Genomic DNA, 57202 nt, shown 5'->3' with positions numbered 1-57202 from the left:
GTCGTTCACCCAGGGCAACCAAGGTACCGCCCATCAGGTCATCAGCAGCCACCTGCAGCGCGACATTCCCCGCTGGAACAGCCAGCTGCTGCTGGGCCAGAGCAATACCGGCGGCGAACTGTTTGAAAGTGTACCGTTCACCGGCGTGCGCGTGGCCAGCGACGAGCGCATGCTGCCCGATTCGCTGCGCGGCTACGCGCCGGTGGTGCGCGGTATTGCCGAAGGCAATGCGGTGGTCACCATCCGCCAGAACGGCAGCATCATCCACGAAAGCAACGTGGCCCCTGGTCCGTTCGCCATTGAGGATCTGTATCCCACCAATTTCGGTGGCGATCTGGAAGTCAGCGTCAGCGAAGCCGATGGGCGCGTGCAGCGCTTCACCGTCAATTTCTCCGCCGTACCGCAGGCGCTGCGTGCGGGAGCGTCGCGCTTCGCGTTCACCGTTGGTGAACTGCGCGATACAGGCACGACGCTGCAGACGTTGCGCTTCGCCGAGGGAACCTATGCGCGTGGCCTGAACAACCGGCTTACCGTGTTGGGGGGCGCGCAGCTGGGCGAGGGCTATCACGCGCTGCTGGCCGGTGCCGCGGTCAACACGGCTATCGGCGCATTCGGTGCCGATGTCACCCACTCACGCGCCCGCCTGCGCGGCAGCGAGACCGTTACGGGCAACAGCTTCCGCTTGAATTACCAACGTTATGTGGCCAGTACCGGCACCAACTTCGGCCTGGCCGCGTACCGCTACAGTACGCGTGGCTTCCTCAGCCTCAACGACGCAGCACGCGTGCACGACGACGACTGGGGCTACGGCCAGCGCGCACGGCAGCGCTACCAGGTGAATTTCTCGCAGAAAGTGGGCCAGCGCAGCAACCTGTATCTCAGCGGCGGTCACGTGTCCTACTGGGACAGCGCCCGACGCCGCAACGACTTCCAGTTGGGTTTCCAGAGCACGCTGGGGCGGATGAATTACAGTGTGTCAGCGCTGCGCTACCGCTTGGGCGATGGTCGCCAGGATACGCGCTATGCGTTCACCCTCAGTGTGCCGCTGGGCCGCAGTGCCAACGCACCGCGTGCCAGCACCCAGCTGAGCCAGGCCGACAGCGGGCGGCAATCACAGCTGGGCATCAGTGGCAGCCTGGGCCAGTCGCGTGCGCTGAGTTACAGCCTGTCCAGCGCGCAGGACAAGGGCCAGAACAGCCATAGTGCCTATGCCGCGTGGCAGGGCAGCCACGGCAACCTCAACGCGGGCTACAGCCGCAGCGGGGGCTACCGCAGCCTGTCACTGGGAGCGTCCGGCAGCGTGGCAGTGCATGGCGGCGGTCTCAATCTGGGCGCGCCGGTGGGCGAGGGCTTTGCGCTGGTGCAGGCACCGGGCGCTCAGGGCGCACGCATCGGCGGCGGCAGCCTGCGCGTGGCCCGCAACGGCTATGCGCTGTTGCCGCACATCAGTCCCTATCGCTGGAACACCATCGACCTGGATCCCTCCGGCCTGCCGATCGAGGTGGAGCTGCTGCAGACCTCGCACCGCGTCGCGCCTACCGCCGGGGGCATCGTGCGCGTGCCGTTCCAGGTACGTCGCGAACGCACGCTGTTCATCGACGCTACCGATGCGTTGGGCCAGCCGTTGCCATTCGCTGCCGCAGTGCAGACCGAGGACGGTACGCCGGCGGGCGCGGTCGGGCAGGGCGGTGTCATCCAGCTGCGCGGCGCGCAGGACCGGGGTGTGCTGATCGTTGACCCCGAAGGCAAGCGACGTTGCCGTATCGACTACCGCATGCCTGACGCGCCTGATGCCTACGGGTTGTCGTGGAGCCAAGTCGTGTGCATGCCGCAACCGTTGCCACCGGAAGGACTGCAGGTGAGCACGCCGGAGCCGGAAGCGAGCACTGCCCCGTGAGTTTCGTATTTCCTTTCATCGTTCACAGGAGTCCCACCATGTCCCGTTCCCCTCTGCAGTTGGTTGCGGTATCACTGCTCTGCCTGTTTGCTTCGGCTGCGCATGCGCAAGCCACCCTCACCATCAGCGGCCGTGTCCTGCCCGGTACCTGCACGCTGGCAGCGCCCGCGATCACGTTGGATCCGGTGAAGGCTGACGAGATGACGCCGGGTGCTGCCAACAGAGTGAAGGCTGGCGCATTGAACTTCACCGGCTGTGTGGGCGTAAGCCGCGCACGCCTGTCGTTTGATGGCACGGCCGCTGATGGCGATCCCGAACGCTGGAAGAATACCGCCGCCACCACGCCAGCGACCGGCGTGACGGTCGCACTGTTGGCTGGCGCAACCGGTAACACCTATCTGAAGAAGGGCGACGCTGACATTCCCGTAGCGGTCTCAGGTGCCACGGCGTCCTATCCGTTGCGCGCGGGATATTTCATCCCCAACACCAGTGGCATCAACGCCGGCAATATCTCCACGGAGATCGTGGTGACCGCTGCCTATGACTGACCGCTGATCCGGCGCCGTAGAGCCGAGCCGATGCTTGGCTTGATCTTCGATCGGCCCCCGTGACCTGACTTGCTGCCTACAGCAAGTCGAGCGCGGGTTCGGCCACAGCATGCAGAATGCAGAACGGCGCCGGAGGTCATCCGGCGTCGTGTCTGTTTCTACATCACCACTTGTAGGCGATGCTCAGGTTCGCCGTCGCTTCACGGTAACCACTGTCACCGCGCATCACCCCGAACCCGCCCCAGGCACTGAAGCCGGAACGGAATTCCACGCGCGCACCCGCGCTCAGTTCATAGCGGTTGCGCGGGATGCCGGCCTTCAGCAACTCGTCGTCGAAGGCGATGCCGTTACCAGCACCATCGCGGTACCAGTTGGCCGCCAGATACGGGCTGACCGAGGCACCGGCCGCACTGCGGCCTTCACCCTGCAGGCGCAGGCCTGCACGGCCGGACAAACCACTGTCGCCCAGGGCGCGCACCACGGTGCCATTGGTTTCGGTGTGTACATCGGTGCTGGCGTCGGTGTAGACCAGCTGCACCTCCGGCTGCAGGCTCAGCGCCGTGCTACCGATCTGACCGATGTTGAAGCGATAGCCGGCTTCCAGCGACGACTGCCAGATATCCGAGTCGTAGCGTTCCTCGGTCAGGCCTTCGCCCTGTACGCGGTTGCGGAACTGGCCGCGCTGCACGCTGGTATCCACATACAGCGCCTCGGTCCTCCAGTTGCCGTACACACCCAGCGCCCCCCCTTCCACCCTTCCGCGTGCGCTGAAGCCGGTCAGCTGCGAACGCGAGGTGGCGCTACTGCGTGCAGCGGTGCCCATCACACCCACGCGGCCACGACCGTTGTCGAACACGCCGATGTCTGCCCCCAACTGCAGGCGCGAACGGTCCACGCGCAGGTCCAGCTGGTCATCCACGGCCGCCAGCTTGCTCTGGTTGGCATCCACGCGCGTCCAGCCGCGCACCCCTTCGGTGGCGGGATTACCGCTCTGGCGGTCGCGCCAGGTATGGCGCAGAAGCTGGTCCAGTGCGAACTGGTTGGCCAGGTAAGCACCGGCCTCCGGGCGCAGCACTGGCACCGGGGTGATTGGATCAATCGGATCAACCGGGTCGATTGGTGTAACGGGGGTGCAGTCCGGCAGGGTCGGGTCGATCTTGCACGGGTCCGGTGCCGTGGCTAGTTCAGAACGCAGGTACCAGTTGCCGTTGGCATCCTTCACGAGGAAGTACTCGTACTGACCGCCCACCGCGCGGCCGACCAGATCGAACTGGGCATTGGACGCACCACCGATATCTATCAGCTCGATGCCGCGGTCGGTCTTGGCACCGGCACCGCCGGCGTTGAGCACGCGCACATTGGCCTGGCCGTTGGCGTCGCCATTGATCACCAGTGTGTCGGTCAGCGAGGTGTCATCGCCCAGCTGTGTGTTGAACAGCAGGGTGCCGCCGTTGCCGGTGAACGCATCCAGGCTGAGGGTATTGAAGCTGCTGCCATCGCCCAGCGCCACGGTCCCGCCCACGCCAAGGGTGAGATGGCCGACCGTGCTGTCGCCGGTCATCAGCCAGGTGCTGTCGCTGTCGATGCTGGCCGTGGTGACGTTGGCGAAACGGCCATCGATCTGCGCCTTGTTGCGCAGTACCACGTCCAGGCTGCCGGTAACGCGCTCGGCGTCGAAGGTGATGTCGCCCGCAAGGCGTGCGTCATCCACCGTGAAGTGAACTTCGGCTTCGGATGTGGCAACACCATCGGGACGTACAAGCAGCAGGTGGCCATCGCCGCCGGACAGCTGCGAGCCATTGGCGACGGTGATGTCGTAGCGCACCAGCCTGCGCGGCGCCACCCAGATGGCGGCACCGTTGTCCGAGGCCACCTGGGCATTGTCCACGCGCAGGGTAATCGGCTGGCCGAGCAGAGAGCTGTAAGTACCACCCAGCAGCAGTACGCCGGAGTTCGCTCCCTCCACGCGAGTGCGGTTCTGCAGGATGGCAGTGCCCTGCTGCAGCCGCACGGCGTGGCCGTTGCTGAGCTTTGCCGCGCCCGGTGATGCTTCAGCGCGCACGAAGGAAGAGTCGACGATGACGGTGCTGTTGGCATCGGATGCGCTTGGCGACTTCTCAAGGGAAATACCCATGCTGAAACGCGAGCTGGCGCCCCCCGAGTGCAACGTACTGCCGGTGATACGCGCCGTAGAAAGGTCCGCCACCACGACCTGTCCGTCATGCAGGGTGCTGCCGGTCATGTCCAGTGTGGACCTGCCGCGCAGCACCACGCCGGCGGTTGCGCCGCTGGCCAGCGCTTCGACGCGACCGTTGCGCAGCGTTACCAGTGAATCGGTGCTGCTGATCGTCTCCGTACGACCCTTTTCGACAGTCAGGCTGGAGCCATTGATCAGGGTCCAGGCTTCAACTGCGGTGGCCTCGCGCACGGTCGCGGATTGGCCATCCAGGTTGCGTGCCAGCACGGATGTTGCAGGAAGGGTCGCCAGGGCCAACAGCAGGCACTGGGTGAGGGGGCGCATGGGTAGGCACTGGGGACGTGCAGAATGACGGCGCATGGATCACTCCTGATCGGACGAATGTGTCTGGTTTGGACAGCCGCGTCATCGGCCGTCCCCCATCTCATCCGGGTGGCTTGATCTGTCGGCGATGCTATGCCAAAGACGACCAGGCATGTCCACTTCGACTCAAATTGTTCCGGCTCAGGTGTCGCGGTCCCATGCAACTTGTTGCAAAGTGTCGCGATCGGCTTCCTGCGTTGCTTGAGGGTTCAGCGTGCGCCGGCGCCATCGCCGGCCGGCAGATCCAACTGCTGCGTGGGCTGCAGCGACTGGATGAAGCCCTCATCGTGGGAGATGACGACCAGGGTGCCCGGGTAGGCGTGCAGGACCTGCAGCAGATGGGCACGAAGGCTCATGTCCAGGTTGTTGGTGGGTTCGTCCAGTATCAGCAGGGTGGGCGGGTGGGCCGCCATCAGGGCCATCGCCAGGCGTGCGCGTTCGCCCCCTGACAGCTGGCCGATGGTCGTCTGCGCCGGAGCCTCACCACGGAACAGGAAGTCGGCCAGATGCAGGCGGCATTCGGAGGGGGTCCATTGGGGTTGGCATGCGGCCATCGCCTGCACCGGCGTCAGCGCGCTCGGCAGTGCATCGTAGTGCTGGTCGATCAGCGCGACCTGCTCCGCCGCTGGCAGCAGCCAGTCGCCCTCACGCTGGACATCGGTGGCACCCTGCAATGCGCGGGCGAAGGTGGATTTGCCGCTGCCATTGTCGCCGGTCACCAGCAGGCAGTCGCCCACCTCCAGGCGTACCTGCAGCTGCTGCACGACCAGGGGCGCGTGGTAGCCGCATGCGCCGTCGGTGACCTGCACCACCACGCCCTCCCGGCGCCAGCCCGCGGGAAGCTGGAAGCGCGGCGCGATGACCTCGTCGCGCTGCAGCTGCCGGCGGCGCTCGGCGATGTCTTCCTGCACGTCTCGGATCTGCTGGCGTTTCTGTCCCGCCGTGGTGTTACCGCGCTCCAGCTTGGTGGCCGAGCGCACCGTGCCCCATTTGCGCTGCTCCACCTTCACCGCGCCACGCTTGCGTGAGGAGGCGGCGCGTTCCTGTTCGCGCATGAGAGCGTCGTGGGCCTGCGACTGCGCGCGGTCGAGGTCGCGCACGGTACGATCCAGCGCGTCGCGTCGGCGCTGCAGCTCCAGCTGGTGGTCGTGGTAGCGGCCCTGGAAGACCTCGATACGCTGGTTGTGGATATGCCACAGCGTGCCGCACAGCGCCTCGATCAGGGCGGTGTCGTGTGAGGCAATCACCAAGGTGCCGTGGTACTGGCGTAGCCGGGCCAGCAACGAGCGCCGTGCGCTGCGGTCCAGGTGGTTGCTGGGTTCGTCCAGCAGCAGAACATCCGGAGCTGCATCCAGCGCACGCGCCAGAGCATGGCGCATCTGTTCGCCGCCGCTGCGCGCCGATCCGTCCAGCACGTGCTGCGGCACGTAGGCAACGGATGCCCCGTCGCGCCAGTGGATCTGTCCTGCGCTGGGCGCTGTCTGTCCGGCCAGCATCCGCAGCAGGCTGCTCTTGCCGGTACCGTTGTTGCCGATCAGCGCGACACGCGTGCCTGCGGGCAGTCGCAGGTCCACGCCGCTGAAAAGCGCGCGGCCGTTGAAGTGAAGCTCGATGTCTTGCAGTTGCAGCATGGTGCGTAATCTCCAGCAGGCAGGCTGTTGACGGCCTGATCATCCACCGCAGGGTGCTGTTGCAGGATGCCTTACTTCAAGAGCCTGCGCGGCGGCTATTGCAGTGGCCGTCTACGCGCGGGCAGCCTGTCGTTCCTGGGCGGGGCAGTCACGACAGAAGAAGTTCACCCTGCCCTGTGGAGTCGAGCCTACGCCTGGCTCCACACGGAACCTCACGCCGGCGGCAGCACCTTGCCGGGGTTGAGGATGCCATCCGGGTCCAATGCGGCTTTGATCGCGCGCATCGTCATCAGCGTTTCCGCACTGAACGCTTTGGCCATGAAATCGCGCTTGGCCAGGCCGATGCCGTGTTCGCCCGACAGCGTGCCACCCAGCGCCAGCGTCAGCTCGAAGATCTTCGGCAGCGCGGCATGCGCGCGTGCGTTTTCGTCGGCATCGTCCGGGTGGTACAGGATGTTGACGTGCAGGTTGCCGTTGCCGGCATGGCCGAAGGTGACGATGGTCAACGTGTACTCGCGTGCCAGTGCCTGTACCCCGGCGACCAGATCCGGGATGCGCGACACCGGCACCACCACGTCTTCGTTGATCTTGCCCGGCGCCACGCTGCGCAGCGCGGGCGACAGCGCCTTGCGCGCGGCCCACAGCTGATCGCGCGCGCGACCTTCCATCGCTACATCCAGTTCGATCATGCCGTCGCCTTCGGCGGCGTTGGCCAGTGCCTGCAGCAGATAGGGCAGGGTGTCGTGGTCGCCATCGGCTTCGACCAGCAGCATCGCGCCAGCGTCGGGTACGTCGGCACCGTTGAGGCGCAACAGCTCCAGGCTGCGTGCGTCCATGAATTCCAAGCGTGTGGGAACGACTGGCTGCGACATCAGCCGCGACACGGCAGCGGCGGCCGCATCGGCATCGCGGTACAGCACGCGCAGGCCAGCCTGGCTGACCGGCAGCGGGGTCAGCTTCAACGTGGCTTCCACGATCAGTGCCAGCGTGCCTTCGCTGCCCACCAGCAGATGGGTGAGGTCGTAGCCGGTGGCATCCTTGGTGTAGGCACCGCCGCAACGGATCACCTCACCGGTACCTGTCACTGCTACCAGGCCCAGCACGTTGTCGCGGCTGGTGCCGTACTTCACCGCGCGCGGACCACCGGCATTGCAGGCCAGGTTGCCGCCGATGCTGCAGATCTCCGCGCTGGAAGGATCCGGTGCCCAGAACAGCCCGTGCGGTGCCAGTGCCTGCTGCAGCGTTCCGTTGAGCACGCCCGGCTGCACCACGGCGCAGCGGTCACCGGCGCGGATCTCGACGATGCGGTCCATGCGGGTGAACGACAGCACGATGCTGCCCGGCAACGGCACGGCCGCGCCGGTGGTGCCGGTGCCGGCGCCACGTGCGACCAGCGCCACGCCATGCGCACGACATGCGCGCACCAGTGCCTGCACCTGTTCGATGCTGGCGGGCAGCGCGACGGCGGCAGGGCGTTGATGGCGCCAGGAATTGTCCTGTGCGTTGGCCTCCAGTGCGCTGTCATCCATGCGCCAGCCCTCCGCGCCCAGCAGGGCAGACAGTTCGGCAACCAGGGCAGCAGGCAGGGCAGGACTCATGACGGATCTCGTGGGGTAACAGGAGCGGGTTGGATCAGTTTCCAGGCGACGACGGCGGTAGCCAACGGCAGCCACACCCAGCGCAGTTCAGAGAGCAGGGTGGCCACGCCGCGCGCGCTGAAGAACTGTGGGGCGAAGGGTGAAACGCGGATCGGTCGCCACGGGGCGAAGAAGCGGTGTTCGCTCCAAGGCCAGGTGAGGGCGACGCCGAGGCCGCCGGAGGTCATCGCATCCAGCAGTGGGTGGCTGGCAGCACAGACGAAGACGAACACCGCAGCTTGTAGGGTCGATGTTACCGTTGGCCCTGCCTTGGTAGGTGCCAACCTTGGTTGGCACGAAACCGCCGACCAAGGTCGGCGACTACCGGGGCTGTGTGGTGCCGACCACGGTCGGCGACTACCAAAGAACGCCAACGCCGCAGCCAATGCTGCCAGCACGCCGGCAAACAGCAGCGAATGACTGGCGCCGCGATGGCCGAACGCATCGGCGTAGGGAATGTGCAGCGCGAAGGCCAGCACATCGGCATCCGGCAGCATCGCTGCAATCACGCCGGCGGCCAGCAGGCGCGGCGGGATGCGGCCGCGATCAGCGGCGCACCACAGCGCAAGCGGCACGGCGGCATGAGTGATGATCGAAGGCATCAGTCACGCACCGTGGTCGTGCCGGCCAGGCTGCGCTCTGGTAGGTGCCAACCTTGGTTGGCACAGAAGCGCTGACCAAGGTCGGCTTCTACCAAGGCGGACGGTACACATCAGCAGTCATCCAGCCGGAACGCATCACGCAGCCACCGCAGCTGCGGCGGCTCGCCCGTGGCGTCAACCACATCAAAACGGCAGGGCGCATTGGCCAGCGCGGGGTTGTCCTGCAGGTACAGCTGCGCGGCGTGCGCCAGGCGCCGGCATTTGCGCGCATCCACCGAGGCGGCGCCGCCACCGAAATCGGAGCGCGCGCGATAGCGTACTTCCACGAACACCACGGTGCCGGCATCGTCCATCACCAGGTCCAGTTCACCGCCGCGATAGCGCACGTTGCGCGCGCGCGGCTGCAGTCCGGCCTGCTGCAGATGCTGCTCGGCGGCGGCTTCCACCGCCGAGCCCCGTTGGCTGCGCTCAGCGACCACCGACGATCGGCATCGGCCGGCCGCCATTGAAGGTGGACCATGCCGGCTGGCGCAGGATGTTGCCGTTGCTGTCCAGGAACAGGGTGCCGGTGGCGCCGTCCAGGCCGCCTTCGTTGGACAGCTTGTCCAGGTAGGCGGTGATCTTCCAGGCATCGGCGCCGAAGGCGAACAGGCGGCCGGCGGCGCCGCGGGCGCTCGGCAGCGCGCTGGCCACCTGGCTGGCCGAGGGCAGGCCGGACACGCTGCGCACGTTCCAGGCCTCGTTCGGGTAGACGATGCCGTCCAGCGCCACATCTTCTTCCACCTTGCCGCTGCCTACGGTCAGCTGCGAGGTGCCGACGCGGGTCGCGCCACCGGCACCGGCCAGCGCCAGCTGCGGCGCCAGCAGTCGGGCCTGCGGGGCACGCACGGCGAGGAACACGGCATCGACCTGGCCGGCATTGCGCACCTGCGCGCCGATATCGCCAACCGCGTCGCTGACGCTGACGGTGGCCACCACCTGGCCGCCACGCTGGGCAAAGCGCTGGGCGAAGGCCGCGGCGGCACGGCGGCCGGTGTCGTCGGCGCTGTTGATCACCAGCGCCTTGCCGCGCTCGCGGCCACGCAGGTATTCGGCGGCGACGATACCGTCGTCTTCCGGTGCCAGCGAGAAGCCGGCGCTGCCGGCCGGCGGTGCGTCCTTGCCGCGGTTCAGCGCCAGCACCGGCACCTGCAGCTGCTGGCGGCCGTACACGGCGTCCACTTCGTCGCGGCCCAGCGGTCCGACCACGAAGTCGGCACCGGAGGCGACGGCCTTGTCGTAGGCGGCGAGGGCACCAGCCGGGGTGCCGGCGGTGTCGAAGAAGTTGATGTCCGGGCGGCGGCGGCTTTCACCGTAGTAGGCGCTCAGCAGGCCATCGCGCACCGGCTGCGCGGCGGTGGCCAGGCGGCCGCTGAGCGGCAGCAGCACCGCCAGCTTGGCCGGCGGACGGTAGCCGTCGCTCATCGCCGGCGGGCGCTTGCTGGTGTCGAACTGTGCGGCGCCATCGCGGTCGAACGGGCGCGGCAGCGGCAGGCCACGCGCGATCAGCGCCCGGCCGGCGAAGTTGTATAGCGGGTCGTTGGCCGGCAGTGCGGCAGCCCGGTTGCGCAGGGTGGCATCGTCGAGGGTGCCCAGCAGGCCGGCGATGGCCGCCTGGTTCTCGTTGCGCGCGCTGCCGGTCAGGCTGGCATGGGCGCGGGCACGTTCAGTGGCGGCGCCGAACGCATCGCCGGTGCCCTGCAGCGCGTTGGCACGGGCCACGTACCAGCGTGTGCGCAGCGCGGGGAAGACGTTGTCGCCCTGTTCCTTCAGCAGAGCCAGGGCCTGCGCCGGCTGCTTGTCGGCCAGGGCCAGCTCGGCAGCGGTCAGCTGGTAGCGCTGCAGGCTGGCGCCGGACAGCTGGCGTGCGGTGAGCTGGCCCAGCAGGCTGCGCGCGCGGGCGCTGTCACCGGCGAGGTGCCAGGCCCAGGCGGCATCGGCCAGGGTGTTGCTGCGGGCACCACCTTTCAGGGTTGCTGCCAGCGCTTCCAGTTGCAGGGCGGCGTCGCGCGGTTTGCCTTGTTCGATCAGCGCCAGCGCCTGGCTCTGGGCCGGCGATTCGGGCGCGCTGGTCAGGCTGGTGGTGGCGCAGCCGGCCAGCAGCATCAACGACAGCGACAGGGCGGAGATCCGTGCGGCGGGCTTGTTCATGATCGGGTCCATGCGATGAGGGCAGCGGCCTTGGCCGGGTACACGCTACGATTCTACCCTTGCCCCGTGAGTACCGCTGAAATGAGTGTCCCAACCCTGTATGTCGTCGCCACGCCGATCGGCAACCTGGCCGATCTGAGCCCGCGCGCGCAGGAGGTATTGCGTTCGGTGGCGGCCATCTGCGCCGAGGACACCCGCCGCAGTGGCCAGCTGCTGTCCCATTTCGGCATCCAGCAGCCGCTGGTGGCGCTGCACGAGCACAACGAAGAGGGCCTGGCCCAGCGTCTGGTGGCGCGCCTGCAGGCAGGCGAGTCGCTGGCGCTGGTCAGCGATGCCGGCACCCCGCTGGTCAGCGATCCGGGCTTCCGCCTGGTGCGTGCTGCGCGCGCGGCCGGCATCAAGGTCAGCCCGATTCCCGGCGCCTGCGCCGCCATTGCCGCGCTGAGCGTGGCCGGCCTGCCCAGCGACCGCTTCACCTTCGAGGGCTTCCTGCCGGCCAAGGCCAGCGGCCGCCGCGATCGCCTGCAGGGGCTGGCCGGCGAAGTGCGCACGATGGTGTTCTACGAATCCTCGCACCGCATCACCGAGTCGTTGGCCGACATAGTGGCGATCTTTGGCGGCGAGCGCCCGGCCGTGCTGGCGCGCGAGCTGACAAAGCTGTTCGAGACCGTGCTGGATGGCGACCTGGCGGGGCTGCTGGCGCAGGTGGAAGCCGATGACAACCAGCGCAAGGGCGAGTTCGTGGTGATGGTGCAGGGCGCCGGCGACGATGCCGAGGCGCAGCTGGCACATGGCCGGCACGTCTACGCCAAGCTGAGCGAGCACCTGCCGCCGTCGACCGCGGCCAAGCTGGCAGCCGAATTGACCGGCGCACCGCGCAAGGCGTTGTACGGCAGCTGATGGATCGTGCGGACCAAGGTCCGCACCCACCAGAGCAGCGGAACCGGTAGATCTACGCCCCGCGTGGATGGATGAACCGCACGCCGCGATCAGCACGGCAGGAAGGGCGTGCGTAGGCTAGAATGTGCGCTGGCGGAGCCGGCCAGACAGTCGCGTCATCCCTTCGGGGGTGCCGAGGAAAGTCCGGGCTCCATAGGGCAAGGTGCCAGGTAACGCCTGGGCGGCGCAAGCCGACGGAAAGTGCAACAGAAAGATACCGCCTACGTCTTCTTCGGAAGGCCGGTAAGGGTGAAATGGTGCGGTAAGAGCGCACCGCGAGTCTGGCAACAGACCGGCACGGCAAACCCCACCTGGAGCAAGACCAAATAGGGATCCTTTGGCGCGGCCCGCGTTGGATCCGGGTAGGTTGCTTGAGCGTTGCGGTGACGTAACGCCTAGAGGAATGACTGTCCACGACAGAACCCGGCTTATCGGCCGGCTCCGCCTCTTTCTTACGGTAAGCCGAGCATGGCTCGGCTCTACTGTAGAGCCGAGCCATGCTCGGCTGCTCTCCGTTCAGATGCTCGGCATGTTGTTCAACCCGGCGTACGGTACTGCCCGGCCGAAATGAACTGCGAGAAACGTTCGCACCACACCACCACGGTGGTGTAGTCGTCCACGTTGACGTCATCGGGCACATCGACCAGGAAGCGGTTGAAGGTCTTCACCTCGCCGATGCGCCGGGCCTGTGCCTTGATCTTCAGGAAGTCGGCCTTGTTGTCGACGAAATCGCGGACCAGGTAGACCTTGTAGTCCGGTCCCGGTCCCATCTTGCCGTCGAAGGCCACCTGGCGCGCGCTGACGCTGACCTTGCCTTCGGCCCAGTGCACCGCGTCGCTGCCCTTGAGGTCACGGCGGAACGTGGTGTGATGAGTGGCGTCGTTCATGGCGGCCTGCACCTGCGCCGCCGGCGGATCATCAGGGGCGATCAGGATCGGCAGGAAGTACACGCCCAGGCCGAAGCCGAGGCCGAGAGTGAGCAGGTGGGTGGCGACAAGTACGAGAACACGGCGCATCGATGACTCCCTGTGGATCGGTGAGGCGCGCGGCAGGACCGCGCCAGATCATCGTGTGGCGTGCGTGCAGACATTTATAGACACAGAAAACAGGTACAGGGTCAGAAATCGACCTGGCTCTGGCCCAGGGCGACGCCCTGCGGGCCAAAGCGGCGCTCGTGGATCTCGCCGTGGCCGTCGGCGTCGATCAGCAGCACGGTGCTGGCGCGGGTGCCGTAGTCGTCGCCGCGGATGAAGGCCGGGCTCAGCCAGCGCTCGCGCTCCAGGCCGATGCCGGTGTCGGGCAGGTCGCTGTCGGCAGGGCGATGTTCGTCGGCCAGGGCGGCCCAGAGTGGGGTCAGGTCCTCATTGCCGGCCTGCAACCACGCCGACAGCGCATCCATCAGCCGACGGGTCTTCGGCCACGGCGCGTCCAGCGCACCGTTGGACATGCCATGCACGCCCGGGCCCAGGCTCTGCCGCTCGGCAGGGTGGTTGCCAAGGAACTCCAGGCTGTGGCCGTCGGCCAGCAACAGGTTGAACGGTGCGTAGGCGCCGGCCACCGTTGCCAGTCGGTCGATATGCACGGCGGCCGGGTCGCGGCCGCGCAGGAAGTCGGCCACCAGTGCGCCCCGGGAAGGACCGGTCTGGGCGGCCAGCGGATCGCGGACATTGGTGACCACCGCCATCCGGCCCGAGGCGCCCACGCCGGCCCAGCCGCCGCCGGAGCGCAGGTCGCGGCCCCCGATGACGGAGGTCTCATCTTGCCAGGGGGCCAGCGCCGCCGTCGGGCGGGCGTGGAACTCATCACGGTTGCCGGTCATCACCAGCCGCCAGCGCGGGTGGTGCATCCAGCCAAGAGCGAGCAGGCACATGGCCTCATTGTGCACGGTTTGCGCAGTCTGGCGCCGCTTCCGGCCCGTGTTGGATGAATGCGCGGCCGATGTTTCACGCGCTGTCCACAGCCCTGAACTTCCGTTCAATCTCAAAAATTGAGACGGATCAGCAACTTGTGGATAAGCCTTGAACAATTCTCTAAAGGTTGTTGCAAGCCATTGATGTGGCTGGCGATTTCCCCGCTGAAAAGTTGTTGACAACCCTTCGGCCGCTGCTAAGGTGGGCATCAGAGGGAAATCCGGGTGTTTTGTGGGTTTTCGTGGTTCAATGTTTCACCGGGCGAAGGATAGGTGCACGCGTCGTGTTCCAGGGCGAGACGGCCATCACAGTTGACGATAAAGGGCGCATGGCGGTTCCCACCGCTTACCGCGACCTCGTCGCGCGCGCCAGCAACAACCGTCTCGTGCTGACCTACAACCCGTTCGAAGCCGGCTGCCTGTGGCTGTATGCAGAGTCGGAATGGGAGCGGGTCCGCGACGACGTCATGTCCAAGCCCAACACCCAGCGCGTCGTGCGCCTGTTGCAGCAGAAGCTGGTCGGCTCGGCCGCCCATCTGGAGCTGGACGGCAACGGTCGCATCAGCATCCCCGCCAGCCACCGCGGTGCGGTGGGCATTGAGAAGAAGGCGGTATTGCTCGGTATGGGCGACAAGTTCGAATTGTGGAGCGAGCAGGCGCATCGGGCCCTGATCCAGCAGACGTTGTCTGACGAGGATCTGGGTGATGGGTTGCTCGACCTGAAGTTGTGAGCCGGGGTGCCCGGATGCGCCCAGAAGCGCAGACCGGTCACCTTCCGGTGTCGCAGTCGCCGGCGGTGCACCTGCCGGTCCTGTACACCCAGGTCCTTGAAGGCCTGAGGGTGATCGAAAACGGACGTTATCTGGATGGCACGTTCGGTCGTGGCGGTCATGCACGTGGCGTGCTCACCCAGCTCGGTCCCGAGGGGCGCCTGCTGGTCATGGACAAGGATCCGGAAGCCATCGCCGTAGCCGAGCGCGATTTTGCGCCGGACCCGCGCGTGTCCATCTTCCGTGGCAGCTTCGCCCAGCTGCTGCAGTGGGATGCGACGGCCGAAGGCCTGGACGGCGTGCTGTTCGACCTGGGCGTGTCGTCGCCGCAGCTGGACGTGGCCGAACGTGGCTTCAGCTTCGGCAAGGATGGCCCGCTGGACATGCGCATGGATCCGGACAGCGGTGAAAGCGCCGCGCAGTGGATCAACCGCGTGGAAGACCGCGAAATTGCCGACGTGCTGTGGACCTACGGCGAAGAGCGCCAGAGCCGCCGCATCGCCCGTGCCATCGTGGCCCGCCGTGAGAAGCAGCCCTTCTCCCGCACCGCCGAACTGGCCGAGCTGATCGCCTCGGTGATGCCGCGTGGGAAAGACAAGATCCACCCGGCCACACGCAGCTTCCAGGCCATCCGCATCCACATCAACCGCGAGCTGGCCGATCTCGAAGCCGGGCTCGATGCGGCCGTGGAACGGCTCAAGCCCGGTGGCCGGCTGGCGGTGATCAGCTTCCATTCGCTGGAAGACCGCATCGTCAAGCAGTACATGAACCGCCTGGCCAAGGCGCCGCCGGCCAACCGCCGCCTGCCCGAGGCGGTGGCGTTCGTGCCGACACTGGACCTGATCGGTGGCGCCATCAAGGCTACCGACGAGGAACTGGCCGCCAACCCGCGTGCGCGCAGCGCCGTGCTGCGCGTGGCGCAGAAGCGGGAGGCCGACGCATGAGCCGGTTGCTGCTGATCATCCTGTTGGCCTCGACCGTGGCCTCGGCGATCGGCGTCGTGTTCGTGCGTCACCGTCACCGGCAGACGTTCATCGAGCTGTCGCGCGCCGAACGCAAGCGCGATGACATCAACCTCGAATTCGGCCGCCTGCAGCTGGAGCAGGCCACGCTGGCCGAAGCCAACCGGGTGGATCGCATCGCCCGCGAAAAGCTCGGCATGAAGTTCCCCGAAGCCGGGGACATCGTGGTGGTGCGGCCATGAGCAAGACCGGCCGCAACCGCCCGCGCAACGCCTTCAACCTGCGCCAGCGCCTGCGCTGGGTTGCCCTGGCGCTTGGCCTGTGCTCGGTGTCGCTGGTGGGCCGTGCGGCCTACGTGCAGATCATCAACAGCGATTTCTACCAGCGCCAGGGCGAGGCCCGCTACCTGCGCGAGCTGCCGATCAAGACCTCGCGCGGCATGATCACCGACCGCAACGGCGAGCCGCTGGCGGTGTCCACGCCGGTCGCCTCGATCTGGGTCAACCCGCAGGACCTGCTGCGTTCGCCCGAGCGCATCCCGGAGCTGGCCCAGGCGGTCGGCATGTCGGTGGACGAGCTGAGCAGCCGCCTGTCGCAGAAGTCGGACAAGGAATTCATGTACCTGCGTCGCCGGATCAATCCGGACGAGGCAGAGAAGGTGGTCGCGCTGAAGATTCCGGGCGTGGCCGCGCAGCGCGAGTTCCGCCGCTTCTACCCGCAGGGTGAGGCGATGGCGCACGTGCTGGGCTTCACCAACATCGACGACCGCGGCCAGGAAGGCCTGGAGCTGGCGTTCGACGAATGGCTGCGCGGCAAGGCCGGCGCCAAGCGGGTGATCCGCAACCGCAAGGGCGAGACCGTCGAAAGCGATCTGCTGCGCGCCGCCGAACCGGGCAAGGACCTGACCCTCAGCATCGACCGCCGCATCCAGTACCTGGCGTTCAAGGAACTGCGCAACGCGCTGGTGGCCAACAAGGCGGCTGGCGGTTCAATGGTGATCATGGATGTGACCACCGGCGAGATCCTGGCCATGGTCAACCTGCCGACCTACAACCCGAATTCGCTGACCGGCGCGTTGCCCGACGCGCGCCGCAACCGTGCAGTGACCGACCTGGTCGAGCCGGGTTCGACGATGAAGCCGTTGACCATCGCTACCGCGCTGCAGGCCGGTGCGGTGACCAAGGACACCGTCATCGACACCAATCCGGGCTACATGCAGGTGGCCCGCTTCACCATCCGCGACGTGCCGCGCAACAACGGCGTGTTGAACGTGACCGGTGTGATCACCCGCAGTTCCAACATCGGCGCGGCCAAGGTTGCGGCGAAGATGCCGGACCAGGTGTTCTATGACGGCGTGCGCCGCTTCGGCTACGGCTCGGTGCCGCACAGCGGCTTCCCGGGTGAATCCGGTGGCGTGGTGCGGCGCCCGGCCAACTGGGACGGTGCCACCAAGACCACGATGTCCTACGGCTACGGCCTGAACGTGACGCCGCTGCAGATCGCGACCGCTTATTCGGCACTGGCCAATGGTGGCAAGCTGATCGCGCCGACCTTCGTCAAAGGCCAGCGCAACGAAGCGCATCAGATCATCGATGAGAGCGTCGCCAGGCAGGTGGTGGCGATGATGGAAACGGTGGTCACCCAGGGCGGCGCCAAGCAGGCGGCGGTGCTGGGCTACCGCGTGGCCGGCAAGACCGGTACCGCGCGCAAGACCGGTCCGGGGGGGTACGAGCGGGGTCATTACAACGCGCTGTTCGCCGGCGTGGTGCCGGCCACCAATCCGCGCTTCGCCACTGTCATCGTCATCAACGACCCGCAGGCTGGCAAGTTCTACGGCGGCCTGGTGTCGGCGCCGGTCTACCACAACGTGATGGAAGGCACCCTGCGCCTGATGGACGTCCCATTGGACGACCTGCAGTCGTGGCTGGCTGCACAGCAGTCCGGCAAGGTCGGTCATTCGGCCTCGATCCTGCCTGCGCCGCCGGCCGAAGCCGCGCTGCCGGTGGATGCCGCTGCTGAATTCGATGCTGCGCTGCCCAGCGCGCATGCCCAGACGCCGCCCGCTACGGGAGGCACGCAATGAGTCCTTCGATGTTGCTTTCGCAGTTGCTTCCGGACGTGGCCCTGGCGGGCCATGATCCCGTTCTGACCGGCCTGGTGCTGGACAGCCGCGCCGTGCGCCCCGGCAATGCCTTCGTCGCCATCGCCGGGTTCGGCGCGCATGGCCTGGGCTTTGTCGAGCAGGCCCGCGCGGCGGGCGCTGTCGCCATCCTGTTCGAACCGCCCGCGCCTGCCGAACTACCGGCCCCGGCCGATGCGATCGCCGTGCCGGGCCTGCGCGCGCGCATGGGCGCGATGGCCGACCAGTTCCATGGCGCACCGTCGCGGGCGATGGCGATGGTGGGCGTGACCGGCACCAACGGCAAGACCTCCACCGTGCAGCTGCTGGCCCAGGCCTGGCATCTGCTCGGAACGCCCAGTGGCAGTATCGGCACGCTGGGCGCCGGACTTTATGGTTCGGTTGAACCGACCGGCTTCACCACGCCGCTGGTGCTGCAGATGCATGCGTTGCTGGCGCAGCTGCGCGACGCCGGTGCGCGCGCGGTGGCGATGGAAGTCAGCTCGCACGCGCTGGACCAGGGTCGCGTGGATGCCGTGCACTACGACGTGGCGGTGTTCACCAACCTCACCCGCGACCATCTGGACTACCACGGCGACATGGCCAGCTACGGCGCGGCCAAGGCGCGGCTGTTCCATCGCCCGGGCCTGAAGGCGGCGGTGATCAATCTTGACGATGCGTTCGGTCGCCAGCTGTTCGCCGGCCTGCCGGCGGGCGTGCAGCCGATCGGTCTGAGCTCGCGCGGTGCCACCGATGCCAGCGTGCGCGCCGAAGCGCTGCAGCTGGACGGCCGCGGCATTGCCTTCGAACTGGTCATCGACGGCCAGCGCGCGGCGGTACAGTCGCCGCTGCTGGGCCGCTTCAACGTGGACAACCTGCTGGCGGTGGCCGGCACCCTGCACGCGCAGGGCCAGCCGCTGCCGCGCATCGCCGAAGTACTGTCGGCACTGCAGCCGATCCGTGGCCGCATGAACCGCCTGGGTGGCGAAGACGGTCTGCCGACGGTGGTGGTCGATTACGCACACACCCCGGACGCGCTGGAACAGGCGCTGGACAGCCTGCATGGCCATCTGCACGGCGCGCTGTTCTGCGTGTTCGGTTGCGGTGGCGAGCGCGATACCGGCAAGCGCCCGCAGATGGCGGCCATTGCCGAGCGCCTGGCCAACCAGGTCATCGTCACCGACGACAACCCGCGTGGCGAAGATGGCGACGTGATCGTGGCCGACATCCTGGCCGGCTTCACCGATGCCTCCGCCGTGACCGTGCAGCGCAGCCGCGCGCGTGCGATCGGCCTGGCGGTGAAGCGTGCCGGTGCCGGCGACATCATCCTGATCGCCGGCAAGGGCCACGAGCCGTACCAGGAAGTGAATGGCGTGCGCCATGACTTCGACGACACCGAAGTGGCCGCCGCTGCACTGGCGGCCAAGGCCGGTGTGCTCAGCGCGCAGGCCGGGGAGGGCGCCGCATGAAGCGCACCCTGCTTTCGCTGATCGCCCACTGGGCCGGCGGCGAGATCCACGGCGACGACGTGGCCATCGATGCGGTCAGCAATGACACCCGCAGCCTCGGCCCGGGCAGCCTGTATGTAGCGCTGCGCGGCGAGCGTTTCGACGGCCATGACTTCGCGACTGACGCGCAGGCGCGCGGTGCCAGTGCGCTGCTGGTCGAGCGCCTGCTGCCGATCGAACTGCCGCAGGTGCTGGTGGCCGACAGCGAACTGGCACTGGCGAAGATCGCCACCGGCATGCAGCGCGACCGTGGCACCGAGGTGTTCGCGATCACCGGCAGCAACGGCAAGACCAGCGTGAAGAGCCTGCTGCTGTCGATCCTGCAGCAGGTGGCCCGGCACGCCCACAAGGTGGTCTACGCCAACCCGGGCAACCGCAACAACGAGATAGGCCTGCCGCTGGCGGTGATCGATGCGCCGGAAGATGCCGACTACGCCGTCTATGAGATGGGCGCGGGCAAGCCGGGCGACATCGCCTACCTGACCGACATCGCCCGCCCGCGCTATGCGCTGGTCAACAACATCGCCCCGGCGCACCTGGAACGCATGGGCAGCCTGCTCGGCGTGGCGGTGACCAAGGGCGCGATCTATGCCGTGCTGCCGGCCGATGGCGTGGCCGTGATCAATGTGGACGATGCCTACGGCCGCTGGTTCGAACAGCACTTCGTCGGCACCCCGCCACGCTGCCGCGTACTGCGCTACGGCCTGGAGCACACTGCGGACATCACCGCGCGCGACATCCGCGCCGGCGCGCAGGGCAGCCAGTTCACCCTGGTCGCACCGAGCGGCGAAGCCCGCGTGGTGCTGGGCCTGCCGGGTCGCCACAACGTCAGCAACGCGCTGGCCGCTGCCAGCCTGGCGCTGGCGGCTGGTGTCGATCTGGCACTGATTGCGGCCGGCCTGGCCGAAGCGCAGCCGGTACCGGGCCGCCAGATTGCCCATCAGCTGCGCAATGGCGCGGTGCTGGTGGACGACAGCTACAACGCCAACCCGGGTTCGCTGGCTGCGGCCATCGACGCCCTGGCCGCCGCGCCGGAAGAGGGCTGGCTGGTGCTGGGCGACATGCGCGAATTGGGCCCGGACGGCGAGGCACTGCATGCGCAGGCCGGTATCCGTGCACGCGCCGCCGGACTGAAGCGGCTTTATGCGCTGGGTCCGCTCAGTGCCGCCGCTGCGTCCGCCTTCGGTGAAGGTGGACGCCATTTCGCTACCCATGGTGCGCTGTCACAGGCGCTGCAGGACGAGTTGCACGCTGGTGTGCGCTGCCTGGTCAAGGGTTCCCGTGGCAGTGCCATGGACCTGATCGTCAAAGCGCTGCTGGCGCAAGGAGAGGAATCCCCGCATGTTGTATGAACTGGCTCGATGGTTGCAGCAGTTGGAGAGCCTGTTCGGGCTGTTCAACTACCAGACGTTCCGCGCCATCCTTGCCGCGTTGACGGCCCTGTTCCTGTCGCTGTGGCTCGGCCCGGCGATGATCCGCAAGCTCGCCCAGTTCAAGGGCGGCCAGCCGATCCGCAAGGACGGTCCGCAGACCCATTTCTCCAAGGCCGGTACGCCGACCATGGGCGGTTCGCTGATCCTGCTCACCATCACCCTGTCGGTGCTGATGTGGGCCGACCTGCGCAACCGCTACGTGTGGCTGGTGCTGGCGGTGATGCTGTGCTTCGGTGCCATCGGCTGGTATGACGACTGGATCAAGATCGTCCGCCGCGACCCGAACGGCCTGAAGTCGCGCTGGAAGTATCTGCTGCAGTCGATCTTCGGCCTGGCCGCGGGCCTGTTCCTGTTCTACACGGCCGACGTGCCGGCAGCGCTGACCTTCTACATCCCGATGTTCAAGTCGATCGCGCTGCCGCTGGCGGGCATCGGCTTCGTCGCCATCGCCTACTTCTGGATCGTCGGCTTCTCCAACGCGGTGAACCTGACCGACGGCCTGGATGGCCTGGCGATCATGCCGACCGTGCTGGTGGCCTGTGCGCTGGGCGTGTTCGCCTATGCCTCGGGCAACGTGGTATTCGCCAACTACCTGCAGATTCCGCAGATTCCGGGCGCCGGCGAGCTGGTCATCATCTGCGCGGCCATCGCCGGCGCCGGCCTCGGCTTCCTGTGGTTCAACACCTATCCGGCCATGGTGTTCATGGGCGACATCGGCGCGCTGGCGCTGGGCGCGGTGCTGGGCACGATCGCGGTGATCACCCGCCAGGAACTGGTGCTGGTGATCATGGGCGGCGTGTTCGTCATCGAAACGCTGTCGGTGATGATCCAGGTCGCTTCGTTCAAGCTGACCGGCAAGCGCGTGTTCCGCATGGCGCCGATCCACCACCATTTCGAACTGAAGGGCTGGCCGGAGCCGCGCGTCATCGTGCGCTTCTGGATCATCTCCGTCGTGCTCGTGCTGATCGGCCTGGCCACGTTGAAGGTGCGCTGAGATGAACGACCTGTCCCGCCAGGCAACACGCCTTGAAGCCATCGAAGGCAGCTACGACAAGTGGCTGCTGGGCGCGATCATCGCGCTCACCGGTGTGGGCGTGGTGATGGTGGCGTCCAGCTCGATCGCCTTGATGAGCAGCCCGTTCTACTACCTCAACCGCCACCTGATCTTCCTGGCGGTGGGTATCGTGCTGGCGGTCATCGCCGCCCGCACCGAGCTGAAGTCCATCGAGCAGTACAACCAGATGCTGCTGCTGGGCTGCTTCGTGCTGCTGCTGGCGGTGTTCGCACCGGGCCTGGGCAGCACGGTCAACGGCGCACGCCGCTGGATCAACCTGGGCATCTCCAAGTTCCAGACGGTCGAAGCGGTGAAAGTGCTCTACATCGTCTGGCTGTCGAGCTACCTGGTGCGTTTCCGCGACGAGGTCAATGCGACCTGGCCGGCAATGCTCAAGCCGCTGGGCGTGGCCGGTGCCCTGGTGGTGCTGTTGCTGCTGCAGCCGGACTTCGGTTCGTCGACCCTGCTGCTGGCGATCACCGCCGGCATGCTGGTGCTGGGCGGGGTGAACATGCCGCGCATGTCGATGCCGGTGATCATCGGCCTGGTCGGCATGAGCGCGCTGGCGATCATCGAGCCATACCGCATGCGCCGCATCACTTCCTTCCTGGACCCGTGGGCCGACCAGCAGGGTGACGGCTACCAGCTGTCGAACGCGCTGATGGCCGTGGGCCGTGGTGAATGGACCGGCGTTGGCCTGGGCAACTCGGTGCAGAAGCTGTACTACCTGCCCGAAGCGCATACCGACTTCATCTTCTCGGTTACCGCCGAGGAATTCGGCTTCCTGGGCACCTGCGTGATCGTGGCGCTGTACGCGCTGCTGGTTGGCCGGACCTTCTGGCTGGGCATGCGCTGCGTGGAAATGAAGCGGCACTTCTCCGGCTACATCGCCTTCGGCATCGGCCTGTGGATCAGCATGCAGACCTTCGTCTCGATCGGCGTGAACCTGGGAATCCTGCCGACCAAGGGCCTGACCCTGCCGCTGATCTCCTCCGGCGGTTCGTCGGTGCTGATGACCTGCGTGGCGATGGGCCTCCTGCTGCGCGTGTCCTATGAACTCAAGCGCGCCGAGCGCCGCCAGGCCGTGCGCATCGGTGGCGCCGAAGACGTTGCTGCCGAGCCGAGCGACGAGCCGGCCGCGCCGGTGGCCGCCAGCGTACCGATGAGCGCCGAGCCGGTCGCATCCGCGTCCGCTGCCCCGAATGCTGCACGCGGCACCAGCCGCCTGCAGTCGCGCATCGAACCGACCTTCGGGAGGCTGTCATGAACACGGCCACCCACACTGCACGTCCAGTGATGATCCTGGCCGGTGGCACCGGCGGGCACATCTTCCCCGGCCTGGCCGTGGCCCGCGTGCTGCGCGAGCGCGGCGTGCCGGTCACCTGGATGGGTGCCGACGGTGCGATGGAAACCCGCCTCGTGCCGCAGCACGACATTCCGATCGACACGCTGGCAATCACCGGCCTGCGCGGCAAGGGCAAGCTGGCCCTGCTCGGCGCGCCGTGGCGGTTGATGCGCGCGCTGCGCGCCGCCGGCATGATCATCCGCAAGCGCCAGCCGCGTGCGGTGGTCGCCTTCGGTGGTTTCGCGTCCGGCCCGGGTGGCATGGCTACGCGCCTGCACGGCCTGCCGCTGCTGGTGCACGAACAGAATCGCGCTCCCGGCATGACCAACCGCATCCTGTCGCGCTACGCGCGCCGGCTGCTGACCGGTTTCCCGGGTACCTTCGCCAAGGGCGAGGAGTTTGTTGGCAACCCGGTACGTGCGGAGATCGCCGCCATCGCACCGCCGGAACAGCGCTTCGCCGACCGCCAGGGTCCGCTGCGCGTGCTGGTGGTCGGTGGCAGCCAGGGCGCGCGTGCGCTCAACACCGGCGTGCCGCAGGCGATCGCCGCGCTCGGTGCCGGGGTTCCGGTGCAGGTGCGCCACCAGAGTGGCGAGAAGATGCACGCCGAAGCGGTCGAGGCCTATGCCAAGGCCGGCGTGCAGGCTGAAATCACGCCGTTCATCGCCGACATGGCCGAAGCCTTTGCCTGGGCCGACCTGGTGGTGTGCCGCGCAGGCGCTTCGACGCTGGCCGAGCTTTGCGCGGTCGGTGTCGGCAGCGTGCTGGTGCCATTCCCCGCCGCCGTCGACGATCACCAGACCCGCAATGCGGAGTACCTGGTCGAGCGCGGCGCGGCGGTTTTGCTGAAGCAGGACGGAACGCTGGCCGACGGCATTGCCGCACTGCTGCGCGATCTGTCCGAAAATCCCGCCCGCCGCATGCAGATGGCGCAAGCCGCGCGTGCCCTGGCCAAGGTCGATGCCGCCGAGCGCATCGCCGATATCATTCTTGAGGAAGCTGTATGAAGAAGGCATGCCACCGCGCCTGCCCTGCGCGAGGCCGCGCATGATCCGTCGCCTGCACGACACCAACGACCTGGTGCGCGCGTTCCCGCGCGTGCATTTCGTCGGCATCGGCGGCACCGGCATGAGCGGCATCGCCGAAGTGATGCTGACGCTGGGCTATGAAGTATCCGGCTCGGACAACGCCGACAATGCGGCCACCCGCCGCCTGGCCGGCCTGGGGGCGCGCATCATGCGCGGCCACTCCGCGGCCAACGTGCTGGGCACCGACTGCGTGGTGGTCTCCAGTGCCATCCGCGAAGACAACCCGGAACTGATGGAAGCGCGCAGCCAGCGCATTCCGATCATGCCGCGTGCGGCGATGCTGGCCGAGCTGATGCGCTTCCGCCGCGGCATTGCGGTGGCCGGCACGCACGGCAAGACCACCACCACCAGCCTGACCGCGGCGGTGCTGAGCGAAGGTGGTCTGGACCCGACCTTCGTGATCGGTGGCCAGCTGCTGGCTGCCGGTGCCAACGCCAAGCTGGGTGGCGGGCAGTGGCTGGTGGCCGAGGCCGACGAAAGCGATGGCAGCTTCCTGCGCCTGAACCCGCTGATGTCGATCATCACGAACATCGATGCCGACCACCTGGAAAACTACGGCAACGACTTTGCCCGCGTGCAGGCGGCCTTCGCCGAGTTCCTGCAGCGCCTGCCGTTCTACGGCCTGGCCGTGCTGTGCATCGACGACCCGGAAGTGGCCGCGCTGGCCGCCAAGACCCCGCGCCACGTGATGAGCTACGGCATGAGCCCGCAGGCCGACGTGCGCGCCGAGAACGTGGTGCAGGAAGGGTCGCGCATGCGCTTCACCCTGCGCCTGCCGCAGGGCACCAGCCAGGAAGTGGTGCTGGCCCTGCCGGGCAGGCACAACGTGCTCAACGCGCTGGCCGCCGCTGCGGTGGGCTGGCAGCTGGGCGTGGCACCGGATGCGATCGCACGTGCGCTGGAAAGCTTCGCCGGTGTCGGCCGTCGCTTCAACGATCTGGGTGAAGTGACCACCGCCAGCGGTGCCAAAGTGCGCATCATCGATGACTATGGTCACCATCCGAGCGAGCTGGAAGCGGTGTTCGCCGCCGCGCGTGGTGGCTGGGCCGACAAGCGCCTGGTGGTGGCCTTCCAGCCGCACCGTTACAGCCGTACCCGCGACCAGTTCGACAAGTTCGCCGCGGTGCTGTCCAGCGTCGACGCGCTGGTGCTGAGCGAGGTCTACCCAGCCGGCGAGGAACCCATTGCCGGTGCAGATTCGCATGCGCTGGCCCGCGCCATCCGCGCGCGCGGCCGCAGCGAGCCGGTGGTGGTGGGCAAGGCTGCCGAACTGGCCAGCGTGCTGCCGGACGTGCTGCAGGACGGTGACCTGCTGCTGATGATGGGGGCGGGCGACATCGGCGCCGTAGCCACCCACATCGCGGTGGAAGGCTTCAAGGGGGAGGACCAGGCGTGAGCGCGCTGACCTTCCCGCCGCTGCGCGTGACCGACCCGGCTGTGTTCGGTCGCGTCGCCGTGCTGCTCGGCGGCAGCTCCAGCGAACGCGAGGTGTCGCTGGATTCCGGCCGCAACGTGCTCGAAGCCCTGCAGTCGCGTGGCGTCGATGCGTTCGCCGTGGACGGCATCCCGGCGCTGGCCAAGGCGCTGGTTGCCGGTGGCATCGATCGCGTGTTCAACATCCTGCACGGCCACAACGGTGGCGGTGAGGACGGCATCGTGCAGGGCCTGATGGACGCCTTCGGCGTGCCGTACACCGGCTCGAACGTGCTGGGTTCGGCGCTGAGCATGGACAAGATCCGCACCAAGCAGGTGTGGCTGTCGCTGGGCCTGCCGACCCCGCAGTACCGGAAGGTCACTGCCGAAGACGTGCATGCCAACGCCGCTGCGCTCGGTCTTCCGGTGGTGGTGAAGCCGGCCAACGAAGGTTCCAGCGTAGGCATCAGCCGGGTGACCGACGACGCCGGCCTGGATGAGGCGGTGGCGCTGGCCGCGCGCTACGACGGCCAGCTGCTGATGGAACAGATGGTGGTCGGCGACGAACTGACCGTGGCCATCCTTGGTGACGTCGCACTGCCGTCGATCCGCATCGTGCCCAAGGGCCAGTGGTACGACTACAACGCCAAGTATATCGCCGAGGACACCCAGTACCTGTGCCCGGGCCTGGACGGTGCCGCCGAGGACGAGATCCGCCGCATCGCGCTGGCCGCGTTCCGTGCCGCCGGTTGCCGTGGCTGGGGCCGCGTGGATGTCATGCGTGATCGCGACAGCGGCCATTTCTTCCTGCTGGAAGTGAACACTGCGCCGGGCATGACCAGCCACTCGCTGGTGCCCAAGGCGGCCCGCCAGGCCGGCATCGGTTTCGAGGAGCTGGTGTGGCGCGTGCTGGAACAGACCCTGGAGGCCTCGCACGCATGAACGCGGTGCTGCGCATCTTCGTCTGGCTGTTGGCGCTGTCGGTGGTTGCACTGCCGGTGGTAGCCGTAGTCAATGGCTGGGTTGGCGCCGAGCGCTGGCCGCTGGCGAAGCTGCGCGTGCATGGTGAGTTCAAGCGGGTGCCGGCCGAGCAGCTGCAGCAGGTGCTGCTGCCGTACGCGCACGCGGGCTTCTTCGCGGTCAAGCTGCAGGACGCGCAGGATGCACTGGAACAGCTGCCCTGGGTGGAAAGCGCGCAGGTGCGCAAGCAGTGGCCGGACGTGCTGGAAGTGACCCTGGTGGAGCACAAGCCGTTCGCGCGCTGGGGCAACGACCGCCTGGTCTCCGAGCAGGGCAAGCTGTTCCCCACGCCGAAGAAGCTGGCCGATCTGGCGCTGCCCGAACTGGATGGTCCGGACAGCCAGACCGAAGAAGTGATGAAGCTGTACAGCGACTCGCGTGCATTGTTCGCACCGGCCGGCGTCGACGTGCGCCGGGTGACGATGGATGCGCGTGGCAGCTGGTCGCTGGTGCTGAGCAACGGCACTGAAGTGGTGGTCGGTCGCGACGATGCACGCTCGCGCATGCAGCGTTTCGTCAAGGTGCTGCCGCAGTTGAACCGTCAGGACGCGCCGATCGAGCGCGCCGACCTCCGTTACACCAATGGTTTCACGCTGAGCTGGGGTACCCCGGCCACGCCGGCGAAAACGTCGGCGACCCCAGCCAGCAGGACGCAGGAAAGGACATGAATCGCAAGGGTGACAAATCGCTGATCGTTGGCCTGGACATCGGCACCTCCAAGGTGGTGGCGCTGGTGGGCGAGTATTCGCCGGGCAACCCGATCGAAGTGATCGGCATCGGCTCGCACGAGTCGCGCGGTTTGAAGCGCGGCGTGGTGGTGGACATCGAATCGACCGTGCAGTCGATCCAGCGCGCGGTGGAAGAAGCCGAACTGATGGCTGGCTGTGAGATCCGCTCGGTGTACGCCTCGATCTCCGGCAACCACGTGCAGTGCAAGAACTCGCCCGGCATCGTGCCGATCCGCGACGGTGAAGTGACCTGGGGCGACCTGGATCGCGTGCTGGACGCGGCCAAGGCGGTGGCGATTCCGGCCGACCAGAAGATCCTGCACGCGATCCCGCGCGAGTACGTTCTGGACGATTCGCAGGAAGGCATCCGCAACCCGGTCGGCATGACTGGCGTACGCCTGGAAGTGCACGCCCACCTGGTGGTGTGTGCGCAGTCGGCCGCAGCCAACATCAGCAAGTGCGTGCAGCGCTGCGGTCTGCAGGTGGACGATCTGGTGCTGTCCTCGCTGGCCTCCAGCGTGGCGGTGCTGACCGCCGACGAGCGCGAGCTGGGCGTGGTGCTGGTCGACATGGGCGCTGGCACCACCGACATCGCCGTATTCGTGCAGGGTGCGATCTGCCACACGGCTTCGCTGCCGATCGCCGGCGACCACGTCACCAACGACATCGCGCACATGCTGCGCACGCCGACTCCGGAAGCCGAGCAGATCAAGGTGCGCTATGCCTGCGCGCTGGCCCAGTTGGCCACTGCCGAGGAAAGCATCCAGGTGCCGTCGGTGGGCGACCGCCCGCCGCGCCGCATGCCGCGCCACTCGCTGGCGCAGGCCGTGCAGGGCCGCTACGAGGAAATCTTCGAGATGGTGCAGGCCGAACTGCGCCGCTCCGGCTTCGAGGAACTGGTGCGCGCCGGCATGGTGCTGACCGGTGGCGCTTCGAAGATGGAAGGCGTGGTCGAACTGGCCGAGGAAATGCTGCAGATGCCGGTGCGCGTGGGCATCCCGCAGCACGTCACCGGCCTGGGCGAAGTGGTCGGCAACCCGGTGCATGCCACCGGCGTGGGCCTGCTGCTGATGGGCAGCCAGATCGAGCACCCGCGGCGGCCGTCGCTGCCGACCGGGCGCGCTGGAAGCATGTTCAAGAAACTCAAGACCTGGTTCCGCGGCGAGTTCTGACGCGGAACCTGCACTACCCGGGCTCGCCCGGTTGCAACACCGGCAACACGACGCAACACCGGCAACACATAACCCACACAGCCGCAACGACGGCATGCAGCACGAAGGCAGGACGCCCGAATGCCCATGCAATCGAAAGCGGATACAACGAGGACACGGACATGGCGCATTTTGAACTGATCGAAAAGATGGCACCCAATGCGGTGATCAAGGTTGTTGGCGTGGGCGGCGGCGGCGGCAATGCCGTGGCGCACATGGTCAACTCGGCGGTGGATGGCGTGGAATTCATCACTGCCAACACCGACTCGCAGGCCATCAAGAATTGTGGTGCCAAGCTGCAGCTGCAGCTGGGTACCAACGTGACCAAGGGCCTGGGCGCAGGCGCGAACCCGGAAGTCGGCCGCCAGGCCGCGCTGGAAGACCGTGAGCGCATCATGGACGCGCTGCAGGGTGCGGACATGGTGTTCATCACCGCTGGCATGGGCGGTGGCACCGGTACCGGCGCTGCGCCGGTGGTGGCACAGCTGGCCAAGGAAATGGGCATCCTGACCGTGGCCGTGGTCACCAAGCCGTTCCCGTTCGAAGGCCGTCGCCGCATGCAGGTCGCGCTGAAGGGCATCGAGGAACTGAGCCAGCACTGCGACTCGCTGATCACCATCCCGAACGAGAAGCTGATCACCGTGCTGGGTCGCAACGCGACCATGATCCAGGCCTTCCGTGCCGCCAACGACGTGCTGCAGGGCGCCGTGCAGGGCATTGCCGACCTGATCGTGCGTCCGGGCCTGATCAACGTCGACTTCGCCGACGTGCGCACCGTCATGTCCGAAATGGGCCTGGCGATGATGGGCACCGGTACCGCCCGCGGCGATGACCGCGCGCAGGCCGCTGCCGAGTCGGCGATCCAGAACCCGCTGCTGGACGACGTGAACCTGGCCGGTGCCAACGGCATCCTGGTCAACATCACCGCCGGCGCCGACTTCACCATGGCCGAGTTCGACGAGATCGGCCGTACCATCGACGGCTTCGCTTCCGAAGACGCCACCGTGGTGGTGGGTACCGTGCTGGACCCGGACATGCAGGACGAAGTGCGCGTGACGGTGGTCGCCACCGGCCTGAACCGCATCTCGGCCAGCAAGACCCAGCGTCCGGGCGAGCGCGCGCCGATCAAGCTGGTCCGCAACGCCACCACCGGCCAGCCGGAGTTCGGCGAGTTCGACAATGGCGGCGACGCCGTGTCCAAGGCTGTTGGCGGGATGGGCCTGGGCCTGCGTCGTGCCAGCAGCGACACCGCGGCAGCCTCCACCCCGTCGGCCCCGGCCGCTTCGGCCCCGGCTGCAGCGGAACTGCCGAACGATTACCTGGACATCCCGGCCTTCCTGCGCCGCCAGGCGGACTGAGCGGGGCTGCCCGGGGCTTGTCCTCCCCGGGTTGCGCCACCATGTCCTGAAAACGCGGGCGCCGGGCCAGGATGGGCCCGGCCGCCCTGCTTCACGCGCGTCCTACCGGCGCGCCGGTGTGTCCTGCCGGCGTTTCAGTCGGGGTAGGGGACCGTGCGTGTTAATCTAATGTGTCACTTCCGGTCCATCCCCCATGATCCAGCAACGCACCCTCAAGAACACGATCCGCGCCACCGGCGTTGGCCTGCACAGCGGTGACAAGGTCTACATGACCCTGCGCCCGGCACCGGTCAACCATGGCATCGTGTTCCGCCGCGTGGACCTGGACCCGGTGGTGGAAGTGCCGGCCAAGGCCGAGCTGGTCACCGAAGTGACCCTGTGCACCGGCCTGACCTGCAACGACGCCAAGATCCAGACCGTCGAACACCTGATGTCGGCGCTGGCCGGCCTGGGTGTGGACAACATCATCGTCGAACTGTCCTCGGCCGAGCTGCCGATCATGGACGGTTCGGCCGGCCCGTTCGTGTTCCTGCTGCAGTCGGCGGGCATCGTGGAACAGGAGGCGCCCAAGCGCTTCATCCGCGTGCTGAAGACCGTGGAAGTGACCGAGGGCGACAAGGTGGCCCGCTTCACCCCGTACGAGGGCTACAAGCTGGGCTTCACCATCCAGTTCGATCACCCGATGATCCCGGCCAAGCAGTCGCGCCAGGAAATCGAGTTCTCGACGCTGGCCTACACCAAGGAAATCTCCCGCGCGCGCACCTTCGGTTTCATGCGCGACCTGGAATACATGCGCGAGCGCAATCTGGGCCTGGGCGGTTCGATGGACAACGCCATCGTGCTGGACGAGTTCCGCGTGCTCAACGAAGACGGCCTGCGCTACGCCGACGAATTCGTGCGCCACAAGATCCTCGATGCGATCGGCGACCTCTATCTGGCCGGTGGCCAGGTGCTGGGTGCCTACGAAGGCTTCAAGTCCGGTCACGCCCTCAACAACAAGCTGGTGCGGGCGCTGATGGCCGACGCCACTGCCTGGGAATGGGTCAGCTTCGACTCGCCGGCGACGCCGGACCCGGTGGAATACGCTACTCCGGCCTACGCCTGATTTCTGTAGGCTGTTGAATTGAAAGACAAAAACGCCGCCTTCCAGGGCGGCGTTGTCGTTTCAGGCGTGTTCGGCGCATTCAGCATGCTTGACGCGCGTCAAGGCCGGTTCGAGGTCACGGTTTTGTGAACCTGTTGGATCGGAAGCCTGAATTTAACGCAGTTTTAACAACAATCTAACGACAGGCCCCCGGATGGCAGCTAGGATGCGACCCGGCCCCCGAAATGTTTCACGCCGTGGTGACACGCGCGACGGGGAGCGGAGCCGGATGCTCCGTTGTCGTCAGGACCGCTTCTTCGGCTTCGAAGGAACGTCCTGCAGGCAAGCCAAGGCGTCGCGTAGCCCTTTGTGCGTGGCGGCTGAAACTGCGTGGGGTCCATTCCGGTTGTCGAGCGCTGGGGAGCGCGTGGGAGTGGGAGACGCAGTCTTGATGGTCACCCTGGTGGCCTTCAGCCCGATGGAACGGGCCGCGTCGAGCAACTGGGCTTCGGCAAGCCGCAACTTGGCATGCCAGACCGGGGACTCGACGAGAAAAACGAGGTGTTCCCCGTCCACATTGGCCAACCGGCAACGGCTGCGCAGAGGTGGCGGCAACTGGGGGCGCAACTGACGGTCCAGCGCGTCGAGCCACAAGGCACGCCGCAGCGGGTTCCCGCTTTTGTCCGCCATCACCGCATCCAGCGCCGGCTTCGGCACTGACGCGGGGCGAACGCTGGATTTCGGCTCAGACATGAAAACTCACTGATGGCATTCAAAAAGATCGTAATCAAAACGCGTGAAGGACAGGCCAAGGCGTCGCCCATCGCGCGTTTGCGGTTCTATTTCGAGGACCGCCCCCGCGCCCTGCTGGGCAGCGTGCTCGGGGTAGGCTGCATTATCGGCCTTGCTGGCGGCATTGGCGCCAGCGCGCTGAATGATTCCCGGCTGCAGGCCAAGGTCGAGCGCCAGGATGCGGAGCTGGCCAAGGTCAAGCGCGATGCGCAGACCCAGGTCAACGCGCTGGCGGCCCGCCTCGGCGAGCTGCAGGCCCAGGCCACCCGCCTCAACGCCCTCGGCGAACGGCTGACCCAGATGGGCAAGCTGGAAGACGGCGAGTTCGACTTCAACGAGACCCCCGGTCTCGGTGACGGTGACGCCAGCGGCCCGACCAGCGACATCCCGGTCAAGGACGTCAACGCCGACTTACAGGTGCTGGAGCAGCGCTTCGCTGCTTCAGGCCGCCAGCTGTCGGTAATGGAATCGCTGATGTTCGACCACCAGCTGCAGCAGAACGCCGTGCCCTCGCGCATGCCGATCCGCAACAGCTATGTGACCTCCGGCTTCGGCACCCGTGCCGACCCGTTCGGCCGCGGTGCCGCCACCCACAAGGGCATGGACTTCCACGCCAAGGTCGGTGACCCGGTGATGGCCGTGGCCGAGGGTGTGGTCAGCTTCGCCGGTGTGAAGGGCGGCTACGGCAACGTGGTCGATGTCGACCACGGTAATGGCTACGTCACCCGCTACGCGCACAATTCGCGCCTGGTGGTGAAGGTCGGCGACCTGGTCCGTGCCGGGCAGGAAGTGGCCAAGGCCGGTTCCACCGGTCGTTCGACCGGCGCCCACGTGCACTTCGAGGTGTGGGAGAACGGCAACGTGGTCAACCCGCGCAAGTTCCTCGGCGACGGCGGCAACACGCCGGTCGGCCGCGTCAGCCGCGGCTGATCCGTTCTGGTAGTGCCGGCCGCTGGCCGGCAATTCCTTGAGGTTGCCGAACGAGGCTCCGGCCAGCGGCCTGCACTACCCCTCGGGGTTGAAACCTCAGCGGGCCGTCCCAAGCTACAATGGGTGTTGCCATCGACAGGGCGCCAGGCGCCCTGTTTCGTTTGCGGCGGACGGATCCCAAGGGGGAGGCCGGGCGTCGTGTCCATCCAACCCGGTTCCTTCAATGATCAACAGCCTGCTTACCCGCGTATTTGGCAGTCGTAACGAACGACAGCTGCGCCAGCTCAACCGCATCGTCGCCAAGATCAATGCGCTGGAGCCGGAGATCGAGAAGCTTTCCGACGAGCAGCTTCAGGCCAAGACGCCGGAGTTCAAGCAGCGCATCGCCGATGGTGAAGCCCTGGACAAGGTGCTTCCGGAAGCGTTCGCGGTCTGCCGCGAGGCCGGTCGCCGCGTGCTGGGCATGCGCCACTACGACGTGCAGCTGATCGGCGGTATGGTGCTTCACCTGGGCAAGATCGCAGAAATGCGCACCGGTGAAGGCAAGACCCTGGTGGCGACCCTGCCGGTGTACCTCAACGCGCTGGAAGGCAAGGGCGTGCACGTGGTCACCGTGAACGACTACCTGGCGCGCCGCGACGCCGCGCAGATGGGCAAGCTGTACAACTGGCTGGGCCTGAGCGTGGGCGTGGTCTACCCGGGCATGCCGCACAGCGACAAGCGCGAAGCCTACGCCTCGGACATCACCTACGGCACCAACAACGAATTCGGTTTCGACTACCTGCGCGACAACATGGCGCTGTCCAAGGCCGACCGCTATCAGCGCGGCCTGCACTACGCCATCGTCGACGAAGTCGACTCCATCCTGATCGATGAAGCGCGTACCCCGCTGATCATCTCCGGCCCGGCCGATGATTCCCCGGAGCTGTACATCCGCGTCAACCGCGTCGTGCCGAACCTGGTCAAGCAGGAAGTGGAAGACGGCGAAGGCGACTTCTGGGTCGACGAGAAGGGCAAGCAGGTGCACCTGTCCGAAGCGGGCATGGAGCATGCCGAGCAGCTGCTGGTCGAGGCCGGCATCCTCGACGGCGAGACCGAAGGCCTGTACGCACCGCAGAACCTGACGGTGGTCCACCACCTCAACGCCGCGCTGCGCGCGCACGCGATCTACCAGCGTGACGTGGACTACATCGTGCGCGACGGCGAAGTGGTCATCGTCGATGAGTTCACCGGCCGCACCCTGTCCGGCCGTCGTTGGTCCGATGGCCTGCACCAGGCCGTGGAAGCGAAGGAAGGCGTGCCGGTCCAGCGCGAGAACCAGACGCTGGCGAGCATTACCTTCCAGAACCTGTTCCGCATGTACAAGAAGCTGTCCGGCATGACCGGTACGGCCGATACCGAAGCCTTCGAATTCCAGAGCATCTACGGCCTGGAAGTGGTGGTGATCCCGACCAACCGCCCGACCATCCGCAAGGACAGCCCGGACCAGGTGTTCCTCAACCGCAAGGGCAAGTTCAACGCGGTGCTGGCCGACATTGAAGAGTGCGCCAAGCGCGGCCAGCCGGTGCTGGTGGGTACCACCTCCATCGAAACCTCGGAAATGCTGTCCGAGCACCTGCGCAAGGCGGGCGTGAAGCACGAAGTGCTCAACGCCAAGCAGCATGACCGCGAAGCCACCATCGTCGCCAATGCCGGCCGTCCGGCCGCGGTCACCATCGCCACCAACATGGCCGGTCGTGGTACCGACATCGTGCTGGGCGGTTCGCTGGAAGCGGAAATCCACGAGCTGGGCGAAGGCGCCACCGACGAGCAGAAGGCCGCGGTCAAGGCCGAATGGCAGAAGCGCCATGAGGCCGTCAAGGCTGCAGGTGGCCTGCACATCGTCGGCACCGAGCGCCATGAATCGCGCCGTATCGACAATCAGCTGCGTGGCCGTTCGGGCCGCCAGGGTGACCCGGGTTCGTCCCGCTTCTACCTGTCGCTGGAAGACAACCTGATGCGCATCTTCGCCTCCGACTGGGTGCAGAAGGCCATGCGCATGATGGGCATGAAGGAAGACGACGTCATCGAAGATCGTCTGGTCAGCCGCCAGATCGAGAAGGCGCAGCGCAAGGTCGAGGCCCACAACTTCGACATCCGCAAGAACCTGCTGGACTTCGACGACGTCAACAACGACCAGCGCAAGGTGATCTACGCCCAGCGCGACGAACTGCTGGACGCCGAGTCGGTGAAGGACAACGTCGACGGCATCCGCGACGACGTGATCTTCGACGTGGTGGCCCGCTTCGTGCCGCCGAACTCGATCGACGAGCAGTGGGACCTGCGTGGCCTGGAAGCGACCCTGGAGTCGGACTTCGGCCTGCAGATGTCGCTGACCGACCTGGTCAAGGAACACGAGGAACTGGACGCCGAGGCGATTGCTGCCAAGGTGCAGGAACGCGTCAACCAGCACTTCGCCGAGAAGGAAGCCGGCGTGGGCGAAGAGACCATGCGCGCGCTGGAGAAGCACGTGATGCTGACCGTGCTGGACCAGAGCTGGAAGGAGCACCTGGCGCGCATGGATTACCTGCGCCAGGGCATCTACCTGCGTGGTTACGCGCAGAAGCAGCCCAAGCAGGAATACAAGAAGGAAGCCTTCGAACTGTTCTCGGACATGCTGGAGAACGTCAAGCGCGAAGTGGTGACCCTGCTGTCGCGCGTGCGCATCCGCAGCGACGAGGAAGTGCAGGCGCTGGAAGCGGCCGAACGCCAGCAGGCCGAAGCCCGCCTGAGCCAGTCGCAGTTCCAGCACCAGGATGTGGGCGGCTACAGCGCCGACGAGGAAGCCGCGCAGGTGCAGGCTGCCCAGCAGGGCGTGGCGCAGATGCAGCGCGACGAGCTGAAGATCGGCCGCAACGATCCGTGCCCGTGCGGCAGTGGCAAGAAGTACAAGCACTGCCACGGCCAGCTGAGCTGACCCCGAAGAGCCCCGCGAAAGCGGGGCTTTTCGTTTATGGCGGCGGAGCTGCACCGGATCCGTGATTGCGCCAGTCGCCCTGTTCTGGGCATGCTTCCCCTATGCCTTCCCCCACCCGATCGATCCACGTTGTGGCCGCCGTCATCACCGACGCCCGTGGCCGCGTGCTGCTCAACCGCCGTACCGAGAACCGCGACATGGCCGGCCTGTGGGAATTCCCCGGCGGCAAGCGTGAATCCGGCGAGACCTCCGAACAGGCGCTGGTGCGTGAGCTGCGCGAGGAACTGGGCATCGAGGCCGATGTCGGCGAGTGGCTGATGGATGTGCCGCAGCGCTATCCGGACAAGCATCTGACCCTGGAAGTGCGCCACGTGCGCAGCTGGAAGGGGACACCGCGTGGGCGGGAGGGCCAGGCCATTACCTGGGTGGCGCCGGACAAGCTGGGCCGCTATTCAATGCCACCGGCAGACCTGCCGGTGGTGGCCGCCCTGCGCCAGCCTGACAGCTACCTGATCACCCCGGCGCCAGCGGATGATGAGGGCGGCATGCAGCATTGGCATGAACAGCTGCAGCGCGCTGTGGCCGCGGGCCAGCAGCGCATCCAGCTGCGCTTGCCGACGGCGCATCCGCAGCGGCAGGCGATGGTCGAACAGGCCGTGCGCGCGCATCGTCGCAGCGGGGTGCAGTGGTTGCTCAACCGCGATATCGAGCTGGCACGCGCATTGGGCGTGGGCGTGCATCTGGGCAGCGAACAGCTGCTGGAGCTGTCGCAGCGTCCGCTGCCCGAAGGCCAGCTGGTGGCCGCCTCCTGCCACGACCTGCAGCAGCTGAAGGCCGCACAGCAGTTGGGCTGCGACTTCGCCGTGCTGGGTCCGGTGCAGGCCACGGCCAGCCATCCGGATGCGGTGCCGCTGGGCTGGGATGCCTTCGCCGAGCTGCGTGCGCAGGTGTCACTGCCGATCTACGCGCTGGGTGGCATGGGCAATGGCCACATTAGTGAGGCGCGTCGCCATGGTGGGCAGGGCATCGCCGCCATTCGCGCGCTGTGGCCGGCGTGATGTCAGGGGCGGATCATCGCAACGCGGGGCTCTGACCCTACCGATCACAACGTGATCCAGAAACACCCGTACTGCCGCCGCAATCCCAGCACCGTCGAAGCGCGCGCTGCGCTGCCCGGCAACGTCTGCTCCAGGCGGAGTCCGACCGGATGGCGAACGGCCGGCGGCTCAGGGTCGGATCCCTGCGCAGCAGGGCTCTGGCCCTCCTCCTGCGATTGCGGCAGCGCCTGCGAGGGGTACACCGGCACTACGTCCACCCATGGCCGCCGCGCCAACGATTCCAACTGGCCGAGGATGCGCTGCGCGCCCGCATCGGAGACCGCGCCCCACAGGTACAGCGAGGACAGTCGGTTCACATCGTTGCTGACGATGCCGACGCGCAGCGCATCCACCAGTTCGCTGAGCCGCCGCGGGCAGCGTGCCCCCAGGGTGTCGCGCTGCAGGGTATTGCCGGCGGGCGCAGGCGGTGGCAGCCGCGACTGCGCACCCAGGCTGTCGCAGGGACGATCGGTATACACGCTCTGGCCCCGCGCATCGGTGCAGCGGTTCAGGCGGGTGGACTGTGCGTGGGCGACGCTCGACAGCACGCACAGCGGCAGCAGCAACAGCAGGAAGGAAAGCCGGGTCATCCCCGCAGGGTAGCGCCGATCACGCTTGCGCGCCGTGCTCTCAGCCTTGCAGCAGCTTCAGCACCGAGGTGGTCGGCTTGGCCAGGTTCAGGGTGTAGAAGTGCAGGCCGGGTGCGCCGCCCTCGATCAGGCGCTGGCACAGTCGGGCCACCACTTCAGTGCCGAATGCACGCACCGACTCCGCATCATCGCCGTAGGCCTGCATCTTGCGGCTGATCCAGCGCGGAATCTCCGCACCACACTGTTCGGAGAAGCGGCGCAGCTGGCTGAAATTGGCGATCGGCATGATGCCCGGGGTGATCGGCACCTGTACACCCAGCCGCCGCACTTCATCGACGAAGTGGAAGTAGGCATCCGGGTTGAAGAAGTACTGGGTGATCGCCGCATCGGCACCGGCATCGATCTTGGCCTTGAAGTGCTTCAGGTCGGCCAGTGCGTCAGCGGCCTGCGGATGCGTTTCGGGGTACGCGCCCACTTCGATGTGGAACGCATCGCCGTGCTCGGCACGGATGAAGTCGATCAGTTCGGCGGCGTAGCGCATGTCGCCGGGAAAGCCCATGCCCGACGGCAGGTCGCCGCGCAGCGCGACCAGGCGGCGGCAACCGATGGCGCGGTACAGCTTGAGCAGCTCGCGGATTTCCTGACGGGTGCCGCCGACGCAGGACAGGTGCGGTGCTGCATCGAATCCATGGTGCTGGTTGAGGTGGCGCACGGTTTCGGAGGTATAGCTCAGGGTCGAGCCACCGGCACCGAAGGTACACGACACGTACTGGGGATCGTAGTCCTTCAGCTTTGCCGCGGCGCGGTCCAGCTGGCTGCGCTGTTCGTCGGTCTTGGGCGGATAGAACTCGAAGCTGATGGCGGTCATGGCACGGGCGGCAGCGGCGGGTGCGGATCAGTATATCGCTTCATCAAGATGGATGTTGGTTGGCTGCGCGGAAAGATACCGTCCGTCGCCTGCGACCGTTTGCCCCGGTCTCCGGCCGCTGCTCCGGAATTGCAACCCGGATGCCGCGGCCGGCGGCACGCTGATCCCATCCCGGCAACACCCACCCGATGAAGGAGCTGACGATGAAGATCTTCCTGGCACTCTGGTACGCAATGAAGGCGCTGGCCCGGCTGGCCATGATCGGCATGGCAATGGCCGTACTCGGCTCCGGCTCGGCGCATGCCGCCGGCGCCCTGGCTGCGGGCAAGGTGCAGGTCGAGGTGGTCGGCAAGGGGCGCCCGCTGCTGATGATCCCCGGCCTGAACAGCAGCGCCGAGGTCTGGCGCGAGACCTGCCTGGCCCTGAAGGATGTGCAGTGCCATCTGGTGCAGCTGCCCGGCTTTGCCGGCGCCGCAGCCGCTGATCCGCGCCCGGCCGACTTCCTGCCGGCCATGCGCGGGCAGCTGCTGGCCTACCTGCATGACCGGCACCTGGGCCCGGTGGTGGTGATCGGACACAGCCTGGGTGGCCTGCTGGGCCTGCAGATGGCGCAGGCCGAGCCGGCGGCGGTCAGCGCCCTGATGGTGGTCGATGCACTGCCGTTCCTGCCAGCCGCGCGTGACCCGAAGGCCACCGCAGACAGCGTGCGGCCGATCGCCGACCAGCTGCGCAAGGGCATGCTCGCTGCCGACGCCGCGCAATGGCAGGCGCAGTTGAAGGCGGGCCTTCCGGGCATGACCCGTGATCCGCAGCGCCAGGCCGAGCTGGGCCGCTGGGGCGAAGGCAGTGACCGCCAGACCACCGCCGATGCCATGCATGCGGTGATGACCACCGACCTGCGCGACAGCATCGCCTCGATCAGCGCACCGACGCTGGTGCTGGGCAGCTGGGCCGGTTACCAGCCGATGGGCGGCACCGAGGCCAGCACGCGCGCGGTGTTCCAGGCCCAGTACGCGAAGCTTCAGGGCGTGCAGATTGCGATGAGCGCACAGGGGTTCCACTTCCTGATGTGGGATGATCCGCGCTGGCTGCAGGAGCAGGTGCAGCGTTTCCTCGCCGCGCACCCCTGACCCTTGTCCTCGCCGAGAGCCCGCATGGACGCCACTACCTCATCCCGCCGCTTCTGGACGCTCAATGCACTGGCATGGGCGGGTTATGCGATGTACGGGCTGTGGGCGGGGATGCGGATCGGCGGCGGCGTGGTGTTCAGCGGCATCGTGTTGATCACCGTCAGCGTGGCCGCCTGCCTGTGGCTGTGCAGTGGCATGCTGCGCGCGGTGGCGCTGCGCCAGCGCTGGTGGGAGGGGAGCCTGGGCAGCCTGGTGTTGAAACTGGCCGCCGGTGTGGTGGCCGGTGCCAGCGTCGCACAGGCGATGACGGCGGCGCTGCTGCTGCCGGCGCTGGCACTGGGCTGGGTGCAGCTGCCCGGTGGCCACGCGGATTACCGATGGTCTTCGCTGCTGGTGTACTGGATGAACACCGCGCTGTTCCTGCTGATGTGGACGGGCCTGTGGGCAGGCCTCCACGGCTTGCGGCGGGCACGCCACAGTGAGCTGGCGCGCCTGCGCGCCGAGGCCGAACGCAGCGCCCTGGAGCGTGATGCCCTGCGTGCGCGGCTCAATCCGCATTTCATGTTCAATGCGCTGAACAACTTGCGCGCGTTGATTCTGGAAGACCCCGAGCGGGCCCGCGACATGGTCACCCGCCTGTCGCGTACGCTGCGCCAGGCGCTGGCGCATAACCGCAGCGAGCAGGTCACGCTGGCCGAGGAACTGGCGGTGGTCGACGATTACCTGGCCATCGAGGCGATCCACTTCGAGCAGCGCCTGCAGGTAGCTCGGCGCATCGATGCTGACGCCCTGCAGGCGCAGTTGCCGGCGATGGCGCTGCAGCTGCTGGTGGAGAATGCGATCAAGCACGGCATTGCCAGCCGCCCCGGTGGTGGCGAGGTACAGATCCAGGCCACGCTGGACGGCGATGTATTGCGACTGCAGGTGGACAACCCGCTGGGCAGCGCCAGCGAGCCTGCCCATGGGCATGGCGTCGGCCTTGCCTACCTGCGTGCACAGCTCGGCACGCAGGGGCGTTTCACGCTGCAACCGGTCGGCGACCGCATGCAGGCCCTGCTGGAGATTCCACAATGAGTGCCACGCTGCGTGTGTTGATCGTTGATGATGCGCGGCTGGCGCGGCAGGAGCTGCGTACGCTGTTGTCGGCGCTGCCATGGGTGCAGTGCGTGGGTGAGGCCGACGATGTGCCTGCCGCGCGCGAGGCGATCGCCACGCTGGCGCCGGACCTGGTGCTGCTGGACGTGCAGATGCCTTCCGGCAGTGGTTTCGATGTGCTGGACGGCCTGGAGACGGTGCCTGCAGTGGTGTTCGTCACCGCCTACGACACCTACGCCGTGCGCGCGTTCCAGGCCAATGCGCTGGATTATCTGGTGAAGCCTGTCGAGGCGCCACGCTTGCTGGAGGCACTGGAGCGGGCGCGCCAGCGCGAGGTGGTGGCGGGCGAAACGCGGGAGCCGCGCAGCACACTGGGCGCGCAGGACCAGGTGTTCGTGCGCGAGGGAGAACGCTGCTGGTTCGTGGCGGTCTCCGAGATCCGACGGCTGGTGGTGGATGGCAATTACACGCGGCTGTGGTTCCGCGACCAGAACGCCTTGCTGACCCGCAGCCTGAGTGCGCTGGAAACACGCCTGCCGCAGGATCTGTTCTTCCGTGCCAACCGCAATACCCTGGTCAACCTGCGCCGCATCCGTGGCGTAACGCCCAGCATTGCCGATGGTTACGAGCTGACGCTGGATGATGGCAGTGAGGTGGAAGTGTCGCGGCGGCAGGCACGTGAACTGCGCGAGCGGATGGCGTTGTAGCTGCCGCTACAGCTCGGCACTGACCGGGCTGGTGATGAAGCCCCACAGCAGGCGTGCCATTACGGCGGGTGAGCGTGCCTGCCCGCGCGCATAGGCCAGCAGCGCATCCAGCCGCGGGCGGTCATAGAGGTGGCCGGCCAGCAGTACCGCATGCACGCGACGGGTATTGGCGGTGTCGTGCAGCGGGTTGCCATCAAGCAGCACCAGGTCTGCGGCTTTGCCGACTTCGACGCTGCCATGCGATGCCTGCAACTGCAGATGACGCGCGGCCTGCAGCGTGGCTGCGCGCAGCACGTCGGCCTGGCTCAGGCCGGCGTGCCGCAGCCACTGCAGTTCATCGTGGTAGCGGAAGCCGCCCAATCCGGTATCGGTGCCGACCAGCACGGTGACGCCGGCACGATGCGCCGCACCGGTCAGTGCCAACCCATGCTCGAAGTAGGTCTTCAGTGCGTCTTCGCCGCGTCGGCCGGGATAGCGCGCCACGGTGGCCTGCAGGTCATCACGCCACGCCCAGCGTGAGAGCGGGTCCAGATAGGCCAAGCGCGGATCGTTGACGAAGGCGGGGTCGCGTGCACGTGCATCTTCTTCGCGGGTGACATGCGTTGGCACGAATGCTGCAGCACTGGCCTGCATCAAACCGAACGCTTTGCTGCAGAGCGCGGGCTGATAGCTGGCCACCATGCGTTCGGCCAGTCCAGTCGGGTCTTCGCCGTCAAGCGCGCCACCGCGCCATGCCGCCGCGTTGTCGAAGCAGTGGCGCACGAACAGATGGGCGTGTTCGAAGCTTCGCTGGCCTGCTTGCACCGCGTCTTCCAGAGGCACAGCCCTGGGCAGGTGGCCGACCAGTGGACGATGCAGCTGCCGTGCCTCGGTGGCCAGCCGCTGGTAGGTATCCGCACGCAGCTTGTTGTAGACCTTCAACGCGTCGACGCCACGGGCGCTGTACGCGTGCGCCCGCAATGCGGCAGCCTCTGGCGAGAGTGATGGATCCTCGAAATAGAAGCTGGCGATCTGCACGAAGCGGGGTGCGACCTGTTGCCCTGCGATGGCCTGTGCAGTCCAGCGGCGCTTGTCAGCCACGCAGGCGATCAGCGGGTCGGTAGCCTGCGGGCAGTCCATCATGTCGCGGGTGCCGGTAATGCCATTGGCCAGCATCAGTGCGAACTGCAGTTGCGGTGACAGCTGCAGTGCATGGGTATGCATGTCCCAGAAGCCGGGCAGCAGCCAGCGGCCGCCGGCATCTAGCACCGGCAATGTGGTGTCCCGTGGCGTTTCGCCGATGGCGATGATCGTGCCGCTGCGCACTGTCACTGTCGTGGGTTCGCTGACCTGGCCACGCGCGACGTCCACCACCCGCGCGTTGACGATCACGCGGCTGTTGCCCGGCTCGGGCAACGGCGGTGCCGACAGCGGCCAGAGCAGAGCGGCGGCGAACAGCAATGGCGGCGCCAGCAGGAGGATGGCCAGAACGATCGGCCATCGCCGACGGTGGGCGGAACGGGGCAACGCACGTGCTGCATCCATGAGCCGGCAATCCTTGCATTGGGTCGTCCGCAGGGTGCTGCAAGCCGGACACGGGCGCCAGTGACCATCGGCATCTGGCCCGGCCTGGCTCCGGGGCGGTTACCCTGTGCGGTGGAACTCCTGATCACGCCCTGCCATGTCCATCGTCCTCACCGATTTCGCCCGCCCCCGCCTGTTCCCGCGCGTGCCGCGCGGCAACACCCTCCAGGACTGCACTGCCGAGCAGTTCGAGGCACACCTCAATGCGCACGCACCGCTGAAGGTGCTCGACGGCTACGCGCCGTTCTGCAAGTTGTTCGTCTATGAGAACTGGACCAGCACGCGCTGCCTGACGGTGCCGGTCACCGAGGACAACCGCCATCTGCTGCGCAGCGGCTACGAAGCGCGCAACCGTGAGGAACTGCCGGTACTGGTGCGCTGGTTCGAGGGTGTGGAGTCCCCGCGCGCGAACTACCTGGTGGTGATCCTGTACAGCGCCGGGCAGCTGGCGAGGGAAGGTTCACCGATCGAGGCCGACTGGGGCATCGTCGGCTGCATCTACACCGCCGAACCGGAAGAGGTGCCGATGGCGCCGATCACGATGATGCGCAATGCGCTGGGCGTGGAGGAGGGCGGTTCCGGTGTACCGCTGGACCGGGAGGCCTACCGGCGCTCGGTGGAGTTCTGGGAGAACAACGCCAACTGGCGGCCCTGAGCCCACGCTGTGGCCGGACAGCCGGCATGTGAACAGGGTGACGGCAGTGGAGCGCTACCATGGCGGTGAATCAACGCAGGGAGCACAGGGATGGATGTTCGACGTTGGATGCCGTTTGCATGGGTCGCCGCAGGCCTGTTGGCCGCAAGTGAAAGCTCGGCAGCAAAGTACGATGCAGGCGCTGCCTGTGGGGCCCTGTCCGACGTGACGCAGATCCGCGACGCGGGCGTGGGTTCACTGCAGGCGCAGGCAACCTCGGGGCGTTGCACGTTCCATGTGGAAGCGGATGACGCAGCAGCGCTTTCGCGTCAGCAGTCATTGCTCCAGAGCGTGTCGGCGATTGCCTGTGGTGGGCCAGCCACCACCCGGCCTTCGCAAGGGGCTGCGGGCTTCGACCTGCAGATGCCTGCCCGTTGCCCGCTCTCTTCCAGCACGCCGTTGATTGCCCGGGAAGGAGGCTGGCACCAGCGGCGGCTCTCGTCGGTCCCGGCGTATCCCGCGGCCGCCATGCGCGAAGCCCAGCAGGGCGGTGTCGAGCTGATGCTGCTGCTGGATGCACAAGGCAAGACCCAGGCGATCATCCTGTCCCGGTCCAGTGGGTACCCACTGCTCGATGCGGCGGCGCTCAAGCACGCGCGCGACTGGCGTTATGAGCGTGAAGCGGCGGGCAAGGCGCCAGACATGAGCCTGATACGCGGAACGGTCACGTTCAAGCTCAACTAGGGCATCTGCAGGGCGGGCTCGGCCTTCCACTCCCACCAGCGGTAGTGGTACTCGCGCTCGGTCGCGCTCCATTGCCGCGCGCAGCAGGTGCACGTTAGCCGGTAGCATTCGCCCCAGCCATCCTCCGCTTCGCCCCGTGCACGCAGCTGCACGTGACCTTGTTCCAGCAGCGGCTCGGGGCTGAAGAACACATAGGAAGGGTAGAGCGCACACAGGCAGCCTTCGCGCGCCTGCCAGTAGCGCAGCCGTTGCAGGGCCGCCTTGAGGTGAGCCTGGTTGCTGATCAGCATGCCGCCAAGGGCGACGCCCTGGCAGCTGCGTTCAATCGTATCCACATGCGCGCTCAACGCCTCCAGGGATGCGGGAGTGAACAATCGGGCGACGGTGCGTGCGGCATCGGTGATGCGCGTTGCGTCGCGCGACAACAGGTCCTGCAGCAGCACGTCGGCCTGTGCATCGTCGAGCCGGGGAATCGGTGCTGCAGACCACGGCCAGCGCATCAACGTGACTTGCCGATGGCGGCGTAGTGGCCACCGGTCAGGCGCAGCAGATCGGTGGGTGCCAGTTCCACTTCCAGTCCGCGGCGTCCGGCGCTGACATGCAGCGCGGGCAGCGCTTCGGCACTGGCGTCCAGGAAGGTGCGCAGGCGCTTCTTCTGCCCGAGCGGGCTGATGCCACCGACCAGGTAGCCGGTCGCGCGCTGTGCGGCGTCGGCGGCGGCCATCTCGCACTTCTTGCAGCCGGCCGCTTCGGCCAATGCCTTCAAGTCCAGCTGGCCGGCCACTGGCACGATCGCCACCAGCAGTTCGTGTGCCTCGGTGCTGGCCAGCAGGGTCTTGAACACCTGGGCCGGGTCGAGGCCGAGCTTGTCGACGGCTTCGCCGCCATACGATTCGGCGTGGGCGTCGTGCACGTAGCTGCGCACGGTGTGGGCGATCTTCTCGCGCTTGAGCAGGTTGATGGCCGGGGTCATGAGGGCATCGTAGCGTGGGGCGGGGGTGTTGCCTTGACCGAAGCTACTGCCGGAGCATCCACGCATGGCGTGGATCTATCGCGGGGACTGGATGCGGGGTGTACGACCACTCGCAAATGCAGAACGGGCGCCCGAGGGCGCCCGTTCCGTGTGTTGCATGCACCGGTGGTGCCGCCCGCTGGCCGGCACTCCGCAGGCATCAGTAGCGGTAGTGGTCCGGCTTGAACGGGCCTTCCACCGGCACGCCGATGTAATCGGCCTGTTCCTGGCTCAGGGTGGTCAGCTTCACGCCGATCTTCTCCAGGTGCAGACGCGCCACTTCCTCGTCCAGCTTCTTCGGCAGCAGGTAGACCTTCTTCTCGTAGCTGTCCTTGTTCGCCCACAGGTCGATCTGTGCCAGGGTCTGGTTGGCGAAGCTGTTGGACATCACGAAGCTCGGGTGGCCGGTGGCGCAGCCCAGGTTCACCAGGCGGCCTTCGGCCAGCAGGAAGATCGCGTTGCCGTTCGGGAAGATGTACTTGTCCACCTGCGGCTTGATGTTGACGTGCTTGATGCCGGCGAACGACACCAGCGCGTCGACCTGGATCTCGTTGTCGAAGTGGCCGATGTTGCAGACGATGGCCTGGTCCTTCATCGCGCTGAGGTGCTCGATGCGGATGATGTCCTTGTTGCCGGTGGTGGTGACGTACAGGTCGGCACGGCCCAGGGTCGATTCGATGGTATTGACTTCATAGCCTTCCATCGCCGCCTGCAGGGCGCAGATCGGGTCGATCTCGGTGACGATCACGCGCGCGCCGTAGGCACGCAGCGAGGCGGCGCAGCCCTTGCCGACGTCGCCATAGCCGCAGACCACGGCCACCTTGCCGGCCAGCATCACGTCCATCGCGCGCTTCAGGCCATCGGCCAGCGACTCGCGGCAGCCGTACAGGTTGTCGAACTTGCTCTTGGTGACCGAGTCGTTGACGTTGATCGCCGGGATCAGCAGGGTGCCGGCCTGGGCCAGCTGGTACAGGCGGTGCACGCCGGTGGTGGTCTCTTCGGAGACGCCCTTCCAGTCCTTGACCACGCGGCCCCAGTAACCCGGGCGCTCCTTGGCGACGCGCTTGAGCAGGTTCTTGATGACCTGTTCTTCGTGCGAGGAGGACGCGGTGTTGACCCAGTCGCTGCCGTTTTCCAGCTCGTAGCCCTTGTGGATCAGCAGGGTCACGTCACCGCCGTCGTCGACCACCAGCTCCGGGCCGGTCAGGGTGCCGTCGGCCAGGGTGAAGGTCAGCGCGTCCAGGGTGCAGTCCCAGTACTCTTCCAGGGTCTCGCCCTTCCAGGCGAACACCGGGGTGCCGGTGGCGGCGATGGCGGCAGCGGCGTGGTCCTGGGTCGAGAAGATGTTGCACGAGGCCCAGCGCACGTCGGCGCCGATGTCCTTCAGGGTCTCGATCAGCACCGCGGTCTGGATGGTCATGTGCAGCGAGCCGGTCACGCGCACGCCCTTCAGCGGCAGCTCGGCCTTGTACTTGCGGCGGATCGACATCAGGCCCGGCATTTCGTGCTCGGCGATGTCCAGTTCCTTGCGGCCCCAGTCGGCCAGCGTGATATCGCGGATCTTGTAATCACCTTCGGTGGAGAAGGTCTTGGCAACAGCGTTCATTCGTGTGCTCCGGTTGTGGGCGAGCGGGTGCTCGCATCTAGCCGGGCGCCGTTGTTACAAAGCCACCTCACCGAGCCTGGCCGGGCCTCACGGGATCCGGTCGCAGCGCCCCTCGGCAGGGGAGAACCCCCATTATATCGCGGCCCCGGCATGACATCCGGATGACCCAACCATCGGCAGATGGGCGGGCGTGCACGGCCTGTTAAGGTCGGTGTTTTCACGCATCACACAGGTGGAACGATGAGCATGCACGCGCGCCGCACACGGCGCTGGACCGGCCTGGTCCTGTCGATGGGACTGCTGGCGGTGGCCCCGCTGGCCTGGGCGGCAGCGCCGCAGCCCGCGGCCGCACAGGCCCGGGGCGTCAACGGCTACGAACTGCCCTCGGCCGCGCTGCAGGCGGTGGTGGACGCACCCCGTGCGCCCTCGTTGTACCTGTCGCCACGCCGCGACGTGGCCGCGATGATGCAGATGCCGTCGCTGCCTTCGATCCAGGTGGTGGCGCAGCCGGAACTGAAGCTGGCCGGCCTGCGCATCAACCCGCGCACGTTCTCCGACAGCCGCTTCAGCTTCGGCGAGAAGCTGTGGCTGATGAACGTGGCCGACGGCAAGGAACGGCAGATCAGCGGCCTGCCGGCCAGGCTGTCGATCGCCAGTGTGATGTGGTCGCCGGACCAGAAGTGGCTGGCCTTCAACCAGGTCGACGCCGCCAGTGGCGCCAATGAACTGTGGCTGGTGGACGTGGCCGGCGGCAGCGCCCGTCGCCTGGTCGCCGGCCTGAACACGGTGATCGGCAGTGGCTACCAGTGGTTGCCGGACAGCCGCGGACTGGTGGTGTTCACCCGCCCGGCCAACCTCGGTGCGGCCCCGGCCGCCGATGGCATTCCGACCGGCCCGGCCGTGCAGCAGACCAGCCAGGGCAGCGGCGTGGTGTCGATCCGTACCTACCAGGACCTGCTGAAGAACGAGGCCGACGCGCGCCAGTTCGATTACTACGCCACCACCCAGCCGATGGAAGTCAGCCTGGACGGCAACACCCGCACGATCGGCGCGGCCGGCATCTTCATGGGCTTCTCGGTGTCGCCGGACGGCCGCTTCGTGCTGCGCCAGCCGGTGCAGCGCCCGTACTCCTACGTGGTGCCGGTGACCAGTTTCCCGCGCCGTATCGAAGTGATCGACCGAGCCAGCGGCACGCTGGTGCACACCGTGGCCGTGCGCCCGCTGGTGGAAGGCCTGCCGACCGGCAACGACGCTGAAGTGACCGGCGTGCGCGACATCAGCTGGCGCGGCGATGCCGATGCAACCCTGGTCTGGGCCGAAGCGCAGGACGGCGGCGACCCGAACAGGGATGCCAAGGTGCGCGATGCGGTGCTGATGCAGGCCGCGCCGTTCGACAAGCCGCCGGTGACGCTGGCCCAGCTTGGCAGCCGCCTGGCCGGCATCAGCTGGGGCCGCGGTGACCTGGCCCTGCTGACCGAATCGTGGTGGAAGACCCGCAAGACCAGGACCTGGCTGATCGCCCCGGACAACGCCGGTACCGAGCCGCGCCTGCTGTGGGACCGCGATGCGCAGGACCGCTACGCCGACCCGGGTCGTCCGCAGATGTCCAGCGACGATCGTGGCCGCTCGCTGCTGCAGACCAGTGCTGATGGCAGCAGCCTGTACCTGGTCGGTGCGGGTGCTTCGCCGGAAGGTGACCGTCCGTTCGTGGACCGCTTCGACATCGCCAGCGGCAAGGCCACCCGCCTGTTCCACTCGCAGGCGCCGAGCTATTCGCTGCCGGTGGCATTGCTGGACAACCAGGGCAGCTCGCTGCTGCTGAGCCGCGAGAGCCCGGACGAGCCGGCCAATTTCTACGTGCAGTCGCTGGCCGATGCGGGTACCGCAGCGCGCGCGCTGACCCACTTCGCCCATCCGCTGCCGCAGTTGAAGGGCGTGCAGAAGGAACAGATCCGCTACAAGCGCAAGGATGGCGTCGACCTGACCGCGACCCTGCTGCTGCCGCCGGGCTACGACCCCAAGCGCGACGGCCCGCGCCCGCTGCTGATGTGGGCCTACCCGGGTGAGTTCAAGAGTGCGGCCGCGGCCAGCCAGGTGACCGATTCGCCGTACCGCTTCAACGCGGTCAGCTACTGGGGCCCGCAGGCGTTCCTGGCCAAGGGTTATGTGGTGCTGGCCAGCCCGTCGATGCCGATCATCGGTGAGGGCGACAAGGAGCCGAACGACACCTACATCGAACAGCTGGTGGCCAACGCGCAGGCAGCGGTGGATGAAGTGGTGCGCCGTGGCGTGACCGATCGCGACCACATCGCCATCGGTGGCCATTCCTACGGTGCGTTCATGACCGCCAACCTGCTGGCGCACACGCGCCTGTTCAAGGCCGGCATCGCGCGCAGCGGCGCCTACAACCGCACGCTCACCCCGTTCGGCTTCCAGGCTGAGGAGCGCAACTACTGGCAGGCGCAGGACGTCTACCAGAAGATGGCGCCGTTCAATTACGCTGACAAGATCAAGGATCCGATCCTCTTCATCCACGGCGTGGACGACAACAACTCCGGCACGTTCCCGATGCAGAGCGAGCGCATGTTCGCCGCGGTGAAGGGCCTGGGTGGCACGGCGCGACTGGTGATGCTGCCGAACGAATCGCATGCCTACCGTGCACGCGAATCGATCATGACCATGCTGGCCGAGAGCGAGCGCTGGCTGGAACAGACCATCGGCCCGGCCGAGCAGGGCAAGGCGAAGAAGAAGCGCTGATACCTGCATGAGGGCGGCCCCTGCAACAGGGGCCGCCTGTGCGGCTGCGCCGCCGCCCGAGCATGGGCTCGGGCGCTACACGGTATAGCGCGTGATGATGTCTGTAGAGCCGAGCCCACGCTCGGCTGCTTCTGCTGCGGATACGTGCAGATGAAACCATTTTTGCATCGCAGCACGACGCCCGTTCTGGTTTAGGCTTGGGGCCTGGATCCGTTGACCGAGGCCTGTGCGTCGCCGATGAACGAGTACCGCAGCAGCATCGAATTTGCTTCTCCCGATCTTCCGCTTCGCGATGATGTGCGCCGGCTTGGCGCGCTGGTCGGTGACCTGCTGGTTGAACAGGTTTCGGCCGCGTTTCTCGACGATGTCGAAGACGTGCGCACCCGCGCCATCGCCCGCCGCGAGAATCAGGCGCCCCTGTCCGAGCTGGCCGAAGGCCTGGCCGGGCGCACGCCGCAGCAGGCCGAGACCATGGTGCGGGCGTTCAGCACCTACTTCCAGGTGGTCAACATCGCCGAGCGCGTGCATCGCATCCGCCGTCGCCGTGACTACCAGCGCGCCGGTACCGCAGGTGCGCAGCCCGATGGCCTGCAGGACGCGCTGCAGCACCTGAAGGCGCAGGGCGTGGGCCTGGACGAACTGGCCCAGTGGCTGCCACGCATCGACATCGAACCGGTGTTCACCGCGCATCCGACCGAAGCCGTGCGCCGTGCGCTGCTGGAAAAAGAGCAGCTGATGGTGGCCAGCCTGGTCGACAACCTCGACGGCCAGCGCACGCCTGGCGAGGCCGCCGCCGATGCGGCGCGCTTCCGCATGGCGTTGACGGCGTCGTGGCAGACCACCGACTCCTCGCCAGTGCGGCCCACGGTCGATGACGAGCGCGAGCACGTCGGCTTCTATCTGGTGCAGGTGCTGTATCGCGTGATTCCGGTGCTGTACGAATCACTGCAGCAGGCGCTGCGCGATACCTACGGCGAAGAACTGCCGCTGCCGCGCCTGCTGCGCTTCGGCACCTGGGTAGGCGGCGATATGGACGGCAACCCGAACGTGGATGCCACCACCATCCGCAACACGCTGGATGCGCAGCGGCAGGCGGTGCTCGGGCGCTATCAGAAGGAACTGCTGCAGCTGGCCAGCCTGCTCAGCCAGTCCACCGAGCGGGTAGGGGTGAGCGACGCATTGCAGGCACGCGTGGCGCAGTACCAGCAGCTGCTGCCGCGGGTGCAGTCGCGCCCGCGCCATGCCGACATGCCGTACCGCCTGCTCAATGACCGCATGCGCGCACGCCTGCAGGCGACGCTGGATGACGGCGAGGGCGCCTACGCCGGCCCCGCTGAACTGATCGACGACCTGCAGCTGATCCTCGACAGCCTGCGCGCCAATCGCGGCGAACATGCTGGCGGCTTTGCCGTGCAGCGCCTGCTGTGGCGGGTGAAGACCTTCGGCTTCCACCTGGCGCGGTTGGATGTGCGCCAGGAATCGAGCGTGCATGCGCGCGCGCTGGCCGCCGTGCTGGGCGGTGAAGCAACCTGGCAGGCGCTGGACGCGCTGGGCCGAGCGCGCCTGCTGGGCCCGCACGCCAGCGGCGAAGACACGCTGCCCAAGGGTAATGACGAGGGCAACGAGCGGCTGGATGCGGTGTTCGCTGCGCTGGCCGATGCGCACGCGCGGCATGGCAGCGATGCACTGGGCAGCTACATCATCTCGATGGCACACGACCGCAGCGATGTGCTGGCGGTGCTGGCGCTGGCGCGCCGTGGCGGCCTGGTGGAAGAAGGCGGTTCGGTGCCGCTCGACATCGCGCCGCTGTTCGAAACCGTGGATGACCTCAAGCGTGGCACGGCCACCCTGCGTGACCTGCTGGCCGACCCGGTCTACCGCGCCCATCTGCGTGCGCGCGACGACGTGCAGATGGTGATGCTGGGCTATTCGGACAGCAGCAAGGACGGTGGCATTGCCGCTTCGCGCTGGGGCCTGCAGCGCGCGCAGGTGGAACTGCTGGAGGTGGCGGCCGAGGCCGGCATCCGCCTGACCTTCTTCCATGGCCGTGGCGGTTCGATCAGCCGTGGTGGTGGCAAGACCACGCACGCGGTCGATGCGTCGCCGCGCGGCAGCATCGATGGCCGCCTGCGGGTGACCGAGCAGGGCGAGGTGATCCATCGCAAGTACGGCATCCGCGCGCTGGCCCTGCGCTCGCTGGAACAGGCCACCGGTGCGGTGCTGCGCGCCAGCCTGCGCCCGCGTGCCGCCGAGCCGCGCGAGGATGAGTGGCGACCGGTGATGGACGTGGTGTCATCGGCCAGCAGCGAGGTGTATCGCGGGTTCGTTGGCCAGGCCGGCTTCATGGATTACTTCCGTACCGCCACACCCATCGACGTGATCGAGCGGATGACGCTGGGCTCGCGTCCTTCGCGTCGGCTCGGCCAGGACGCGGCACTGGGCAACCTGCGTGCGATTCCCTGGGTGTTCGCCTGGAGCCAGGCGCGGGCGGTGATCCCCGGCTGGTACGGCGTGGGCAGTGGCCTGCAGGCGGCGGTTGATGCCGGCCACGAACAGACGCTGCGCGATATGGCGCGTGACTGGCCGTTCTTCCGTACCTTCCTGGACGACATCGCGATGGTGCTGTCCAAGGGCGATATCACCATCGCCGAGCAGTTCTCGCTGTTGTCGGGCGACCTGCACGACCGCTTCTTCCCGCAGGTGCAGCGCGAACTGGAACTCACCCGGCACTGGCTGCTGGCCTTGATGGACCAGCAGACGCTGCTGGACCACGATGCGCGGCTGGCGCTGTCGATCCGCCTGCGCAATCCCTACGTCGATCCGATCAGCGTGCTGCAGGTGGACCTGCTGCAGCGCTGGCGGGCCAGCGGACGCGAGGATGACGAGCTGCTGCGCGCGCTGGTGGCGTGCGTGAACGGTGTTTCGCAGGGCGTGCAGAACACGGGCTGACCTTCTGCATCCGTCGGCGCTACCTGCCTCGGTGGGTGTGGGGCTTGCCCCGCACGCCCTCATTCCTCCGGCGACGGTGGATTCGACGCCAGCAGTTCCAGATGGCGCTGCTCCATTTCCTGGCGCAGCTGGCGGCGGATCAGTGCGGCTGCCTGGCGGCGCTTCTCGTCCGACGTGACCGGCTGCAAGGGCGGCACCGGTGTCGGCCGGCCTTCCTCATCCACGGCCACCATGGTGAAGAAGCAGCTGTTGGCGTGGCGCACGCTGCGCTTGAGGATGTCCTCGGCCACCACCTTGATGCCGATCTCCATCGACGAGGTGCCGGTGTGGTTCACCGAGGCCAGGAAGGTGACCAGCTCACCCACTGCGATCGGTTGGCGGAACATCACCTGGTCCACCGACAGGGTGACCACGTAGCTGCCGGCATAACGGCTGGCGCAGGCGTAGGCGACCTGGTCGAGCAGGCGCAGGATCGCACCGCCGTGGACCTTGCCGGAAAAATTGGCCATTTCCGGCGACATCAGCACGGTCATGGACAGCTGGTGGGTTTTCAGTTCGGTCGACATGGGGCGATTGTATCGGCGTGGCGTAGCTCTTGTAGAGCCGAGCCCATGCTCGGCTGCTCTTGTCGCAGGAAAAAGAAAGCCGAGCATGGGCTCGGCTCTACAGAAAGCAGAAGGGCCGCGTGAGCGGCCCTTCGTGTTTCTTACTTCAGCTTCGCATCGGCGCGCAGGGCGGCGGCGCGGTCGGTCTTCTCCCAGGAGAAGGCCGTGGCGTTGACGGTCTCGCCTTCGCCGTTGAGGTAGCTGAATTCCTTCGGCTTGCGGCCGAAGTGGCCGTAGGCGGCGGTCTGCTGGTACATCGGGTGCACCAGGTCCAGCATCTTGATGATGCCGTACGGGCGCAGGTCGAAGTGCTTGCGGATCAGCTTCTCGATCTTGTCGTCGCTGATCTTGCCGGTGCCGAAGGTGGTGACCGAGATCGAGGTCGGCTCAGCCACGCCGATGGCGTAGGAAACCTGCACTTCGCAACGGTCGGCCAGGCCGGCGGCAACCACGTTCTTGGCGACGTAGCGGGCCGCGTAGGCAGCCGAACGGTCGACCTTGGACGGGTCCTTGCCGGAGAAGGCGCCACCACCGTGACGGGCCCAGCCGCCGTAGGTGTCGACGATGATCTTGCGGCCGGTCAGGCCGCAGTCGCCCACCGGGCCACCGATCTCGAACTTGCCGGTCGGGTTGATGTGGAACTTGGTGCCCTTGTGCAGCCACTTGGCCGGCAGCACCGGCTTGATGATTTCTTCGCGGACGGCCTCGATGAGGTCCTTCTGCTTGATGCCCGGGGCGTGCTGGGTCGACAGCACCACCGCGTCGATGGCCGAGACAACGCCGTTTTCATAGCGCAGGGTGACCTGGCTCTTGGCGTCCGGACGCAGCCACGACAGCGGCGAGTTCTTCTTCTTGCGGATCTTGGCCTGCTGCTCGACCAGGCGGTGCGACAGGTGGATCGCGGCCGGCATGTAGCTGTCGGTCTCGTTGGTGGCGTAGCCGAACATCAGGCCCTGGTCGCCAGCGCCCATTTCTTCGGGCTTCTTGCGATCCACGCCCTGGGCGATGTGCGGCGACTGCTTGCCGATCAGGTTCAGCACGCCGCAGGTGGCGCCGTCGAAGCCGACGTCGGAGCTGTCGTAGCCGATGTCCGTGATGACCTTGCGGGTCAGCGCTTCCAGGTCGATCCAGGCACTGGTGGTGATTTCACCGGCCACAATGGCAACACCGGTCTTGACCATGGTCTCGCACGCCACGCGGGCGCGCTGGTCCTGGGTCAGGATCGCGTCCAGCACCGCATCGGAAATCTGGTCGGCAACCTTGTCCGGATGGCCTTCGGAGACCGACTCGGAGGTGAAGAGATAGCTGGACATCAGGCGTAATATCCCTTGATTCGGATGGAAAGATGGGCGCGAATGATACACGGGGTGCGCCGCCTGTGCATTGTGAACCTGTACCGGTTGCCGGTGGTTAAGCCCGTGTAGGCCCGGCAGGGGCCGTCTGGCCGGGATTGGGGCCCAGCGTCGAGGCCCAGTGTTCCACCAGCGTGACAACGGGGCGGGCGCTGCGGCCCCCGACCGCGCAGGCGGCGTCCCTGTCGACAAGACGGACCCGTGGTCATCGTTCTGCCCCAAAACCGCCATCTGGCTGCCGCCTGCCGGGCGCAGGCTGTCGGCCAATCCGGCCGCCGGGCATGAGTGGAACCGCCATGCAGGAACTTGAACAGCGTCTCCAGCAACGCTTCCCTGATTGGTTCCACGGCCGCCGAGGCCAACTGGCGCGGCCGCTGCTGCGCAGCGTCGGGCGCTGGTCGCGGTTGGACCAGATCGAAGCTTTCCTGCAGCGCAGTGCAGGATTGCGCGGATTCGGTTTCGTCGCTGCCGGCCTGGAATTCATCGACGGCCAGTACCAGGTGGATCCGACCGCGCTGGCGAAGATTCCCGCCACCGGCCGCCTGCTGATCGTCGCCAACCACCCCTCCGGGGCACTGGATGCCCTCGCACTGCTGGACGCGGTTGGCCGTATCCGCCGCGACGTGCGGATCGTGGCCAACGACCTGCTGGGGGCCATCGCGCCACTGCAGGACCTGCTGCTGCCGGTGCGCATCCTCGGTGGCAAGGCCCAGCGTGGCAGCCTGCATGCGGTCGAGGAGGCGTTGGCCGCCGAGCAGTGCGTGATCGTGTTCCCGGCCGGCGAGGTCTCGCGGCTGTCGCTGCGCGGCATCCGTGATGGCCGTTGGCAGCGCGGGTTCGTCCGCTTTGCCCGTACCGCCGGCGCGCCGGTGCTGCCGGTGCGTGTGGAAGCGCGAAACTCGGCGCTGTTCTACGGCGCCTCGACCCTGTTCAAGCCGGCCGGCACCGCGCTGCTGGCGCGCGAGATGTTCACCCGTCGTGGCCGTCCGTTGCGGCTGAGCATCGGTGAGCCGATGCAGCTGGGCAGGGGCGGCGACCCGGGCGCACAGCTGCTGGCGGTACGCCGCGCGCTGTATGCGCTGGGCCGCAATGGTGGGGCCGGTAATGCCGTTGCCTGCGCAGGCCCCGAGCCGCTGGCCGCCCCGGTGCCGCCCTCGCAGGTCGCCGCGGGCATCGCGGCGGCCACGCAGCTGGGCCAGACCGCCGATGGCAAGCAGATCCTGCTGGCCACCTGTACCGCTGATTCACCGCTGCTGCTGGAGTTGGGCCGCCTGCGCGAACTGACGTTCCGCCAGGTGGGCGAGGGTACCGGGCGCAGCCGCGACCTGGACGACTACGACCCGCGGTATGAGCACATCGTGATCTGGGACGCGGCCGCGCAGCGCATTGCCGGCGCGTACCGGATCATGCGCGGCGCCCATGCGTTGGCCCGGCACGGACTGTCCGGGCTCTACAGCGCGTCGCTGTTCCGCTATTCCGACGATGCGATCACCCACATCGCCGAGGGCCTGGAACTGGGCCGCAGCTTCGTGGTGCCCGATTACTGGGGCAGCCGCAGCCTGGATTACCTGTGGCAGGGCATCGGCGCCTACCTGCAGTGCCGGCCGGGCATCCGCTACCTGTTCGGCGCGGTGTCGATCAGCGCGGCGCTGCCACGCGATGCGCGCGAGCAGCTGGTGGCGTACTACCAGCGCTATTACAGCGGCACCGCTGGCCTGGCCGAATCGAACCGCCCGTTCCAGTACTTCGCCGCGCCGCCGAGTTTCGGCGAGCTGGATGCAGGCGCCGCGTTCGATGTGCTCAAGGCCAACCTGGCCGCTCTCGGCACCGGCGTCCCGACGCTGTATCGCCAGTACACCGATCTGTGCGAACCCGGTGGCGCGCGCTTCCTCGCCTTCGGTGTCGACCCGGACTTCAGTGATTCGATCGACGGCCTGATTGAAGTGGATCTGTGCGCGATCCGGCCGAACAAGCGCAGACGCTACCTGCGCGACGCGGGGACGCCGGCATGAGCGCGCTGGCGAACCTGTCGCCACACCGGCGCGCAGTGTTCGTCTCCGATGTGCATCTGGGTTCGCGTCATTGCCATGCCACTGAGCTGGCAGGGTTCCTCTCGCAGCTGCGCTGCGAACGGTTGTATCTGGTCGGCGACATCATCGACCTGTGGTGGATGGCGCATCGCCGCGCCAACTGGCGGCAGTCGCACAGCGAAGTCATCCAAGCCCTGCACGCGTTGCGCCGTGCAGGCACCGAGATCATCTACATTCCCGGCAACCACGATGCCTCGCTGCGGCAGGTGTGCGGGCTGATGCTGCCAGCGATGCAGGTGCGCCGCCGCGCCATCCATGTGACCGCCGATGGCCGCAGGCTGCTGGTCGCACACGGCGACGAGTACGACGGCGTGACCCACTTCGGTGGCCTGCAGGAGAAATTCGGCGACTGGCTGTACTACCGCATCCTGACCGGCAACCAGGCGCTGAACGCGGTGCGGCGGCTGCTGGGGATGCGCTACTGGTCGCTGTCGGAGTTCCTGAAGAAGCGCAGCGGTGCCGCTGAACGCTACATCGAGCGCTTCGTGCAGGCCGGGCTGGACGACGTGCGCCGACGCGGCCTGGACGGCATCGTCTGCGGCCACATCCACCGCGCTGCGTTGATTGAACGCGATGGTCTGGTCTATGCCAACGACGGCGATTGGGTCGAGAGCCTGACCGCACTGGCCGAAGACCATGATGGCGCGTTGCGCCTGCTCGACCACAACGGCCAGACGCTGGTGGAGCTGCCCGGCGCGCGGATGTCGCAGGCGGCATAA

The 57202-nt window shown here is 67.1% G+C and carries 46 protein-coding genes, 1 other RNA gene, 1 pseudogene and 1 riboswitch (1 of these 49 cut by a window edge); of the genes and pseudogenes, 31 read left to right on the top strand and 17 right to left on the bottom strand.

The genetic code is table 11. From position 1 onward, the window contains the following. A protein-coding gene (locus N5J73_RS09240) for a fimbria/pilus outer membrane usher protein (protein WP_164078686.1) crosses the window boundary here: on the top strand, window positions 1-1897 show its 3' portion. It extends 638 nt beyond the left edge of the window; the window shows 1897 of its 2535 coding nt (coding positions 639-2535); the start codon falls outside the window, past its left edge; it ends in the stop codon at window positions 1895-1897. Window positions 1898-1935: 38 nt separating this feature from the next. Next, complete coding sequence (locus N5J73_RS09235; protein ID WP_053091901.1) at window positions 1936-2445, top strand: fimbrial protein; 510 nt, start codon at window positions 1936-1938, stop codon at window positions 2443-2445. Window positions 2446-2608: 163 nt separating this feature from the next. On the opposite strand, the gene N5J73_RS09230 is transcribed toward N5J73_RS09235, so the two are convergent. The 6 genes from N5J73_RS09230 to N5J73_RS09205 all read right to left on the bottom strand — a co-directional run bounded on the left by N5J73_RS09230 (window position 2609) and on the right by N5J73_RS09205 (window position 11065). After that, the gene (locus tag N5J73_RS09230; RefSeq protein WP_239508892.1) at window positions 2609-4966 is read right to left on the bottom strand and encodes an autotransporter outer membrane beta-barrel domain-containing protein; all 2358 of its coding nucleotides are present in this window, start codon (window positions 4964-4966) and stop codon (window positions 2609-2611) included. A gap of 248 nt (window positions 4967-5214) precedes the next feature. Beyond that, window positions 5215-6636, bottom strand: coding sequence for an ATP-binding cassette domain-containing protein (locus N5J73_RS09225; RefSeq protein WP_049448895.1), 1422 nt, complete (start codon window positions 6634-6636; stop codon window positions 5215-5217). A 212-nt stretch (window positions 6637-6848) separates the two neighbouring features. After that, the gene (locus N5J73_RS09220) at window positions 6849-8234 is read right to left on the bottom strand and encodes an FAD-linked oxidase C-terminal domain-containing protein (protein ID WP_049448897.1); all 1386 of its coding nucleotides are present in this window, start codon (window positions 8232-8234) and stop codon (window positions 6849-6851) included. Then, window positions 8231-8875 carry a metal-dependent hydrolase gene (locus N5J73_RS09215; protein WP_049448899.1) on the bottom strand — a complete coding sequence of 215 codons (645 nt, stop codon included), beginning with the start codon at window positions 8873-8875 and terminating at the stop codon, window positions 8231-8233. Before N5J73_RS09215 ends, N5J73_RS09220 begins: the two co-directional genes overlap by 4 nt. Before the next feature lie 110 nt (window positions 8876-8985). Continuing rightward, the gene (locus N5J73_RS09210; RefSeq protein ID WP_170272468.1) at window positions 8986-9354 is read right to left on the bottom strand and encodes a YraN family protein; all 369 of its coding nucleotides are present in this window, start codon (window positions 9352-9354) and stop codon (window positions 8986-8988) included. Then, a complete protein-coding gene (locus N5J73_RS09205) occupies window positions 9344-11065 on the bottom strand; it encodes a penicillin-binding protein activator (RefSeq protein WP_049448904.1) in 1722 nt (573 codons plus the stop codon). The genes N5J73_RS09210 and N5J73_RS09205 overlap by 11 nt, the downstream gene beginning before the upstream one ends. 81 nt (window positions 11066-11146) lie before the next feature. Between N5J73_RS09205 and rsmI the strand changes: the two genes are divergently transcribed. Both rsmI and rnpB read left to right on the top strand, forming a co-directional pair. Beyond that, window positions 11147-11965, top strand: a complete 819-nt coding sequence (gene rsmI, locus N5J73_RS09200; protein ID WP_164078666.1) for a 16S rRNA (cytidine(1402)-2'-O)-methyltransferase — start codon at window positions 11147-11149, stop codon at window positions 11963-11965. A 134-nt stretch (window positions 11966-12099) separates the two neighbouring features. Then, window positions 12100-12451, top strand: an RNA gene (rnpB, locus tag N5J73_RS09195) — RNase P RNA component class A. Between the two features lie 89 nt (window positions 12452-12540). On the opposite strand, the gene N5J73_RS09190 is transcribed toward rnpB, so the two are convergent. Together N5J73_RS09190 and N5J73_RS09185 are read right to left on the bottom strand one after the other, a co-directional pair. After that, a complete protein-coding gene (locus N5J73_RS09190) occupies window positions 12541-13020 on the bottom strand; it encodes a DM13 domain-containing protein (protein ID WP_049448907.1) in 480 nt (159 codons plus the stop codon). A gap of 101 nt (window positions 13021-13121) precedes the next feature. Continuing rightward, entirely contained in the window at window positions 13122-13874 is a 753-nt protein-coding gene (locus tag N5J73_RS09185) for an NRDE family protein (RefSeq protein WP_049448909.1), read from the bottom strand. A 323-nt stretch (window positions 13875-14197) separates the two neighbouring features. Here N5J73_RS09185 and mraZ point away from each other — a divergent pair, with 323 nt between their 5' ends. The 15 genes and pseudogenes from mraZ (at window position 14198) to lpxC (ending at window position 31027) form a co-directional block, all read left to right on the top strand. Continuing rightward, entirely contained in the window at window positions 14198-14644 is a 447-nt protein-coding gene (gene mraZ, locus N5J73_RS09180) for a division/cell wall cluster transcriptional repressor MraZ (protein WP_004143635.1), read from the top strand. A gap of 14 nt (window positions 14645-14658) precedes the next feature. After that, window positions 14659-15627, top strand: a complete 969-nt coding sequence (rsmH, locus tag N5J73_RS09175) for a 16S rRNA (cytosine(1402)-N(4))-methyltransferase RsmH (RefSeq protein WP_049448910.1) — start codon at window positions 14659-14661, stop codon at window positions 15625-15627. Further along, a complete protein-coding gene (gene ftsL, locus N5J73_RS09170) occupies window positions 15624-15887 on the top strand; it encodes a cell division protein FtsL (protein WP_005408074.1) in 264 nt (87 codons plus the stop codon). Before rsmH ends, ftsL begins: the two co-directional genes overlap by 4 nt. Further along, entirely contained in the window at window positions 15884-17728 is a 1845-nt protein-coding gene (locus N5J73_RS09165) for a penicillin-binding protein 2 (RefSeq protein ID WP_088480325.1), read from the top strand. Before ftsL ends, N5J73_RS09165 begins: the two co-directional genes overlap by 4 nt. Beyond that, window positions 17725-19233, top strand: coding sequence for a UDP-N-acetylmuramoyl-L-alanyl-D-glutamate--2,6-diaminopimelate ligase (locus N5J73_RS09160; RefSeq protein WP_049448914.1), 1509 nt, complete (start codon window positions 17725-17727; stop codon window positions 19231-19233). The genes N5J73_RS09165 and N5J73_RS09160 overlap by 4 nt, the downstream gene beginning before the upstream one ends. Continuing rightward, window positions 19230-20624, top strand: a complete 1395-nt coding sequence (murF, locus tag N5J73_RS09155; RefSeq protein ID WP_049448916.1) for a UDP-N-acetylmuramoyl-tripeptide--D-alanyl-D-alanine ligase — start codon at window positions 19230-19232, stop codon at window positions 20622-20624. The genes N5J73_RS09160 and murF overlap by 4 nt, the downstream gene beginning before the upstream one ends. Beyond that, on the top strand, window positions 20614-21699 hold the full coding sequence (gene mraY / locus N5J73_RS09150; protein ID WP_010481929.1) for a phospho-N-acetylmuramoyl-pentapeptide-transferase: 1086 nt from the start codon (window positions 20614-20616) through the stop codon (window positions 21697-21699). Before murF ends, mraY begins: the two co-directional genes overlap by 11 nt. A 1-nt stretch (window position 21700) precedes the next feature. Then, window positions 21701-23026 carry a putative lipid II flippase FtsW gene (gene ftsW / locus N5J73_RS09145; protein ID WP_049448918.1) on the top strand — a complete coding sequence of 442 codons (1326 nt, stop codon included), beginning with the start codon at window positions 21701-21703 and terminating at the stop codon, window positions 23024-23026. Next, window positions 23023-24111 (top strand): undecaprenyldiphospho-muramoylpentapeptide beta-N-acetylglucosaminyltransferase, encoded by a 1089-nt coding sequence (gene murG, locus N5J73_RS09140; protein WP_049448919.1) that lies wholly within the window; start codon window positions 23023-23025, stop codon window positions 24109-24111. The genes ftsW and murG overlap by 4 nt, the downstream gene beginning before the upstream one ends. Window positions 24112-24151: 40 nt before the next feature. Further along, complete coding sequence (murC, locus tag N5J73_RS09135; protein ID WP_049448921.1) at window positions 24152-25588, top strand: UDP-N-acetylmuramate--L-alanine ligase; 1437 nt, start codon at window positions 24152-24154, stop codon at window positions 25586-25588. Beyond that, window positions 25585-26547 (top strand): D-alanine--D-alanine ligase, encoded by a 963-nt coding sequence (locus N5J73_RS09130; protein ID WP_049448923.1) that lies wholly within the window; start codon window positions 25585-25587, stop codon window positions 26545-26547. Before murC ends, N5J73_RS09130 begins: the two co-directional genes overlap by 4 nt. Next, a pseudogene (locus tag N5J73_RS09125) lies at window positions 26544-27218 on the top strand (cell division protein FtsQ/DivIB); the annotation flags it as partial. The gene N5J73_RS09130 and the pseudogene N5J73_RS09125, both read left to right, overlap by 4 nt. A 71-nt stretch (window positions 27219-27289) precedes the next feature. Then, a complete protein-coding gene (ftsA, locus tag N5J73_RS09120; protein WP_005408083.1) occupies window positions 27290-28525 on the top strand; it encodes a cell division protein FtsA in 1236 nt (411 codons plus the stop codon). Between the two features lie 161 nt (window positions 28526-28686). Further along, a complete protein-coding gene (gene ftsZ / locus N5J73_RS09115; RefSeq protein ID WP_049448927.1) occupies window positions 28687-29922 on the top strand; it encodes a cell division protein FtsZ in 1236 nt (411 codons plus the stop codon). 193 nt (window positions 29923-30115) lie between these two features. Next, the gene (lpxC, locus tag N5J73_RS09110) at window positions 30116-31027 is read left to right on the top strand and encodes a UDP-3-O-acyl-N-acetylglucosamine deacetylase (protein ID WP_049448929.1); all 912 of its coding nucleotides are present in this window, start codon (window positions 30116-30118) and stop codon (window positions 31025-31027) included. 282 nt (window positions 31028-31309) lie between these two features. Here lpxC and N5J73_RS09105 read toward each other — a convergent pair whose 3' ends face one another. After that, window positions 31310-31759, bottom strand: a complete 450-nt coding sequence (locus N5J73_RS09105; RefSeq protein ID WP_005408086.1) for a DUF721 domain-containing protein — start codon at window positions 31757-31759, stop codon at window positions 31310-31312. Between the two features lie 12 nt (window positions 31760-31771). Between N5J73_RS09105 and N5J73_RS09100 the strand changes: the two genes are divergently transcribed. From N5J73_RS09100 to N5J73_RS09090, 3 genes are all read left to right on the top strand, one after another. After that, window positions 31772-32728 (top strand): M23 family metallopeptidase, encoded by a 957-nt coding sequence (locus N5J73_RS09100; protein WP_049448931.1) that lies wholly within the window; start codon window positions 31772-31774, stop codon window positions 32726-32728. A gap of 223 nt (window positions 32729-32951) precedes the next feature. Further along, entirely contained in the window at window positions 32952-35684 is a 2733-nt protein-coding gene (gene secA / locus N5J73_RS09095; protein ID WP_049448932.1) for a preprotein translocase subunit SecA, read from the top strand. Between the two features lie 101 nt (window positions 35685-35785). Next, the gene (locus N5J73_RS09090; protein WP_049448933.1) at window positions 35786-36742 is read left to right on the top strand and encodes a Nudix family hydrolase; all 957 of its coding nucleotides are present in this window, start codon (window positions 35786-35788) and stop codon (window positions 36740-36742) included. 44 nt (window positions 36743-36786) lie between these two features. On the opposite strand, the gene N5J73_RS09085 is transcribed toward N5J73_RS09090, so the two are convergent. Both N5J73_RS09085 and metF read right to left on the bottom strand, forming a co-directional pair. Further along, window positions 36787-37371, bottom strand: coding sequence for a DUF4124 domain-containing protein (locus N5J73_RS09085; RefSeq protein ID WP_049448936.1), 585 nt, complete (start codon window positions 37369-37371; stop codon window positions 36787-36789). Window positions 37372-37411: 40 nt separating this feature from the next. Next, window positions 37412-38239, bottom strand: a complete 828-nt coding sequence (gene metF / locus N5J73_RS09080) for a methylenetetrahydrofolate reductase [NAD(P)H] (protein WP_049448938.1) — start codon at window positions 38237-38239, stop codon at window positions 37412-37414. 203 nt (window positions 38240-38442) lie between these two features. Here metF and N5J73_RS09075 point away from each other — a divergent pair, with 203 nt between their 5' ends. Genes N5J73_RS09075 through N5J73_RS09065 form a run of 3 tightly spaced genes read left to right on the top strand, consistent with a single transcriptional unit; the run spans window position 38443 to window position 41171 of the window. Continuing rightward, the gene (locus N5J73_RS09075; protein ID WP_049448940.1) at window positions 38443-39369 is read left to right on the top strand and encodes an alpha/beta hydrolase; all 927 of its coding nucleotides are present in this window, start codon (window positions 38443-38445) and stop codon (window positions 39367-39369) included. Window positions 39370-39393: 24 nt separating this feature from the next. Beyond that, a complete protein-coding gene (locus N5J73_RS09070; protein ID WP_049448943.1) occupies window positions 39394-40443 on the top strand; it encodes a histidine kinase in 1050 nt (349 codons plus the stop codon). Next, a complete protein-coding gene (locus N5J73_RS09065) occupies window positions 40440-41171 on the top strand; it encodes a LytTR family DNA-binding domain-containing protein (protein ID WP_049448946.1) in 732 nt (243 codons plus the stop codon). The genes N5J73_RS09070 and N5J73_RS09065 overlap by 4 nt, the downstream gene beginning before the upstream one ends. Before the next feature lie 6 nt (window positions 41172-41177). Here N5J73_RS09065 and N5J73_RS09060 read toward each other — a convergent pair whose 3' ends face one another. Beyond that, complete coding sequence (locus N5J73_RS09060; protein WP_049448948.1) at window positions 41178-42695, bottom strand: amidohydrolase family protein; 1518 nt, start codon at window positions 42693-42695, stop codon at window positions 41178-41180. Between the two features lie 136 nt (window positions 42696-42831). Between N5J73_RS09060 and N5J73_RS09055 the strand changes: the two genes are divergently transcribed. After that, window positions 42832-43389 carry a DUF3228 family protein gene (locus tag N5J73_RS09055; RefSeq protein WP_049448950.1) on the top strand — a complete coding sequence of 186 codons (558 nt, stop codon included), beginning with the start codon at window positions 42832-42834 and terminating at the stop codon, window positions 43387-43389. 138 nt (window positions 43390-43527) lie between these two features. Further along, complete coding sequence (locus tag N5J73_RS09050; protein ID WP_158003735.1) at window positions 43528-44112, top strand: energy transducer TonB; 585 nt, start codon at window positions 43528-43530, stop codon at window positions 44110-44112. Here the strand turns inward: N5J73_RS09050 and N5J73_RS09045 are convergent. From N5J73_RS09045 to ahcY, 3 genes are all read right to left on the bottom strand, one after another. Beyond that, entirely contained in the window at window positions 44109-44612 is a 504-nt protein-coding gene (locus tag N5J73_RS09045) for a hypothetical protein (RefSeq protein WP_049448953.1), read from the bottom strand. The two genes, N5J73_RS09050 and N5J73_RS09045, sit on opposite strands and share 4 nt — an antisense overlap. Then, window positions 44612-45085, bottom strand: a complete 474-nt coding sequence (gene ybaK, locus N5J73_RS09040) for a Cys-tRNA(Pro) deacylase (RefSeq protein WP_049448955.1) — start codon at window positions 45083-45085, stop codon at window positions 44612-44614. Before ybaK ends, N5J73_RS09045 begins: the two co-directional genes overlap by 1 nt. A gap of 199 nt (window positions 45086-45284) precedes the next feature. Then, a complete protein-coding gene (gene ahcY, locus N5J73_RS09035) occupies window positions 45285-46730 on the bottom strand; it encodes an adenosylhomocysteinase (RefSeq protein WP_049448956.1) in 1446 nt (481 codons plus the stop codon). Between the two features lie 36 nt (window positions 46731-46766). Continuing rightward, a riboswitch (S-adenosyl-L-homocysteine riboswitch) is annotated at window positions 46767-46850 on the bottom strand. A gap of 120 nt (window positions 46851-46970) precedes the next feature. Here ahcY and N5J73_RS09030 point away from each other — a divergent pair. Both N5J73_RS09030 and ppc read left to right on the top strand, forming a co-directional pair. Beyond that, window positions 46971-49487: a prolyl oligopeptidase family serine peptidase gene (locus tag N5J73_RS09030; RefSeq protein ID WP_279940831.1), complete on the top strand. Its 2517-nt coding sequence runs from the start codon at window positions 46971-46973 to the stop codon at window positions 49485-49487. 237 nt (window positions 49488-49724) lie between these two features. Beyond that, complete coding sequence (gene ppc, locus N5J73_RS09025; protein WP_049448959.1) at window positions 49725-52436, top strand: phosphoenolpyruvate carboxylase; 2712 nt, start codon at window positions 49725-49727, stop codon at window positions 52434-52436. Window positions 52437-52495: 59 nt separating this feature from the next. Here the strand turns inward: ppc and N5J73_RS09020 are convergent, their stop codons facing one another. Next, a complete protein-coding gene (locus N5J73_RS09020; RefSeq protein WP_014036006.1) occupies window positions 52496-53002 on the bottom strand; it encodes an acyl-CoA thioesterase in 507 nt (168 codons plus the stop codon). Window positions 53003-53142: 140 nt separating this feature from the next. Continuing rightward, window positions 53143-54354, bottom strand: a complete 1212-nt coding sequence (gene metK, locus N5J73_RS09015) for a methionine adenosyltransferase (RefSeq protein WP_010481882.1) — start codon at window positions 54352-54354, stop codon at window positions 53143-53145. A 335-nt stretch (window positions 54355-54689) separates the two neighbouring features. Here metK and N5J73_RS09010 point away from each other — a divergent pair, with 335 nt between their 5' ends. Further along, window positions 54690-56405, top strand: coding sequence for a lysophospholipid acyltransferase family protein (locus N5J73_RS09010; RefSeq protein ID WP_049448961.1), 1716 nt, complete (start codon window positions 54690-54692; stop codon window positions 56403-56405). Beyond that, a complete protein-coding gene (locus N5J73_RS09005) occupies window positions 56402-57202 on the top strand; it encodes a UDP-2,3-diacylglucosamine diphosphatase (protein WP_164078667.1) in 801 nt (266 codons plus the stop codon). The genes N5J73_RS09010 and N5J73_RS09005 overlap by 4 nt, the downstream gene beginning before the upstream one ends.

Source organism: Stenotrophomonas sp. GD03654 (assembly GCF_029845105.1).
Classification (GTDB): Bacteria; Pseudomonadota; Gammaproteobacteria; order Xanthomonadales; family Xanthomonadaceae; genus Stenotrophomonas; species Stenotrophomonas africana.
The sequence above is the reverse complement of the archived record's forward strand: the minus strand, read 5'-3'. Positions and strand labels throughout refer to the sequence as shown.

Excerpts from the sequence above, each read along its gene's own strand:
- N5J73_RS09215 (WP_049448899.1), bottom strand. The coding sequence starts at position 8,875 with ATGCCTTCGATCATCACTCATGCCGCCGTGCCGCTTGCGCTGTGGTGC.
- N5J73_RS09075 (WP_049448940.1), top strand. The coding sequence starts at position 38,443 with ATGAAGATCTTCCTGGCACTCTGGTACGCAATGAAGGCGCTGGCCCGG.
- N5J73_RS09030 (WP_279940831.1), top strand. The coding sequence starts at position 46,971 with ATGAGCATGCACGCGCGCCGCACACGGCGCTGGACCGGCCTGGTCCTG.
- N5J73_RS09235 (WP_053091901.1), top strand. The coding sequence starts at position 1,936 with ATGTCCCGTTCCCCTCTGCAGTTGGTTGCGGTATCACTGCTCTGCCTG.
- murC (WP_049448921.1), top strand. The coding sequence starts at position 24,152 with ATGATCCGTCGCCTGCACGACACCAACGACCTGGTGCGCGCGTTCCCG.
- metK (WP_010481882.1), bottom strand. The coding sequence starts at position 54,354 with ATGTCCAGCTATCTCTTCACCTCCGAGTCGGTCTCCGAAGGCCATCCG.
- N5J73_RS09045 (WP_049448953.1), bottom strand. The coding sequence starts at position 44,612 with ATGCGCTGGCCGTGGTCTGCAGCACCGATTCCCCGGCTCGACGATGCA.
- N5J73_RS09225 (WP_049448895.1), bottom strand. The coding sequence starts at position 6,636 with ATGCTGCAACTGCAAGACATCGAGCTTCACTTCAACGGCCGCGCGCTT.
- N5J73_RS09055 (WP_049448950.1), top strand. The coding sequence starts at position 42,832 with ATGTCCATCGTCCTCACCGATTTCGCCCGCCCCCGCCTGTTCCCGCGC.
- mraY (WP_010481929.1), top strand. The coding sequence starts at position 20,614 with ATGTTGTATGAACTGGCTCGATGGTTGCAGCAGTTGGAGAGCCTGTTC.
- N5J73_RS09060 (WP_049448948.1), bottom strand. The coding sequence starts at position 42,695 with ATGGATGCAGCACGTGCGTTGCCCCGTTCCGCCCACCGTCGGCGATGG.
- secA (WP_049448932.1), top strand. The coding sequence starts at position 32,952 with ATGATCAACAGCCTGCTTACCCGCGTATTTGGCAGTCGTAACGAACGA.
- ftsW (WP_049448918.1), top strand. The coding sequence starts at position 21,701 with ATGAACGACCTGTCCCGCCAGGCAACACGCCTTGAAGCCATCGAAGGC.
- rsmH (WP_049448910.1), top strand. The coding sequence starts at position 14,659 with ATGCGCCCAGAAGCGCAGACCGGTCACCTTCCGGTGTCGCAGTCGCCG.
- metF (WP_049448938.1), bottom strand. The coding sequence starts at position 38,239 with ATGACCGCCATCAGCTTCGAGTTCTATCCGCCCAAGACCGACGAACAG.
- N5J73_RS09165 (WP_088480325.1), top strand. The coding sequence starts at position 15,884 with ATGAGCAAGACCGGCCGCAACCGCCCGCGCAACGCCTTCAACCTGCGC.
- N5J73_RS09205 (WP_049448904.1), bottom strand. The coding sequence starts at position 11,065 with ATGAACAAGCCCGCCGCACGGATCTCCGCCCTGTCGCTGTCGTTGATG.
- N5J73_RS09010 (WP_049448961.1), top strand. The coding sequence starts at position 54,690 with ATGCAGGAACTTGAACAGCGTCTCCAGCAACGCTTCCCTGATTGGTTC.
- N5J73_RS09005 (WP_164078667.1), top strand. The coding sequence starts at position 56,402 with ATGAGCGCGCTGGCGAACCTGTCGCCACACCGGCGCGCAGTGTTCGTC.
- rsmI (WP_164078666.1), top strand. The coding sequence starts at position 11,147 with ATGAGTGTCCCAACCCTGTATGTCGTCGCCACGCCGATCGGCAACCTG.
- ppc (WP_049448959.1), top strand. The coding sequence starts at position 49,725 with ATGAACGAGTACCGCAGCAGCATCGAATTTGCTTCTCCCGATCTTCCG.
- N5J73_RS09020 (WP_014036006.1), bottom strand. The coding sequence starts at position 53,002 with ATGTCGACCGAACTGAAAACCCACCAGCTGTCCATGACCGTGCTGATG.
- murG (WP_049448919.1), top strand. The coding sequence starts at position 23,023 with ATGAACACGGCCACCCACACTGCACGTCCAGTGATGATCCTGGCCGGT.
- N5J73_RS09230 (WP_239508892.1), bottom strand. The coding sequence starts at position 4,966 with ATGCGCCCCCTCACCCAGTGCCTGCTGTTGGCCCTGGCGACCCTTCCT.
- N5J73_RS09100 (WP_049448931.1), top strand. The coding sequence starts at position 31,772 with ATGGCATTCAAAAAGATCGTAATCAAAACGCGTGAAGGACAGGCCAAG.
- N5J73_RS09220 (WP_049448897.1), bottom strand. The coding sequence starts at position 8,234 with ATGAGTCCTGCCCTGCCTGCTGCCCTGGTTGCCGAACTGTCTGCCCTG.
- N5J73_RS09185 (WP_049448909.1), bottom strand. The coding sequence starts at position 13,874 with ATGTGCCTGCTCGCTCTTGGCTGGATGCACCACCCGCGCTGGCGGCTG.
- N5J73_RS09190 (WP_049448907.1), bottom strand. The coding sequence starts at position 13,020 with ATGCGCCGTGTTCTCGTACTTGTCGCCACCCACCTGCTCACTCTCGGC.
- ahcY (WP_049448956.1), bottom strand. The coding sequence starts at position 46,730 with ATGAACGCTGTTGCCAAGACCTTCTCCACCGAAGGTGATTACAAGATC.
- lpxC (WP_049448929.1), top strand. The coding sequence starts at position 30,116 with ATGATCCAGCAACGCACCCTCAAGAACACGATCCGCGCCACCGGCGTT.
- N5J73_RS09090 (WP_049448933.1), top strand. The coding sequence starts at position 35,786 with ATGCCTTCCCCCACCCGATCGATCCACGTTGTGGCCGCCGTCATCACC.
- ftsA (WP_005408083.1), top strand. The coding sequence starts at position 27,290 with ATGAATCGCAAGGGTGACAAATCGCTGATCGTTGGCCTGGACATCGGC.
- ftsL (WP_005408074.1), top strand. The coding sequence starts at position 15,624 with ATGAGCCGGTTGCTGCTGATCATCCTGTTGGCCTCGACCGTGGCCTCG.
- ftsZ (WP_049448927.1), top strand. The coding sequence starts at position 28,687 with ATGGCGCATTTTGAACTGATCGAAAAGATGGCACCCAATGCGGTGATC.
- N5J73_RS09065 (WP_049448946.1), top strand. The coding sequence starts at position 40,440 with ATGAGTGCCACGCTGCGTGTGTTGATCGTTGATGATGCGCGGCTGGCG.
- N5J73_RS09085 (WP_049448936.1), bottom strand. The coding sequence starts at position 37,371 with ATGACCCGGCTTTCCTTCCTGCTGTTGCTGCTGCCGCTGTGCGTGCTG.
- N5J73_RS09105 (WP_005408086.1), bottom strand. The coding sequence starts at position 31,759 with ATGTCTGAGCCGAAATCCAGCGTTCGCCCCGCGTCAGTGCCGAAGCCG.
- N5J73_RS09160 (WP_049448914.1), top strand. The coding sequence starts at position 17,725 with ATGAGTCCTTCGATGTTGCTTTCGCAGTTGCTTCCGGACGTGGCCCTG.
- murF (WP_049448916.1), top strand. The coding sequence starts at position 19,230 with ATGAAGCGCACCCTGCTTTCGCTGATCGCCCACTGGGCCGGCGGCGAG.
- N5J73_RS09070 (WP_049448943.1), top strand. The coding sequence starts at position 39,394 with ATGGACGCCACTACCTCATCCCGCCGCTTCTGGACGCTCAATGCACTG.
- ybaK (WP_049448955.1), bottom strand. The coding sequence starts at position 45,085 with ATGACCCCGGCCATCAACCTGCTCAAGCGCGAGAAGATCGCCCACACC.